52 protein-coding genes and 1 other RNA gene (2 of these 53 cut by a window edge) are annotated in these 57,671 nt (G+C 34.5%); 11 read left to right on the forward strand and 42 right to left on the reverse strand.

The genetic code is table 11. From position 1 onward, the window contains the following. Positions 1–14 carry the end of an NFACT family protein gene (locus F5ESL0261_RS05035; RefSeq protein WP_122052384.1) on the forward strand. Its footprint begins 1,675 nt before the window's first position, so the window shows 14 of its 1,689 coding nt (coding positions 1,676–1,689); its start codon lies beyond the left edge, outside the window; its stop codon occupies positions 12–14. Positions 15–60: 46 nt separating this feature from the next. Here the strand turns inward: F5ESL0261_RS05035 and F5ESL0261_RS05040 are convergent, their stop codons facing one another. From F5ESL0261_RS05040 to F5ESL0261_RS05090, 11 genes are all read right to left on the reverse strand, one after another. Next, positions 61–3,237 (reverse strand): carbamoyl phosphate synthase large subunit, encoded by a 3,177-nt coding sequence (locus F5ESL0261_RS05040; RefSeq protein WP_122052385.1) that lies wholly within the window; start codon positions 3,235–3,237, stop codon positions 61–63. Positions 3,238–3,240: 3 nt separating this feature from the next. Further along, entirely contained in the window at positions 3,241–4,296 is a 1,056-nt protein-coding gene (locus F5ESL0261_RS05045; protein ID WP_122052386.1) for a carbamoyl phosphate synthase small subunit, read from the reverse strand. Further along, positions 4,297–5,208 carry an RluA family pseudouridine synthase gene (locus tag F5ESL0261_RS05050; protein WP_122052387.1) on the reverse strand — a complete coding sequence of 304 codons (912 nt, stop codon included), beginning with the start codon at positions 5,206–5,208 and terminating at the stop codon, positions 4,297–4,299. Then, on the reverse strand, positions 5,201–5,665 hold the full coding sequence (gene lspA, locus F5ESL0261_RS05055) for a signal peptidase II (protein WP_122052388.1): 465 nt from the start codon (positions 5,663–5,665) through the stop codon (positions 5,201–5,203). The genes F5ESL0261_RS05050 and lspA overlap by 8 nt, the downstream gene beginning before the upstream one ends. An 8-nt stretch (positions 5,666–5,673) precedes the next feature. After that, a complete protein-coding gene (locus F5ESL0261_RS05060; RefSeq protein WP_122052389.1) occupies positions 5,674–7,350 on the reverse strand; it encodes a formate--tetrahydrofolate ligase in 1,677 nt (558 codons plus the stop codon). Positions 7,351–7,602: 252 nt separating this feature from the next. Then, positions 7,603–7,944, reverse strand: a complete 342-nt coding sequence (locus F5ESL0261_RS05065) for an acyltransferase (RefSeq protein WP_122052390.1) — start codon at positions 7,942–7,944, stop codon at positions 7,603–7,605. Between the two features lie 12 nt (positions 7,945–7,956). Beyond that, on the reverse strand, positions 7,957–9,186 hold the full coding sequence (locus tag F5ESL0261_RS05070) for a metallophosphoesterase (RefSeq protein ID WP_122052391.1): 1,230 nt from the start codon (positions 9,184–9,186) through the stop codon (positions 7,957–7,959). Continuing rightward, positions 9,183–10,307: a class I SAM-dependent RNA methyltransferase gene (locus F5ESL0261_RS05075; protein ID WP_122052392.1), complete on the reverse strand. Its 1,125-nt coding sequence runs from the start codon at positions 10,305–10,307 to the stop codon at positions 9,183–9,185. The genes F5ESL0261_RS05070 and F5ESL0261_RS05075 overlap by 4 nt, the downstream gene beginning before the upstream one ends. 68 nt (positions 10,308–10,375) lie before the next feature. Next, positions 10,376–10,745, reverse strand: an RNA gene (gene rnpB / locus F5ESL0261_RS05080) — RNase P RNA component class B. 26 nt (positions 10,746–10,771) lie between these two features. Further along, positions 10,772–11,212 (reverse strand): DivIVA domain-containing protein, encoded by a 441-nt coding sequence (locus F5ESL0261_RS05085; RefSeq protein WP_122052393.1) that lies wholly within the window; start codon positions 11,210–11,212, stop codon positions 10,772–10,774. A 91-nt stretch (positions 11,213–11,303) separates the two neighbouring features. Beyond that, complete coding sequence (locus F5ESL0261_RS05090; protein ID WP_122052394.1) at positions 11,304–11,870, reverse strand: DUF1273 domain-containing protein; 567 nt, start codon at positions 11,868–11,870, stop codon at positions 11,304–11,306. A gap of 69 nt (positions 11,871–11,939) precedes the next feature. Here F5ESL0261_RS05090 and recU point away from each other — a divergent pair, with 69 nt between their 5' ends. Together recU and F5ESL0261_RS05100 are read left to right on the forward strand one after the other, a co-directional pair. Then, positions 11,940–12,572: a Holliday junction resolvase RecU gene (gene recU / locus F5ESL0261_RS05095; protein ID WP_109586277.1), complete on the forward strand. Its 633-nt coding sequence runs from the start codon at positions 11,940–11,942 to the stop codon at positions 12,570–12,572. Continuing rightward, positions 12,562–14,928: a transglycosylase domain-containing protein gene (locus F5ESL0261_RS05100; protein WP_122052395.1), complete on the forward strand. Its 2,367-nt coding sequence runs from the start codon at positions 12,562–12,564 to the stop codon at positions 14,926–14,928. The genes recU and F5ESL0261_RS05100 overlap by 11 nt, the downstream gene beginning before the upstream one ends. A 33-nt stretch (positions 14,929–14,961) precedes the next feature. Here the strand turns inward: F5ESL0261_RS05100 and F5ESL0261_RS05105 are convergent, their stop codons facing one another. From F5ESL0261_RS05105 to F5ESL0261_RS05140, 8 genes are all read right to left on the reverse strand, one after another. Next, positions 14,962–15,171 (reverse strand): DUF3923 family protein, encoded by a 210-nt coding sequence (locus tag F5ESL0261_RS05105; RefSeq protein WP_122052396.1) that lies wholly within the window; start codon positions 15,169–15,171, stop codon positions 14,962–14,964. 63 nt (positions 15,172–15,234) lie between these two features. Continuing rightward, positions 15,235–15,864: an endonuclease III gene (nth, locus tag F5ESL0261_RS05110; RefSeq protein ID WP_122052397.1), complete on the reverse strand. Its 630-nt coding sequence runs from the start codon at positions 15,862–15,864 to the stop codon at positions 15,235–15,237. Continuing rightward, complete coding sequence (locus F5ESL0261_RS05115) at positions 15,865–16,506, reverse strand: DnaD domain protein (protein ID WP_122052398.1); 642 nt, start codon at positions 16,504–16,506, stop codon at positions 15,865–15,867. It abuts the gene before it with no gap. A gap of 74 nt (positions 16,507–16,580) precedes the next feature. Then, on the reverse strand, positions 16,581–17,879 hold the full coding sequence (gene asnS, locus F5ESL0261_RS05120) for an asparagine--tRNA ligase (RefSeq protein WP_122052399.1): 1,299 nt from the start codon (positions 17,877–17,879) through the stop codon (positions 16,581–16,583). A 67-nt stretch (positions 17,880–17,946) separates the two neighbouring features. After that, entirely contained in the window at positions 17,947–18,429 is a 483-nt protein-coding gene (locus F5ESL0261_RS05125; RefSeq protein WP_109586282.1) for a hypothetical protein, read from the reverse strand. Next, complete coding sequence (locus tag F5ESL0261_RS05130; RefSeq protein WP_122052400.1) at positions 18,416–21,205, reverse strand: helicase C-terminal domain-containing protein; 2,790 nt, start codon at positions 21,203–21,205, stop codon at positions 18,416–18,418. Before F5ESL0261_RS05130 ends, F5ESL0261_RS05125 begins: the two co-directional genes overlap by 14 nt. A 22-nt stretch (positions 21,206–21,227) precedes the next feature. After that, positions 21,228–24,872, reverse strand: a complete 3,645-nt coding sequence (gene addA / locus F5ESL0261_RS05135) for a helicase-exonuclease AddAB subunit AddA (RefSeq protein ID WP_122052401.1) — start codon at positions 24,870–24,872, stop codon at positions 21,228–21,230. Positions 24,873–24,874: 2 nt separating this feature from the next. Next, complete coding sequence (locus tag F5ESL0261_RS05140) at positions 24,875–28,348, reverse strand: PD-(D/E)XK nuclease family protein (protein ID WP_122052402.1); 3,474 nt, start codon at positions 28,346–28,348, stop codon at positions 24,875–24,877. Positions 28,349–28,423: 75 nt separating this feature from the next. On the opposite strand from F5ESL0261_RS05140, the gene mvk reads away from it, so the two are divergent. From mvk to fni, 4 genes are read left to right on the forward strand one after another with little or no spacing between them, the layout of a single operon-like run. Beyond that, positions 28,424–29,332: a mevalonate kinase gene (gene mvk, locus F5ESL0261_RS05145; protein ID WP_109586286.1), complete on the forward strand. Its 909-nt coding sequence runs from the start codon at positions 28,424–28,426 to the stop codon at positions 29,330–29,332. A gap of 5 nt (positions 29,333–29,337) precedes the next feature. Further along, the gene (gene mvaD, locus F5ESL0261_RS05150) at positions 29,338–30,297 is read left to right on the forward strand and encodes a diphosphomevalonate decarboxylase (protein WP_122052403.1); all 960 of its coding nucleotides are present in this window, start codon (positions 29,338–29,340) and stop codon (positions 30,295–30,297) included. Positions 30,298–30,333: 36 nt separating this feature from the next. Next, on the forward strand, positions 30,334–31,416 hold the full coding sequence (locus tag F5ESL0261_RS05155) for a phosphomevalonate kinase (protein WP_045928093.1): 1,083 nt from the start codon (positions 30,334–30,336) through the stop codon (positions 31,414–31,416). A 9-nt stretch (positions 31,417–31,425) separates the two neighbouring features. After that, entirely contained in the window at positions 31,426–32,442 is a 1,017-nt protein-coding gene (gene fni, locus F5ESL0261_RS05160; RefSeq protein WP_122052404.1) for a type 2 isopentenyl-diphosphate Delta-isomerase, read from the forward strand. A gap of 58 nt (positions 32,443–32,500) precedes the next feature. Here the strand turns inward: fni and F5ESL0261_RS05165 are convergent, their stop codons facing one another. Genes F5ESL0261_RS05165 through F5ESL0261_RS05180 form a run of 4 tightly spaced genes read right to left on the reverse strand, consistent with a single transcriptional unit; the run spans position 32,501 to position 36,383 of the window. After that, on the reverse strand, positions 32,501–33,286 hold the full coding sequence (locus F5ESL0261_RS05165; protein WP_122052405.1) for an HAD family hydrolase: 786 nt from the start codon (positions 33,284–33,286) through the stop codon (positions 32,501–32,503). A gap of 14 nt (positions 33,287–33,300) precedes the next feature. Beyond that, on the reverse strand, positions 33,301–34,683 hold the full coding sequence (locus F5ESL0261_RS05170) for an RsmB/NOP family class I SAM-dependent RNA methyltransferase (RefSeq protein WP_122052406.1): 1,383 nt from the start codon (positions 34,681–34,683) through the stop codon (positions 33,301–33,303). Further along, positions 34,667–35,641 (reverse strand): hypothetical protein, encoded by a 975-nt coding sequence (locus F5ESL0261_RS05175; RefSeq protein WP_122052407.1) that lies wholly within the window; start codon positions 35,639–35,641, stop codon positions 34,667–34,669. Before F5ESL0261_RS05175 ends, F5ESL0261_RS05170 begins: the two co-directional genes overlap by 17 nt. Further along, positions 35,631–36,383 carry an SAM-dependent methyltransferase gene (locus F5ESL0261_RS05180; protein ID WP_122052408.1) on the reverse strand — a complete coding sequence of 251 codons (753 nt, stop codon included), beginning with the start codon at positions 36,381–36,383 and terminating at the stop codon, positions 35,631–35,633. Before F5ESL0261_RS05180 ends, F5ESL0261_RS05175 begins: the two co-directional genes overlap by 11 nt. A gap of 85 nt (positions 36,384–36,468) precedes the next feature. On the opposite strand from F5ESL0261_RS05180, the gene lepB reads away from it, so the two are divergent. Continuing rightward, positions 36,469–37,047 carry a signal peptidase I gene (gene lepB, locus F5ESL0261_RS05185; RefSeq protein ID WP_034979074.1) on the forward strand — a complete coding sequence of 193 codons (579 nt, stop codon included), beginning with the start codon at positions 36,469–36,471 and terminating at the stop codon, positions 37,045–37,047. Between the two features lie 56 nt (positions 37,048–37,103). Further along, a complete protein-coding gene (locus F5ESL0261_RS05190; protein ID WP_034979071.1) occupies positions 37,104–37,295 on the forward strand; it encodes an LBP_cg2779 family protein in 192 nt (63 codons plus the stop codon). Positions 37,296–37,592: 297 nt separating this feature from the next. Here the strand turns inward: F5ESL0261_RS05190 and F5ESL0261_RS05195 are convergent, their stop codons facing one another. The 15 genes from F5ESL0261_RS05195 to F5ESL0261_RS05265 form a co-directional block, all read right to left on the reverse strand. Beyond that, the gene (locus F5ESL0261_RS05195) at positions 37,593–38,432 is read right to left on the reverse strand and encodes a hypothetical protein (protein WP_122052409.1); all 840 of its coding nucleotides are present in this window, start codon (positions 38,430–38,432) and stop codon (positions 37,593–37,595) included. Then, the gene (locus tag F5ESL0261_RS05200; protein WP_122052410.1) at positions 38,432–39,139 is read right to left on the reverse strand and encodes an ABC transporter ATP-binding protein; all 708 of its coding nucleotides are present in this window, start codon (positions 39,137–39,139) and stop codon (positions 38,432–38,434) included. Before F5ESL0261_RS05200 ends, F5ESL0261_RS05195 begins: the two co-directional genes overlap by 1 nt. Continuing rightward, the gene (locus tag F5ESL0261_RS05205) at positions 39,139–39,504 is read right to left on the reverse strand and encodes a GntR family transcriptional regulator (RefSeq protein WP_122052411.1); all 366 of its coding nucleotides are present in this window, start codon (positions 39,502–39,504) and stop codon (positions 39,139–39,141) included. The genes F5ESL0261_RS05200 and F5ESL0261_RS05205 overlap by 1 nt, the downstream gene beginning before the upstream one ends. A 149-nt stretch (positions 39,505–39,653) precedes the next feature. Next, a complete protein-coding gene (locus F5ESL0261_RS05210; protein WP_122052412.1) occupies positions 39,654–40,493 on the reverse strand; it encodes a hypothetical protein in 840 nt (279 codons plus the stop codon). A 51-nt stretch (positions 40,494–40,544) separates the two neighbouring features. Then, the gene (locus F5ESL0261_RS05215) at positions 40,545–41,381 is read right to left on the reverse strand and encodes a hypothetical protein (protein WP_122052413.1); all 837 of its coding nucleotides are present in this window, start codon (positions 41,379–41,381) and stop codon (positions 40,545–40,547) included. 45 nt (positions 41,382–41,426) lie between these two features. Beyond that, positions 41,427–42,236, reverse strand: coding sequence for a hypothetical protein (locus F5ESL0261_RS05220; protein WP_122052414.1), 810 nt, complete (start codon positions 42,234–42,236; stop codon positions 41,427–41,429). Further along, positions 42,236–42,940 (reverse strand): ATP-binding cassette domain-containing protein, encoded by a 705-nt coding sequence (locus F5ESL0261_RS05225; RefSeq protein ID WP_045928104.1) that lies wholly within the window; start codon positions 42,938–42,940, stop codon positions 42,236–42,238. Before F5ESL0261_RS05225 ends, F5ESL0261_RS05220 begins: the two co-directional genes overlap by 1 nt. Positions 42,941–42,951: 11 nt before the next feature. Beyond that, positions 42,952–43,305: a GntR family transcriptional regulator gene (locus F5ESL0261_RS05230; RefSeq protein WP_045928105.1), complete on the reverse strand. Its 354-nt coding sequence runs from the start codon at positions 43,303–43,305 to the stop codon at positions 42,952–42,954. Positions 43,306–43,381: 76 nt separating this feature from the next. Further along, positions 43,382–44,146 (reverse strand): ABC transporter permease, encoded by a 765-nt coding sequence (locus tag F5ESL0261_RS05235; RefSeq protein WP_122052415.1) that lies wholly within the window; start codon positions 44,144–44,146, stop codon positions 43,382–43,384. Between the two features lie 18 nt (positions 44,147–44,164). Next, positions 44,165–44,920, reverse strand: coding sequence for an ABC transporter permease (locus F5ESL0261_RS05240; RefSeq protein WP_122052416.1), 756 nt, complete (start codon positions 44,918–44,920; stop codon positions 44,165–44,167). A gap of 5 nt (positions 44,921–44,925) precedes the next feature. Further along, complete coding sequence (locus F5ESL0261_RS05245) at positions 44,926–45,813, reverse strand: ABC transporter ATP-binding protein (protein ID WP_122052417.1); 888 nt, start codon at positions 45,811–45,813, stop codon at positions 44,926–44,928. 330 nt (positions 45,814–46,143) lie between these two features. After that, positions 46,144–47,385: a peptidase T gene (pepT, locus tag F5ESL0261_RS05250; RefSeq protein ID WP_122052418.1), complete on the reverse strand. Its 1,242-nt coding sequence runs from the start codon at positions 47,383–47,385 to the stop codon at positions 46,144–46,146. Positions 47,386–47,398: 13 nt separating this feature from the next. Beyond that, positions 47,399–48,196, reverse strand: a complete 798-nt coding sequence (locus F5ESL0261_RS05255; RefSeq protein ID WP_122052419.1) for a Nif3-like dinuclear metal center hexameric protein — start codon at positions 48,194–48,196, stop codon at positions 47,399–47,401. Continuing rightward, complete coding sequence (locus F5ESL0261_RS05260) at positions 48,189–48,872, reverse strand: class I SAM-dependent methyltransferase (RefSeq protein ID WP_122052420.1); 684 nt, start codon at positions 48,870–48,872, stop codon at positions 48,189–48,191. The genes F5ESL0261_RS05255 and F5ESL0261_RS05260 overlap by 8 nt, the downstream gene beginning before the upstream one ends. A 72-nt stretch (positions 48,873–48,944) precedes the next feature. Further along, the gene (locus F5ESL0261_RS05265) at positions 48,945–50,528 is read right to left on the reverse strand and encodes an ABC transporter ATP-binding protein (protein ID WP_122052421.1); all 1,584 of its coding nucleotides are present in this window, start codon (positions 50,526–50,528) and stop codon (positions 48,945–48,947) included. A 180-nt stretch (positions 50,529–50,708) separates the two neighbouring features. On the opposite strand from F5ESL0261_RS05265, the gene F5ESL0261_RS05270 reads away from it, so the two are divergent. Together F5ESL0261_RS05270 and F5ESL0261_RS05275 are read left to right on the forward strand one after the other, a co-directional pair. Beyond that, positions 50,709–51,149: an 8-oxo-dGTP diphosphatase gene (locus tag F5ESL0261_RS05270; RefSeq protein WP_122052422.1), complete on the forward strand. Its 441-nt coding sequence runs from the start codon at positions 50,709–50,711 to the stop codon at positions 51,147–51,149. An 11-nt stretch (positions 51,150–51,160) separates the two neighbouring features. After that, complete coding sequence (locus F5ESL0261_RS05275) at positions 51,161–52,390, forward strand: CPBP family intramembrane glutamic endopeptidase (RefSeq protein ID WP_109586311.1); 1,230 nt, start codon at positions 51,161–51,163, stop codon at positions 52,388–52,390. A gap of 45 nt (positions 52,391–52,435) precedes the next feature. Here F5ESL0261_RS05275 and rpoD read toward each other — a convergent pair whose 3' ends face one another. The 4 genes in view from rpoD to glyQ are tightly spaced (at most 14 nt apart) and all read right to left on the reverse strand, a layout consistent with a single transcriptional unit that may run on beyond the window. Continuing rightward, on the reverse strand, positions 52,436–53,557 hold the full coding sequence (rpoD, locus tag F5ESL0261_RS05280) for an RNA polymerase sigma factor RpoD (RefSeq protein ID WP_034979792.1): 1,122 nt from the start codon (positions 53,555–53,557) through the stop codon (positions 52,436–52,438). Positions 53,558–53,570: 13 nt separating this feature from the next. Continuing rightward, positions 53,571–55,376: a DNA primase gene (gene dnaG / locus F5ESL0261_RS05285; RefSeq protein WP_122052423.1), complete on the reverse strand. Its 1,806-nt coding sequence runs from the start codon at positions 55,374–55,376 to the stop codon at positions 53,571–53,573. Positions 55,377–55,390: 14 nt separating this feature from the next. Further along, entirely contained in the window at positions 55,391–57,457 is a 2,067-nt protein-coding gene (gene glyS / locus F5ESL0261_RS05290) for a glycine--tRNA ligase subunit beta (protein WP_122052526.1), read from the reverse strand. Then, on the reverse strand, positions 57,450–57,671 hold the 3' end of the coding sequence (gene glyQ / locus F5ESL0261_RS05295; RefSeq protein ID WP_034979786.1) for a glycine--tRNA ligase subunit alpha. Its footprint extends 696 nt past the window's final position; 222 of the gene's 918 nt are visible here — the last part of the coding sequence; the start codon falls outside the window, past its right edge; its stop codon occupies positions 57,450–57,452. Before glyQ ends, glyS begins: the two co-directional genes overlap by 8 nt.

Here is a 57,671-nt window from a genome sequence, read left to right on the forward strand (position 1 = left end):
AAAGAATAAACTAAAAAACGAGGATGATTTGTTCATCCTCGTTTCATTTTCGCTTTATTGTCAAATTGGCTGTGTAGTTAACGCCAGCGATTCTAGAACACCCAAAATAAGTTCTGTGGTTTCGATACTTGAAAAAACAGGTATATTCTGATTCAAAGCTTCATCACGTATTCTGGTAGCATCGTCACTAGCAGAATCGGATAAGTTAGTAATGTTAATCACCATATCAATTTTGTGTTGTCGTATTTTATCTAACAGACTGTGAGAACCACGACTAATCTTGGAAACAATTCCTGTGGTTATTCCAGCTTCTGCTAAGCCATTAGCTGTACCTTCAGTAGCAATTATTTTGAAACCCAGACGATAAAAACGTTGAGCCAATGACGTAACTTTTTCTTTGTCTTCATCACGAACAGAAATAAAAATTGTACCAAAGTTAGGTATTTTTATGCCACTGGCTTCATAGCCTTTGTATAAAGCTTTTGCAAGCTCAGTATCTCGACCCATGACAGATCCAGATGACTTCATTTTTGAATCAAACGTATTTTCACTTTGGTAATCAATATATGAGAAAACTGGCATTTTGACAAAAATAAAATTATTTGAATGCCACAAACCATTTTTACAACCTAAGTCAGGTAAGTTTTTGCCGATAAGCACTTCCGTTGCGCATTTGGCAATATCTTTTCCAATTGCCTTAGAAAGAAAAGCAATATTGTGACCAGCATATGGCTTAATTTGTAGTAAAAAGATTTTCTTTGCAACAATCAAAAAATGTAAGGTAAAAATCCCACGCATATTTATGCGTTTAACTAACTCAATAGCATATTCAGTAAGTAACTTCTTGCCCGTTTTTGTTAAATTTTGCGGCTTAAAAACAGCTATTGAATCTGACGCGTGAGAACCTGTTTGCTCCAAATGCTCAATAATACCGGGAATTGTGACATTTTTACCATCTGAAATGGCAGTAATTTCATATTTATTTCCTTCGATAAAATGGGATAAACTGACCTTGGATAATTGATTTTCCTTTAAATATTTCTTTAAAGCTGGCAAATCATAGACAACAGCAGATTTTTGCTTAACGCCCATATTATTAAATCCGCCAATGAGAATTGGAAATCCATGTTCATTGATAAAATTTTTTGCCTCTGTTTTATCAACTGTTGTTAAAAGTTTATTTTGACCTAAACTTTTTAATGGTTTAGTTAAAACCTGCTCAATCCGATCTTTCGGATTAATGTTTTTACTGCCTAATATATTTAAACCATTTTCTATTAGTTTTTTACATAAAGCATTCATTTCTTTGCCAGAGAACTGAACTAAAACATCTTTTATTTGCTCTTTTTTAGCAATATGTAAGATACTTTCAAGAGTTATAGGTTCTAAATAAACCTTATCTGCCCTTTTATAGCTAATTGCTACGGATTCATCGTTATTGGATAATAAAACAGTGGCATAATTATTATTATGTAAAGTATCTATTGCATGACTAATCATGTAGTCAAATTCGCTTGTAACTGAAACTTGTGAAGGTAACATTCCGATCACAAGCACTTTTTTGGCTGCAGTTAGAGCTTGGCTTTCATCTTGAACTCCATATGAACCATAATATGCCTCAACCAACGGCTTAATTGTTCCCGCGGATCCATCTATTTGCTGATAAGCCGGCTTCAAATGTAATTTTATAAGCTTCTTTTCGATCGCATTAATATCAGTATCAGAAAGATCAGAAATTAACGCGTTGCGAAACCCCCTCTTTTTCGCTTCAATCAATAATTCCTCTGTTAGATTTCCAGCTGCTAATTTTTGTCCTATTTCCACAATATGTGCCAGTTTTTGAAAATAAACTGGATGAATATGAACAATTCTTTGCAGCTTATGATAACTGAAACCCTTAGATATTGCGGCTAAAAGCTTAATTAGATGTGACTCATCGGGATGCTCTAGATCATTTGCTATTTCGCTTTTTTCTTTCCCTTTTTCAGTTTTAAAAATCTTGAGTGACATTTTTAGGTTAACTGTTGATGCAAGACCTTTTAAAAAAGCAGATTCAAAATTCGTTCCTATTCCGATAGCTTCACCACTGGCTTGCATTTTGGCTCCTAATAAATAATGGTTGCTGCCGGATTGTGTTAATGACCAGAAAGGCATTCTAACTGCAACTTTATCTAAGGTTGGCTCAACAGCAGCATTGAGACCTGATAAGGGATCTGTTATTTCATCCAAACGGTAGCCGATGGCTACTTTACATACAATATAACCTAAGCTGTACAATCCCACTCTCTTTGACCAAATTGCACTGCGTGTTAACCTGGGTTTTATTGATAAAATTTTTACAGAAAATTTTGTTCCCTCATGTTTGACAGCAAAATGAATATTTAATATTCCAACGATTTTTAATTTGTTGGCAATTACTTTAGCAGTTGCACGAATTTTCTGTACCTGGTCGTTGTTTAGCGTTAAAGCTGGCATTACTGTAGCAGAATCTCCTGCATTAATAGCAACGGACTCAACAGTATCAGCTAAATTGGTAAAGAGTACATTTCCAGAGCTGTCACGAATTATGTTTGCAATGACTTCTTCCCAAGAGGAAAGATCTTCAGACAAATGATAATTGCCAAAGGAAAAACTTTCTGATTGTCTTTCTTTTGTTAGATACTCGTTCAAATCAGAAACGTTGTCAAAAATAATTTGTGTATTTTTTGCTGAAGTATTTTCTTTAATAAGCATTACTGGAAACTGAACTTTTTCAGATAGCTGTTTCTGAATATCAACAGCACTAAAATCAGTTAAATTCCAATATTTATTAGCCTCAATTTGATTTTCAGCCAAAAAAGTATTCATTTTTTGATGATTATCCATTGTGAGAGTTTGCTTGTTCAAGGTCAGCAATCTAACTCCCATTTTTTGCAATATACCATCCTGAACTAGTTCTCGTGTAACTTTTAAGCCTGTAGTTGAGCCATAAGCAGAAATAATAGCACTTGGTTCTTCCATGCGAATTATTCTTTTTAGAAATTCAAGTGTCATTGGTTCAAGATAAACAGTTAGCCCAGATTTTTTGTCAGTAGAAATAGTTGCAGGATTGGGATTAACTAAAACAACTTGAATATCTTCTTCGGAAAGTGCTTGAATTGCATCTTCAACTAGTAAATCAGTTTCAGATACTTTACCAACCAAGGTTGGGCCAGATCCAATGATTAAAACTTTATCTAAGTCATTCTCTAAAGGCATTTTTTACACCATCATCTTTACAAAACTATCAAAAATAGGAAGAGCATCAAGACTTCCAGGAGCACCCTCAGCATTAAAAGCTGTACCAATTACCTTATTGGCTTTATTACTGTAACCAGCTAATAACTCACTGTGGAGATCGTATAATTCTTTTTCCATTTCAAATTGAACGCTGTTTGGCAACACTAATTGATCTATATTCATCGCCACTTGCCAAATCACATTCGTATTTTGGTCAATAATTGGATAATTAATGCCATTATATGATTGAGGTAAAGCAACTAATTCAAAATTAAGAAATTCACTTAAGGCTAAAAAGCCCAGACCAATTCCCCAAAGAGGAATTTTTCTATAAAAAGCTGCCAGAATAGGATTAAGATTCTCTTTGAGTTCGTCTACTTTTCCTGGACCACCAGAAATAATAATTCCTTGCGGTCGCAAATTTTTAATATCAGGTACTGACACATTATAAGGTAAAACAGTAGCGTTTACTTTTCGTAAAGATAATTCTCTAAGCATAGAATGCTTTAATCCCAGATCGATAATAGCCACAGTTTTACCGACGTTAGGTACCGCATATGCATTTTTAGTTGAAACAGTGGCAGACTTGTTTTTAGGCAAAACTAAAGCTTTGATTTGATCAAAAGCATGTTCGTCGTTTGTGTCCATGATTGAGGCTTTTATGGTTTTCTCTTTATTTAAAAGATGAACTAGAGCCCTGGTGTCAACATTATAAATAGCCGGTATGTTTTTTTCCTTTAAAAAAGAAGCTAAATCTTGAAAGTTTTCACTATCTGAAATATTTTGAGCTACATCATTGGCAATAATTCCTTTTACAGTTGGATTAATACTTTCATAATCTATTGCGTTAATGCCATTGCCACCGATCATAGGAGCAGTAAAAACTAAAATTTTACCTGTGTTTGTTGGATCAGTTAAAGCTTCCTGATAACCAAAATTACCAGTTTGAATAGCTAATTCACCTGTAGAAATTATTGAAGCTCCCAATCCCTCTCCCGGAAATGATTGACCATTTTCCAGAACTAAATATCGTTTCATTTAATCACTTTTTTCTCTTAAGTCAGCCAATTGTTGCAGGAAAATTTGTGGAGGTTGCACTTCAAATTCCAGCCATTTGCCTGAATGTGGTTGTTCAAATCCCAAAACCTGAGCATGCAAAAACTGACCATTACCATTTAAGGTATGATGTGGCCCGTACAATGGATCCCCTGCAACCGGATGTCCAATATACGCTAGGTGCACCCTAATTTGATGTGTACGCCCTGTTTCAAGCTGACATTTTATTAAACTATATTTTGGGAACTGTTCTAGAACAGTAAAATGAGTGACTGCATCTTTACCGTTTTCGACTACAGCCATTTTTTTACGATTATAATGATCTCGACCAATCGGAGCTTCTATTGTTCCAGATTTTTCAGAAAAATTCCCGTGGACTATTGCTAAATAAAGTCTTTTATTTGTTTTTTGTGCTAATTGTGTCTCTAAGCTTTCACGCGCAAAAGCGTTTTTGGCCACCATCAATAAACCAGATGTGTCTTTATCAATTCGATGCACAATTCCCGGCCGAAAGCCTTCAGGACTTTCGGCTAAATTTTTTGTATGAAACAGCAAAGCATTGACAAGAGTGTGATCTGGATGTCCAGCAGCCGGATGAACTACCATACCTTGAGGTTTGTTAACAACTATTACATCTTGATCTTCATATATAATATCAAGCGGTATATCTTCTGGAACTACTGCCAAAGGTTTTAATTTCGGTACATTAACTGAAATTAAATCATTTTTTTGTACCTTATAAGAAGTTTTAACTGCTCTGCTATTGACTAAAATATTTTTATCTTGCACTAATTCTTGGATCCTTGAGCGCGATAAGGATGGAATTTTAGTTGCAAGCACTTTATCGATTCTACCTTTTTCCTCCTGAATTACTAATTGATATTTATCAGGCATTATTTTTTTCGCTTTCATCAAAAAACAGAAGATAAATAAAAACTAATATTATCCCTACTGTTATTGCAGAATCGGCAATGTTAAAAATATTGAACTGAATAAAATCGACTTGGATCATGTCAATGACGTACTTTAGATGAATCCTGTCAATTAAATTACCTATTATTCCCCCAAGAACCAATGCAACTCCAGTACTGAAAAGCTTGCTATGGAATTTTTTAATAAACAGATAATATAAACATACTATGATGGCTATAATGCTAATTAGATAAAAAAGTCCCATTTGACCCGGAAGAATGTTCCAAGCAGCACCTTCGTTTTGCACGTAGGTAAATGAAAAAATATGAGGAAGAACCTGGTCAGATTCCCCCAGTTTATAGTTACCAGCAATAAAAGACTTTAAAGTCTGATCGGAGATCACTACTAATAATGAAATAATTAAATATATAAATTGCATTGTTATTCTTAAAAAAGGCCACTTATTTTGCCGTTGTTGTCAACATCAATATCTAATGCAGCGGGATGCTTAGGTAACCCAGGCATGTCTAAAACATGTCCGGTAGTTATGACAATGAAGCCTGCTCCATTTTTTAAACTAGCGCCTTTAACGTGTAAAGTAAAATCAGTCGGAGCACCTAATAATTTTTGATTATCAGTGAATGAATATTGTGTCTTGGCGATAATTACCGGCAACTTATCTTTCCCCATTTTTTCCAGTTCTTGAATATCTTTTTCCGCTTTTTCACTATATTCTATTCGTGTGGCATGGTATATTTTTTGCGCAACTTTTGCAATTTTAGTTTTAACGTCATCATCTTTTTGGTAAGTCGGAATAAGATGACCACTTTGAGAATTTGCCAAATCAAGGACTGCTTTTGCTGCTTCTATGCCACCTTTTGATCCCTGTTCATGATAATCTACCACAACAGAGTCAATTCCTTGTTCTTTAATCAGTTTCTGTAAAAGATTAAGTTCATTTTCAGAGTCTGTAGTGAAGTGATTAATCAAAACAATAACTGGAATACCATAATTACGCATATTATTCATATGTCTCTTAAGATTTTCAAAACCGTCGCGTAAAGCAGACAGATTTTCTTTACTTAAGTTCTCAGTAGTCCCTTCAGCTTGATATTTCAAGGCACGGACAGTAGCTACAACTACACTGGCATCTGGTTTTTTATCGAGATGTTCAGAAACAAAGTCCATGAATTTCTGACCACCCAGATCACTACCAAATCCGGCTTCAGTCAATACGTAATCGCTTAGGTGTAAAGCTAAATTTGTTGCCATGACTGTGTTTGCGCCATGAGCAATATTGGCAAATGGGCCACCATGCACTAAAGCAGGAGTATGCTCAATAGTTTGTACAAGGTTGGGCTTCAAAGCATTGGAAAGAAGAGCGGCAATTGCACCTTCAAACCCAAGATCCTTAACGAAAACAGGTTGATCATCAATGGTATAACCAACGAGCATTAATCCAATTCTCTTTTTTAAATCATTGATGTCAGTCGACAAACACAGAATCGCCATTAATTCGTTGGCAACTGTGATTGCAAAACTGGATTTATGCTCAACACCATTAAACTTTGAACCCTGTCCGACAGTAATATTTCTTAAACTGCGATCATTCACATCAATTCCGCGCTTTAAAAGGATTCTCTCAGGATCTAGCTTAAGTTCATTTCCCTGATAGATATAATTGTCTACTAGTGCTGCCAAAGTATCAATAGCGGCGGTTAAAGCGTGCATATCTCCGGTAAAATGGAGATTAATATCTTCCATTGGAATTACTTGTGCCTGACCTCCTCCAGTTGCTCCGCCCTTTAAGCCAAAAACTGGCCCCATTGACGGTTCTCTTAAAGCAATCATGGTCTTTTGATGTAACTGATTGTTTATGGCATCTCCTAAGCCAATCGTCATAGTTGACTTGCCTTCCCCAGCAGGAGTAGGTGAAATAGAGGTAACCAAAATAAGTTTACCAAGGTGTTGGTTTGCCATGGTACGTTTTATTGCCTGCCAGTTAATTTTAGCCTTGTCGTTACCATAAGGTTCAATGTCAGTATCGCTTAAGCCAACTTTTGCGGCTATTTCATTAATAGGTAATGCGTGAGCTTCTTGTGCAATTTGAATATCTGATTTCATTGCGCATGCCTCTTTCTATAAATGTAAATTCATAAATCTAACTCTTCATTTTAAATAATATCCTTTTCATATTAGAATTTAGGTCCCACCTTTTGTTTAATCAATTGTCATTATAACAAACATTAAGCAATTTTTATGCATTGCCAGTCACAAATTAAGAATTACGCTAAATTTATTTTTTAACTGACATAAAAAACAGGCAGAGATGATGTGAACCCTAAAATAGGACAAATTTGGGTGTCACTTCAAGAACTACCTGCTTTTCTTTTCAAATCTTAATAAGTAATACTGACCAAATTCAGTAATTTTGATTTTATAAATTTTTAGCAGCTGCCAGTCCAAAATAATTGTTGGTTCAGATGTCAATTTTGCCTTGGCACGAAATGGCAACTTAAATATTTCGTTGGTCCAATATGAATTAAAGTAAGTATGAACTAATAATATCAAGAAAAGCAAGGCGCAAATTAAAGCCGGCCAGTTGAAAACTTTTGTACTTTCATATAAGAAAATAAGACATAAAAAAAGAACTATTAATACCCAGCTAAAATAAATTAATCCACTGCGACCTAAAATAATGAAATGTTTTTTTCTCATAAAGGCTCCTTTTCAATACCAAATTTCGGTTTCAAGATTGCTATGATCAGTCGTATCGAATAAAGTTTTCATGTAATTGCTAAAACGAGGTCTTTGATTAACTAAAATTTTAAATTCCGGAGAAGAATATAATTTTTTTAATTGCTTCTTTTCGATGTGATTGTGACCAGTGAAATACTGATAATTCATTTCTATGAACAAATGATTTACCTTTTGCAAAAGCTCAGATTGTTCATCATGAGAATTATCTTTCTTATTTGAATTTCCTTTTAAATTTTTTATTTGAATTTCCTTCAAATAATGGTGAAAATGGGCTAAATTCTGATCTTCCAGCTCTTTTTTATTCAAAAATGGTTTCATGTTAAATGTATGACGCTGATATTTAATATTATCTGGTCTTACCTTGATTACCCCATATCCCTGGTCATATGAACAAAAACTTGAGGTGACCACTTCTATCGTAGGTGTTCTTTCTAATGGTCCAACTATATTTTGAGCATGTATATGACCAGAAAAGGCAACTTTAATGTTGAAATCCTCACACAGGCGACGTAAAAGTTGAGCATTATTTAGGACAAAGCCACGATTTACTGCCGGATTATGAGCATATAGATTATGATGCATAAATAGAAGGGGTCTCAGATGATTTCTTTTAGCATTTTCCAACTGTTTTTCTAGCCAGATAATTTGTTCCTCATTTATTTGTCCTTCAGTAGCAGGGGCACCATTTGCCTCATGTTTACCATAAATATTGGAATCTAGTAGCAATAAAAGGTAACGCTGATTTAATTGAACACTGTATGCTAATGAATCAGGATCAATGCTCAGTGCGCAGTCATATGAGCTTTTAAATATTTCCTGCCAGTCCCTTGGGCTTATTTGGTGAGCATAAAGTTGATTTGGACCTTTAAAAGCACGCGCCCAACCATCATATATATCATGATTCCCAGGTAAAACCAATAGTTTTGTTGCTTTTAAACGACTAAATATTTCCGCAAATTTTTGTGCAGAAATAAGTTCTCCGTTAAAAGTTACGTCTCCAGTAACGATGATAGCGGCTGGCTTCTTTTGATTAGCAAAATCAGTAAAAGCTCGAAGAGCTATTTCTTGATAAGCCAGATCTTTACCTTGACTAGTATTTTGAATAAGTTGAAATGCATGGCCATTATCATGCAAGCTATCAGCAATTAGGTGAGTGTCTGTAATAACCCAAAACTCTGTATTTGATTTTTCAGTAATCATTTTTTTCTTGCCCAATATTGGTAAAAATCTACTCTTAAATTGCCATTAAATAGTTTTCGCTTTTTTGTAGCTTTTTTTCCAAAAAATTTTTCAAAAGCAGGATCTCCGACTAAATAATACTGACTGAAACTATCATATTTTAGAAGTGAGTCGCCCATCTGTTTATAAAGATTTTCGGCAGATTCTCGATCTTTCAGCCTTTTACCATATGGTGGATTTGCGATTATAACCCCATTTTGTAAATCCGTAGCAAAATCTTTTACCGCAACCTGTTTAAAATAAATATCTTGTAATACACCTGCGTTATTCGCATTTAATTTTGCAATTTCTAAAATAGACTGATCAATGTCACACGCCCAAATAGGTTGTTCAAGTGGTTTGATTTTATTCTTTGCTTCTGCTACCAGTTCATTATGAATAGTGCTGTCAAACCAATCAAAGCCATCAAAGGCGAATTGGCGCCAAATTCCTGGAGCAATATTTTTTCCTATTAAGGCTGCTTCAATAGCAAAAGTACCAGAACCAGTCATTGGATCTATTAAGGGATGACTGCCATCATATGGAGTTAGTTTTAATAATCCTGCCGCAAAGTTTTCTTTCAGAGGAGCTCCCCCATGTTCAATGCGGTAACCCCTTTTAAACAAACTGGCCCCAGTTGTATCTAACGAAAGCCTTGCAATATCTTTGTTTATATGAATGTCAAGAGGATATTCATTACCGTTTTCCGGCAAGAAGCCGCGACGATGATACTGATCGGACATTTTGTTAACAATCGCTTTTTTCACGATTGATTGAATGCCTGGCTCAGAATGTAATTTAGACCTGACTGATCTGCCTTTCACAGGAAATTTAGCGTCAACAGGTAGTAATTCTGCCCAATCAATTTCATATACTTGGTTAAAAAGAGTATCAAAATCCGTGGCTTTAAATTCCTTTAGTAAAATTTTAACGCGGTCTGCTGTTCTTAACCAGAGATTGGTTTTGACAATATCAGTTTCATTACCGGTAAAAAAGACTCTCCCGTTTTCAGTGTGCGTTTTATAGCCCACTGCCTGCAGTTCTTTGGCAACAACACTTTCAAACCCAACGCCCATAGTTGTATATAATTGATATTTTTCCATCTTTATTCTTTCTTTTCTTTAAAAAAAGCGTTGAGCCCTTTGAAAAGCTCAACGCTGCCAATGCAAATTTCTGTAAGCCACGTTCTGTTCAGGTATTTGTGGCATAAATACCTTCAGCAGCCATCTATCTTTGCTAAATATCAGCAATCCAATCTTTAGTTCATTTCCTTAGATTGAAACGCCCCCACCAAGTTTGGGTTGCACGCTCGCAGGGTTTACCTCGTTCCACCAGAAGCGTTTCCGCCTCTGCTTCGTCACTGTGGCACTTTTCAGAATATTCATGCATGTCATAATAGTGATTTAGCACTTTTTTCGCCGTAATTGTAAATTCTTTAGCTTATTGGGCTAAATACGAACACTACAAGCATCGCAGCTCGTGCGTGCGTGGACTTTCCTCAGCCTGACCTTTTCAAGATCAAACCGCGACTGCTCAAAATTTGCACCATTAAAAATTATATCAAAGCTTACTCTTTTTGTAACCCATAAACTCGCTGTTCCAAATTATATACCTTCCGTTCTAGAGTCGAAATGCGTTGAATGATAGCCATATTAGTAGAATTTTCTTTTTGCGAATCTGCCTCATTTGTTGGACTAAAACTTTGAGTAGAACGTTCTTGGGTCGGTGTATAAGTTCGCACTGATTCCTGAGTAGCAACTGGACTGACTCTTCGGGTCTTTTGTTCTTGAATAGAATCTTCTTTATGTCGATCGTCCATCAACTCTCCCTGCAACTTGCCAATCTGACCATAAAGATCTTCAATAATTTGTTCAAATGTATCGTAATCAGCAATTACTTTATCTAAAAAAGCATCGACCTCGTCTGGATCCAAACCTTTAACTTTTGTTCTAAATTGTTTTTTTAAAATATCCTTAGTGGATAGTTGAATATCATTTAAATCTGCCATGATAATATACAACTCCTTTTTATATCACTTTTATTCTAGCAAAAACTGGACTGGCTTAAAACTAAAATGTTAATTTTAAAACAAAGTTATCTTATTCGCGAAATTCGTCATCTTGATTTTCTTGTAATTCCTCTGCTTCATCCTGCAGATCGTAAAAATCAATTAATTCTAACGGATATTCTGTCGTTTCTTGGTATTTTTTGATTAAATTATAATCAAACTTGGGCTTTCCAGGGGTTTCTGGGTCGTAGATCATTAGGGCTCTATCGGTATGCATAAGCATGAAGTTTTGATAATTGCGCAGTTGAACAGGATTTTGGAAAGTTTCTCTTGAAGTGGAAGCAAAAAAATCAACTTTCTGTTTTAAAGTGAGATACTTTTCCTGATTATTTTCATTCCATCTGCTGGCAAATTCCTCATAAGGAACAATGATAGAAACCCTTAAAGAATATTTTTGTCGCAAGTCGATTGCGACCTCACTTGCCCACTGCTCTACACCCAAATTAGCTCCAGTTATTACCCAGTCAAGTTGGTTATTTTCTATAAGGCTGATCATATGTTTTTTTAGAACCAGTTTAATAATTTTTATCTTGGGGTCTTTGTCTCCAAATGTATTAAGCTCATAATTACGATATCCAGTTACCCACAATCTTTGCATAATGAAACAGATAGCTCCTTGTTCAAAAACTTTTTCTTTATTGCTATAATGCTAGCAGGAGTGATATTTATGGTCAAATATCCAACAGGCAGTTCTGCCGCTTTTCGCAAATCAAATTATACTTCTCAAGCCAAGCACCAAAAAAGAAGACACAAAAATATTAATTTTTCTGACCGAGGGATGAACCTTGAGCAGATGATTAATGAATCTAATAAATATTATCGTACAAAAGAAATCGCAGTGGTGCATAAAAAGCCAACGCCAGTTCAAATCGTTAAGGTAGACTACCCTAAAAGGTCACGTGCAGTAATAAAGGAGGCCTATTTTCGCCAAGAATCTACTACGGATTATAATGGGGTTTATAAAGGTTATTACTTGGACTTTGAAGCAAAAGAGACCAAAAATAAAACTAATTTTCCTTTAAAAAATTTTCACGAGCATCAAATAATTCACTTGGCAGAATGCTTGAAGCAAAAAGGAATATGCTTTACAATAATAGGATTTACAAGCTTAAAGCGCTATTTTGTAACTCCGGCAAGCGCAATAATAAAAGCTTGGTGGACTAAAGATAAAAGTTCATTAACCTTAAAAGAAGTCGAGGATTGGTCAATAGAGATTAAGAGTGGCTTTCAACCTACTCTGCCATACCTGAAAGCTATAGATTCTTTTATCTCGGATAGGAAAATACACGATGACAAATAAAAATTCAAACTCAAATAATGGACGTGAATCACGTAAGAATTACCGGCAAAGTTTGCCTAAACCATTGTGGCGTCGAATACTTAAGTGGACATTTTTAGGTGTTTTTTTAATTTTGGTAGCTGGCGTAGGTTTGTTTGCCTATTATGCTAAAGATGCTCCAAACATTAGTCGAGCTGATCTTGAAAGTGGTGGTTCGTCAGGATTATACAATACAAATGGCAAATTTATCATGTCCCTTGGTACTGAAAAAAGATTATACGTCAAGGACAGCAAGGATTTGCAACTGCTAAAAGATGCTATTGTATCAGTTGAAGACAAGCGCTTCTACAGAGACAAGCTGGGAATTGATCCTATTCGAATTGCGGGTTCAATGTTAACTAATGCTAAAAGCAAAAGCATTTCTGCAGGTGGTTCTACAATAACCCAGCAATTAGTTAAACTGACAAAATTTTCAACTGCTGCTTCTCAAAGAACTTTACGCAGAAAGGCTCAGGAAGCATGGCTGGCTATGAGAGTCCAAAGAGAATACAGCCATGATGAAATTTTAGAATTTTATATCAATAAGGTATATATGAATTATGGTAATACCGGAATTGGCACCGCTGCTAACTATTACTATGGCAAAAAGATCGGAGATCTGGACTTAGCGCAAACAGCCATGCTTGCGGGAATGCCTAATAGACCAACAGTATATAATCCTTATACCTACCCAGAATATGCAAAATATAGGCGTAATATTGTTCTAAAAGCAATGTTAAACAATAAAAAAATATCTCAGGAGCAGTATGATGAAGCTAGGAAAGAAAGTATAAAAAAGGGTTTAAAACTTCATAATCAGCGTAAGCAATCTAACTTACGCAAAATTAATGATCCCTATGTAAAGGAAGCAATTGCCGAAGTCAGAGCTAAAGGCTTTGATCCTTTTCGGGACAATTTAAAGATTACCATTAATATGGATCAAAAAGCTCAAAAGAAACTTTATCAACTGGCTAATAATGGTCAGGTTCCTTTCACAAATGACAAGATGCAGATTGGGGCTTCCGTAGTCGATCCAAGTAACGGTCACGTAGTAGCTATACTTGGTGGCAGGCACCTGCCCTCTTCAGTTCAATTGGGTTTAGATCGTGCAGTACAAACCACTAGATCTACTGGTTCTTCAATAAAACCGGTCTTAGATTATGGTCCGGCAATTGAATATCTAAATTGGTCAACAGCAAAAATGCTAGATGACAGCAAGTATGTATATCCAGGAACGAATGTGCAACTCTATGACTGGGATAATAAATATGATGGCATGATGACAATGAGACATGCCTTGGAACAGTCACGTAATGTTCCTGCAGTCAAAACTTTGAGAGAAGTTGGTGTTAAACGAGCAGCAAAATTTGCTGGGAAAATGGATATCAATGTTCCTAAGGACTCAGGCTTGTCAGTGGCAATTGGTGCAAATGCGTCAAGCCTGCAGATGGCCGGTGCTTTTAGTGCATTTGCTACGATGGGAATCTATCATAAACCGCAATTTGTTTCTAAAATCGAAACTCCTGATGGACTTACCAGAAATTATGACTCTGAAGGCATTCGAGTGATGAGCAAGGCTACTGCCTATATGATTACAGACATGCTGAAGGGAGTAATTAAACACGGCTCTGGAACCAACGCACAGATTAGAGGTTTATATCATGCTGGGAAAACTGGTTCTGTTAAATATTCAGAACAGGATTTGGCACGATACCCAGCATACGCTGCAACACCTAAAGACTCCTGGTTTGTGGGTTACACCCCTAGCTATTCAATTGGTGTTTGGACGGGCTATGATAATCTGAAAGATGGTACTATTTCTGGTGTTGGTCAACAATCTGCACAGCTTTTTTATAAGAACATGATGACTTATTTAATGAGAAATAAAGAAAATGTTGATTGGCAAAAACCTGACTCTGTGATTCGGGCTAAAATCGCTAAAAACTCAAATCCACCAGAGGTATCATCTACAGGTGAATGGCAGTTGTTTGTTCGTGGCCATTCTCCTATTGGTATTGTTGATGACAGCAGCGATTATGATGAAGATGATGAAAAAACTAACACTAATGATTCATCTTCAACTAATACTCAGGGAAGATATTCTGTTCATCACAATCAAAATGGCTCAACTAGGCAACCTGATAAAAATCAAAGAAAAGCGAAAAATGCAAAAGACAAGAATAAAAACAATACTAGTGAAAATAATTCACAAAATTCAGGTCAAAATAATGAATCTGGCAATTCTGATTCAGGTAGCAGTTCTGATCAAGAACAAAGACCTAACAAACCTGGAGGAGAAAGCAACAATTCAACTAATAATGAAAATAATGAACATTAACTAATAAAAACGTCGAAAGATTTTTCGACGTTTTTATTTTTTATTGTTTTTCAGTATAAGGTAAAAAATGAATTCTATTAAAAAAATGACGGCAAAAAATATTGTTAAAACAGTTAAGGAAATCAATTTTACATACATAGTATTAGGAACGCCAGTTCCATCATATGGACGAAGCCATAAGAATAAAGCAAAACCCAAAAATAAAATTGCTAAAATAAAATTAGTCGTTTGCCAACCACTCATAGTATAGTCTCCTTTAATATTATTTTGATAAAGAAATTATACTAAACTTTTATTTTTTAAACACTATTTTTCTATTAAATAACTGTAGGGATCATTTTTATCACGCGCTGTCATGGAATAGCGACCAAATAAAATCATTGCGTGATGTGTATGAATCCATTCGTCTTTTGGTAAGATTTCTTCTAACCTTTTTTCTACTTCAAGAGGTTTGGCATTTTGAGGCACTATATGAAATCGTTTAGAAATTCGCGATACATGTGTGTCGACTGCTATCGCAGGAATTCCAAATCCCTCTGCTAAAACAACATTAGCAGTTTTTTCACCGACTCCCGGCAAAGAGATTAATTTATTTTTATCTTTTGGAATTTTACCATCATATTTTGAAACTAGAATTTCCGCTGTTTCTTTTAAGTGCTTAGCTTTTGAATGGTAAAGCCCAATTTGGGAAATATGATTTTCTATTTCTGGAATTGTTGCCACGGCCAAATTCTTAGGTTCAGGATAATCTTTCATAAATTTTGGCATTACTCGATTTACCATCTTGTCTGTTGTTTGAGCACTCATTAAGACAGCACATAACAAATGAAAGTTATTGTCCCAAACTAATTCACTTTTGGCATCAGGATACATTCGGTTGATACACTCTAACACTTTTCTGGCTTCATTTTTACTAAGTAATTTTTCTGCTTTCATTTAGCGGTTCCTCCTCAAAAACTTTTGAACATCACTACTTGTTTTTAAGTTATGTCTTTGCCAATTCAGCAAAATACGGTCAACGTATTTTAGGCTATATGCTTGAGATAAGACAGCTTCGCGCAAAGCCAACTTAATAATAGCTGGATCGTAGTGATCTACATTGAGCCAGGCAGAAATTTCTTCTCGTTCTATTGGACTTAAATAACGACCAAATTCAATTTCAAACTGCCTTACTAATTGATTTAACGGGGTGTTATCAACAGCAGTTTCTGCCTTTTTAGCAGGCATTTTTTTATTGGCAGAAGAAATTTTATTTTCCAACAGTTGGTCCAGTTTATCATATAACTCATTAAGATTATACTTGTTTCCAATCATGCCGCTCTTGTCAGTTATCTGGTCAATTACAATTAAATTTTTTTCAATTAATTTTTGAATTAAAGCAGTGATTTCTGTAACAGAAAAATTAGTATTAGCCGCAATCTGTTCATTGGTAGGAAAAAAATTGTTTTTTTGGGCAAACATTTCCAATTGGATAATGACCATCATTTCTGCATCGTCAATATTAAGTTGTGGATAATAAGCAAGTAACCCGTTTGATAAAGTAGTGAAACCCATGAAGCGGTAATCATTGTAGCGCATATTAATCTCTCCCTTTAAAAAAGTTGAACTAAATATTTTTTAGTTCAACTTTTAACTATACTATTAGCTTTAATTTAAGGTTCTAGACGATTAATCATTCTCGGGAATGGAATAGCTTCACGGACGTGATCTAATTTGCAGATCCAAGCAATAACACGTTCAAAGCCCATACCGAAGCCGGAATGAGGTACACTGCCGTATTTGCGCAAATCTAAATACCAGCTGTAATCATTCTCATTTAAACCAGCCTCATGGATTTGTTTGAGCAAAGTTTCATAATCACTTTCACGTTCAGAACCCCCCATGATTTCGCCATAACCTTCTGGTGCTAAAACATCTGCACATAGGTATTCCTTAGGATTATCAGGATTTTTCTTCATGTAAAATGGTTTAATTGTTGTCGGGTAATTAACAATGAAAAATGGACGATCAAATTTTTCAGAAATGAAAGCTTCGTCAGGAGCACCAAAATCATCACCCCATTTGAAGTCGCGTCCATCGTCTTGCAAAATCTTTACTGCATCGTCGTATGACAAGCGTGTATAGTTACCCTGTGCTGCAGGCTCTAATTTTTGGGGATCACGACCTAAAATTTCTAATTCATATTGACAATGCTTGAGAACTTGACCAGTCACATATGACAAAAAACGTTCTTGCAAATCAAGAGATTCATCCTGATGCATCCAAGCCATTTCTGGCTCCATCATCCAAAATTCAGTTAAATGACGGCGGGTTTTCGATTCTTCAGCTCTAAAAGTTGGACCGAAAGTAAAAATTTTACCGAATGCTTCTGCTCCAACTTCACCATAAAGTTGTCCGGATTGTGATAGATAAGCATCTCCACCAAAGTACTCCGTATGAAATAATTCGGTAGTTCCTTCAGGAGCAGAATGCATAAAGATAGGAGCATCAAATTTCACAAAGCCTTCATTTTCAAAAAAGTCAACCGTAGCTTTGAAAATGGTATTTCTAATACGCATAATTGCAAAAGGACGTTTGCTTCTAAGCCATAAGTGTCTGTGATCAAGCAAAAATTCAATCCCGTGTTCCTTGTTGCCGATCGGATAGCCTTCATTGTTTGTAATCAGCTTTAAATCGGAAATTTGAATTTCATAACCAAAATGAGAACGCTCGTCTTGGTGAACAGTTCCCTTAATATAAAAACTTGCTTCTTGATGCAGAGATTTTGCTATTTCAAACACTTCATCAGAAACCGCATTTTTACGAACTACACCTTGAAAAAAGGCTGTACCATCACGTAATTGTAAAAACACTATTTTGCCGCTTGAACGTTTGTCAGTCAACCAAACGTGCATCCGTACTTCCTGGTCAACATGCTTGCGACAATCTTCTATTGAAATTAATTCTGTCATAAACTTTTATTCCACTTTCCTTATCGTAATCAAATTAATGATACCAAAGTTTGATCAATTTAGCGACTTAACCTACTAATTTTCCATCTTTAAAATTATAGAGTTGATAATGATATTCACCGACTATATTTTTAGAGCTTACTTCCCACACGGGTTTATTTTTATACCAGCCCAGATTCACTTCCGTAATTTTTTCGTTAGGTTCTTTTGCACTATATTTATTTCGAATAAGCCCTTCATTTACGCCTTTGCTGGCTGAATAAAGATATGCTTTTTTAGAACCTGGTAAATAGATAAAATAGTAAGTCCTATGGTTCTTAGTTAAGCCTTTAAGTGCATAGCTATTAACACCACGATTTAAATGATAATTTTTTTCCGTATATTTGATAGGTGTTTTTTCGACAGCTATTCTATTAAGCTCACGGATTTCTGAACGTTCGGGATTACCTGCTTTATAAAAAATAACAATGAAGGCAAAGTATAAAAAGATCAGAATTATAAATACCCATGCTAAAAATTTAAATGTTTGCTTTGTATCATCTTGTATCATAGTTTGTTAACTTTTCCTGTATATTACTTAAAGATGTTTTTTTGACTTTAACTGGAACGGCAGCCAGAAAAACAGAACCGTAATCTTTTGACCAGATTCTTGAATCCAGTATTAGGAACTGCCCCCTGTCCTGTTCTCCACGAATTAGCCTGCCCATCCCCTGCTTAAAGCGAATAATTGCCCGCGGCATTGTATCAGCGTGGAAAACATCTATACCTCTGTCAACAAGTTGTCTTTGGCGCAACTTAACTTCCGGCAAATCCGGTGATTCGAAAGGCAATTTAGTTGCTATTACCAAATCAACGCCACATTCATGAAAATCAATCCCTTCCCAAAAACTATCTGCTCCTAAAATAAGTGCTTGTTTGGCAATTGCAAATCTTTTAATAATCCGGTTATTTGAACCAGAGACACCTTGTGCCAAAATTTCATAATCACGTAAACTGGGAGAATTTATAATAGCACTAAAAACATTTTTTATTTGTTCGAGATTTGTCATAAGAACTAAAACATGACTTTTATTTGTCAGATCTTTCTCCAAAATCTGGGTTAGACTTTTATCATATTTTGGATCACTGATGTCGGGAAAGTCAGTCACAGACAGAACTTCAAGATGCTTTGCCAGCTTGAATGTACTGGTTCCGATATACTTTTGCGGTGCTAAATCAGTTAGGCCAAGAAGTTTAATGATAAAATCAAACCCTTTTCCACTGGTTAAAGTAGCACTAACAAATGATATATGGTCAAAGCGATCATATATTTTATGAAGTTCAGGCGTTGCGTCAAGCATTAACCAACTTAAGTTGGCACTTAAAGGATCTTGCGGATTAGTCAAGGTAATGATAAACCCTTCCGCATCCACATAGGCTTTTTTATGAAGTAAATCCGATAATTGGTAGCTTTTGGTAATATAGTCATCAAGTTGATCGATTTGATCAGAAACTTCACTTAAAATAGCATCCCTATCAATATTCGAACTGTCAGTCTCATTGTACAGCTTAAATAAGATCTGATTTGTATTTTGCCTAATGCCTTCTAATTTTCGCTGTAATTCTGCTAGTTTAGTTAAAAATTGACTGTTCTTGGGAAATAGGTCTTTGCCCCTAAAACTGAGAAGCAAGTTGCCATTGGCTAAAGTATTTTGACTGACAGCTTTTTTCTTTTTTGAACAGAGCAAACGTTGCAAATGATTAATAACTTTGATCAAATCAAGTATTGCTGGATCTAATTTTTCTAGGAGAAAATTAAACTGGACGTCACTGCCATACTGGTTAAATATACTGTCATCAGCATAATAAAGCAAATTGCGCAGGTGATTAAGAAGTCCCCACAATGATTCAAATTGAAACGAGTCATTCCTTGAAGTAATCACATTGTCAACAAAACGATGAGCTTCATCAATAACGAGGTAAGGATTCTGACCCCAAATTGTATCATTATAGTGATTGGCTAAATAAGCATGATTTGTGACTAAAATGTCAGCCTGCTCTTGCCTTTGTCTGGCCAAATTCCAAAAATCAACTTCGGCAAAAATGCTACCAACACGAGCATCTCCAGGGTGAGCAATTTGGGCAAATAAGGGGGCACGATAATTGGTCAGCTGCAATTCATCCAGATCACCTGTCTGAGTTTCAGTTAACCAAACCAAAATGCGCATCTGCAACACCAAAGTCAGTTTATTTGGAGTTCCCTGATACAAACTTTGATAAAAACCATCTAAATCAAGATAATGGCTGCTGGCCTTTACTTCCTCAGCTTTCAAATCCAGCTTGGTAACATTCAGCAATTGCGGAATTTCCTGCTCTATTATTTGCCTTTGTAATACTTTGGTAGGAGTAGCAATTACCAGTTTTCTATTTGTGTATAATCGATATGAATATGAAAACAAGTAGGAAAAGGTTTTACCAGTGCCGTTAGGTGCTTCAATCAATAATGTTTTCTGTTTAGGGTTACTCAAAAACTGTTCAATTCGATTGATGAGGTCTACCTGAGGCTGGCGATAATTAATTTTATTTTTAAATAATTTCTTTTTGTCCGTGTCACTTTTTGGAAAAACATTTGACTGTTGATGTTCAACATTATTAAGTTTTTCCTGTTTTCGTAAAATTATTTGCCGTACTTGCTGATATTGTGAAGATAACGGCCTTTTTTCCTTGCGTGCGTTATCAGCAATGGTAGTGAAAATCCAGGAAGTGTCACGTATTAAACCGTGAGCCAAAGAGCTTAGCGTATTTAAAGTAGCTTGAGGAAGATTTTCAAGTCGTTCAATTATTTTTATTAATAAAACAGCAGTGCCATAAGCATCAGAATCTGCTTTATGAGGGTTTAAATGTCTTATTTGCAGGCGAGTTGTCAAATCGCTTAACTTGTATGACGGTTCAGTAGGAAATGCAATTTTTGCCAGCTCTACCGTATCTATTGCACGATTAGTTAGTGGTTCATAGCCGTGCTGCACTAATTCAAAATTTAAAAATGGCAAGTCAAAATTAACGTTATGAGCTACAAAGACAGTATCTTTCAAGATTTTGACAATCTTGGGTGCATAATAAGCAAAATCTTTTTCTTGAGCCACATCTTTGTTGTGTATATGGGTTAAATTTTGCACCGCTATCGGAATTTCGCGGTGAGGATTAATCATAAAAGAGTAAGTCTTGACAACTTTCATATTCTTAATAATAGCGCAGCCAAACTGAATGATATGATTATTTTCTTCCCGTTGTGTTCCCGTAGTTTCTAAATCCACTACAGCAAAAACGGTATGCTCGAATGATTTCATTTTGCAATTACCCTCCTTTCTGTTAATTTAATTCAACTATTTTGCATGCATCTAACAAAACCAAGTATTTAGCTTTAACTTTTTTGTCAGCAAAAGAATTAAGAGCTCTTTCATAAAGGCGCAGCTGACCTAAATATTTTTGCTTTATGTTTTTGATAGCTAATTCCAAATGAGTTTGATCAATATGATCAGTTTTATAATCAAATAATATTATGCCATCTTTTTCAGTAAAATAACCGTCTATTGTACCATGAATTAAAATTTTTGCGTCTGCATCACTGAAATTATCAAATAGACTATCGGCTGGCAACAGACTCGAAAATTCAATTTCACGGTGCAAGTTTTCTGGTTTTTGCCAAAATTTCTTTACAAAATCACTATGAACAAACCAATTTATTTTTTCTAAATCTAAACTGGAAACAATATTGTTATTAAGTTTATTTTGCTCAACTAGTTCCTGCACTTCTTCTTTAACCTGGTTGATAGCTCCCGATCCATGATAATCGTAGTATTGCAGGATCAGGTGCATTGCAGTACCAATCTCCGCTCCTGTAAACCGTGTTTTAAACAGAAAATCAGGTTTAGTATCTATAGGCCGCAAGTAACGATTAGTTGAAGAAATTAGGTGCGCATTTTCCAGTTCGGTATCAAGAGGATCGTTAAACGCTTTTTTAATTTCAGATACTGATTGATAAGCGGTTGTCTGACTGGCATCTTGAAAAGGATAACTAAAATTAAACAGTTTTTCTGTATATCCTTCTAGTGATGAAATGTCCTCAGTTTTGTTCTCCTCTGGACTAGTATATTCTTGAAGATGAACTTTTTCGCCTTGATATTGGATATAAAGCAATTCCTGACTTGTTTCCAACGCTGAATTTATATCATTAATTTTTTGGCTTAAAAGCTTGTCCCATTTGATTGATGGACCAATCAAACTCATCGGATTTGAAGCGTTAAGCTTGCTGTTTAGAGAAAGACGTCCATTTTGATCGGCCTCATTTTGCCAATTTTTAATTGTCTCAGGCAATTTCTTTAAATCAGCTACCAAAATTAACTTTTGCTTTGCTCGGGTCATCCCCACATATAAAATGCGCGCTTCTTCTTCTAAGAGTTGTCTCTTCTTGGATATATTTGCAATAGCCTTAACAAGTGTATCAGCACGATAATGTTTTAGTTTGATAGTTAAACCTACAGAACCAGAATTTATAATATAATTGCCGCTTAAATCCCGCTTTTGAAATTGGTGTTGCAAGCCTAAGTAAAAAACAACCGGAAATTCCAGGCCCTTGGAACTATGAACAGTCATTAAGCGTACGGAGTTACCGGCTTCTTTAGTTAAAAGTGGCTGTGCCAGGTCCTTTTGGCTACGTCTCATTCGCTCGATAAAATTAATAAATTGATACAGACCCTTAAAACCAGCGCTTTCATAGGAAGCAGCTCTTTCATATAAAGCCTCTAAGTTGACCCTTCGCTGCTTGCCATTAGGTAGTGAAGTCATAATTTCAAGCAGGCTGGTTTTTTCATAGATGCTCCATATCAATTCTGAAATTCTATGTGTTGCAGCAAATTTACGCAATTCTTCGAGTTGATTCAAAAAATCTTTTACTTTTTGACTAAGTTCGTCACCCACGGCAACATAAGAAGTTAAAGCGTTGTAAAAACTGGCATTCTGCGTATGAATTCTAATCGTACTGAGTTCAGGTTCTGTAAAATTAAAAAGTGGTGACCTTAATACAGCTACAAGAGGAATGTCCTGATCTGGATTGTCAATGATCCTCAAGTAGTTCATGATTATAGTTAATTCTAAAGTTTGAAAATAATTTTTCGCATCGGTAACCATTATCGGAATATGATTTTTGGCAAACTCTTGCATAATTTCAAGATTATTGCTGCGACTTCTGGTTAAAATAACAATATCACTGTACTTAAAAGGTCTCAAATGACTGCTATTTTGCGAATTTTTGTCATAAATTAACAAATTTTCCTCTGCGAATTTTTTAATACGGTTAATAACCATAGCAATTTCAGCTGAGTCAATATCGTCAGGATCATCTTCTTGACGGTTAGTTTGGTCACTATTTTTTTCATGAATTAGTATTTCAGTCGCATCAGGAAGGTTTGAAGGATAATATTTGGCACCATAAGTCAGCTGACTCTCATTGTTATAATTAATACCTCCAAAATCATCCGTCAAAATATTTTTAAACACTTGATTAACAATAGAAATAACTGGCTTAGAAGAACGGAAATTGTCCGACAATAAAATTCTTTCTTCTTTTGCTTGATTTTCTTTAAGGGTTGCTTCTTGATATTTGTGCAAAAATAAACTTGGTTCAGCTTGCCTAAAGCCATAAATTGATTGTTTAACGTCACCAACCATAAAAAGATTGTTTTGACCATCTTTTTTAATTAATTGCAAAATATTTTCTTGTAGCGGGTTGATGTCCTGATACTCGTCGACCAAAATCTCATTAAATTTGTTTTGATAAAAGGTTCGTGCCATTTGGGATGCAGAAGTGTCTTGACTGAGAATTTGGTATGCTAATTGCTCCATGTCACTAAAATCAAGCAGGTTTTCTGCTCTTTTTAACTGATTAAAACGGTCAATCAGTGCCAGTTCTGCTTTCACAATTGCAGCCATTATTTGCTGACCTTTTTGCATCATAGACAATTGCTCTTTTTCGTCAGTAGCATAAAAAGAAACAAAAGTAGTTAAAATCTGTTCCTTTGCTTCTTTTTTAAAATCACAGCACTCATCATAAAAAGCAACAATATCTTCGTCCCAATTTTTTGATCTGCGCATACCGCTTTTGAAAACACAGGCACGCAATTTTTCTCGTTGCTCATCATATGGGCTATCATTTTCCAGATCATGCAAATAGCTGCTAAGACACTTTTCAAACAGGTCAAAAGTTTCTTTTACTTTGTGCAGATCCTTAGTTTCCATTACCGCACTTTGACAAAAATGCTCTAACTTATCAGCAAGATTTTGGAAAAGATTGACTAAATAAGGTTTAATTTCTTTCTGCCACAAGGAAGATTTGATTACTTCTTCCATTTGATATTTTTGGGTTAGCCCTTGCAGCCATTCTCGATAATCAGGCTTAGCCATTGCGTAATTATATAAGTCTAACAATAAATTTTGCGGTGATGCAGCATCCCTGTCACCTGCAAAATTATCATAAAAAGCTATAAAGTCCCTGTCTTTTTTCTCTAAAAATCCTCCTTCAACTTCTTTTAATGCTCTTTCACGCATTAATTCCGCTTGAGAATCGTCAGTTAGTATACTGAAACTGGGATCAATGTCGATTACATAATAAAAACGATGGATTACATCCAAACAAAAGGCATCAATCGTAGAAATATTAGCAGAATCAATTAAATTTAACTGTTGTCTCAGATATGATTTTTTTGAAGACTTCTGCATTTCATTTGATAATACTTCTTTAATCCGTTTTTTCATTTCAGCTGCAGCTGCTTTTGTAAATGTAACTACTAACAGTTGATCAACACTGACACCAGAAAGAATTTCTTTCATTAAGCGCTGTACAAGAACGGTGGTTTTGCCACTACCTGCGGAAGCCGATACCAGTATGTCGCGGCCATGATCATTAATAGCTTTTTCTTGAACGGCTGTAAATGAGGTTTTTCCTTTTTCTTGAACCATTTTTAATTTCCTTCCTTTAGCCGTTTTTTAATCTTTTCCAGTAGTTCATCCCTTTTCAGGCTCCCTACTTGATGATACTTATTTTCTTTCAACATGGCGTCAAAAAAGAAAATATCACGAAAGTCTGAATAAGTTAAGGCATTTTTTCCATTCCCATATTTATAGGGATTCAGCTTTATTTTTCCTGCTAAAATTTGACTGGAGGCATCTTTAATAAGCTCTTCGTCATATTTCAGCAATAATTCAAGTTCATCACTATTGAAATAACTGCCACCAAACTTTAAAGTTCCATCTTTTGTAGAACTGACTCCGGCATAAATGGAAGAAGTACTGCGTGGTTTATTTAAGTCAGGCTCAGCCGCGAGCATTAATAGCTGGTCATCATTAATTAAACCAGTATATTTAAGTTTAATTTGACCGTCTAAGTTGGCATCTCTGATCTGCAAATTACTGTCATACAACTTATTGCTATTTAGCCTTTCAGTTTGTCTGGTAACCGTTTGGTAAAAAGCACCTAAAAGTGAGAGTGGGTCAGAACCAGCAAAGAATTTGTGGTTTTGCATCAACACATCTAGATATGAAACCATTTGTAAAGAAATACCCTGGTAAAATAACCCTAGATCAAATTTTTTAGCGGAGGACTTATAATCGATTACTTGAGCAATAAATCCGTTTTGATCAGGAACCTGAGCCAAATCAACCCGATCTATTTTTCCCCTTAAATTAACGTAATGATTACCTTCTATGCCTGGCACTTTAAAGTTAAGTCCTTGCACCTGTTCACCCTTTCCAAAACTTAACTCTGAATATTTAGCACGCAATGGAGTTTTTGCAACTGCATGGTGCCAGTTACTTGCTACTTTACTGGTAGTTTTATCAAGACACTTAAATAAAAACTCATTAAATGGGTCATTTAATAATTGCTGATATCTGCCCTCATTTTTCATTTTTGTACGTGCAATTGTAAGTAACTGATTAAGTGTTTCGTCATCAATTTCTTTTAAATCGAGTGAGCGGTCATTTAGCTCCTTAACTAAGCGATCAAAAGTTTCGTGGAAATAATTGCCAGCTTGTATAGCATCCAATTCATTTTCAAATCTTTTATGAAGGTGTAAACCATATGTCAAAAAATATTCGTATGAATTTTCATAAAAAGTTTCCAGCTGAGAAACAGAAGAATTGAGGTTTGAACCGTATAATTTTTGTGCCAGGTCAGGACCGATATTTTGTGGTTCGTTTATAAAATTGCTTCCTGCTATAACTTTAGCTGTTTTTTGCGGTAAAAGTTCAGCCGTTAGCTTTAACAATTCTTTAACATCAATATTATTTTCCGCCCGATTAAGATAGCTTAGATATCCTAAACTTGCCTGTGGATTGGTTATAAAAGATAATAACTGACTAAGTTCTTCAGGTAAATTGTGTTGCGAAAATTCTGGTGCACCCGCAGTTTTAAACCTTTCATAATAAATTGAAGGCTGTACTGTACTACCCTCATCAGTCGCTAAACAATACGACAAATAAACTTTGTCCTGTGCTAAAGCCAAACAATTACCAAATTGGTAGTTTTGATCCCAGTTACTTAGCTGCTGCCTATCTTCAATATAAGAGTCTTCGCCAAAATCTTTTTTTAATTCAGCAAGATTTTCTGTACTTAAAAAGCCGGGAGTATTCTGTATTTGTGGTAAGCCGTTAACCGTTGCCCCCATAATAAAAACCTGCTTGTAGCCACTGACTTGAACAATACCCATTTCGGATAAATTTACAGCATCCAAAGTGGCTGGGATCTGAGAAAAAGTAGCTTCCTTAAAACCGTTAATCAGTACTGCAAAAAAGCCTGCTGGATCAAAATTATCAGGGTTAATTAACAAATAATCATGTAGCAGATTAATTAAAAGATCCCAAACTTGTTCTGACTGCCGGGCTTCTTGTAAAGCACCATCTGCTTGGGCATCAGCACGCCATTTTTCTAATACTTCATTGACTCCATTGATAGTTAAAAAATTAAAAAATATTGTAATAGCTTTTTGGCTATCCTTTTCTTCTTTTAAACTGTTAAAAAGCTGCGTAATTTGTTTGATAAAATATTCTTTTAATTTTTCTATTTTATTTACTTCTTCGGGAATTTTGTCTAATCCTATGACTTCGGCTGCCATATAATCCGCAAAGTTTCTCTGCCATAAATTATGGTTTATGCCATGAGCGAGAACAAAATTTTCCAATTGGTCAACATCATATACATAAGCAGTTTCGTCTTGATACCAGTCGGGTATTATTAAACGGGTTTTCATTATGGCCAGGAAATTTTGGGTCTGAAAAGGCCTCGACAATAACTGAGCGATGTTTTCAATTAAGACCACTAAAGGATGGTACTTCATTTCTTGTTGTAAATCATTAAAGAAAGGAATTTGATTCTGTCTTAAAATTGGAGTTAAATATGTCTCGTATTCATGCAGATTCGGTGCCAGAACTAAGAAATCGCGGTAGCGGTAGTGTCTTAATGCAACCTGCTGGTAAATGGTGTGAGCTACGTAATATGCCTCTGCATATCTGTTATCTGCACGCACGAGTTGGACTTGATTAAGATCACCAATGTTGCTTACGTCTCCAGTCCAAAATTCATTGAGCAACTCTCTTTTAGTTGGTCTGGGATTAATGTTTGTAGTTAATATTTGATGTGGCAAATTATGAGATTTAATATATTGTAATAGTTTATTGATAGTAGTTTGAATGACATAATCGTAATCTCCTGGTTCAGCTTTTGGATTAATCTCACCCAGTTGCGTTTTAAAAGCCAATGTGACGCTATGGGCTTTGGTCATCAATAATTTGACGGTTAGACATTCCTGAAGAGAAAAATGAGAAAAATCGCTAAAGTAAAAGTCTGCTTGATCTAAATTTTTTTGTGTAGCTAAATATTCATTTAACTGCAGCTGTATCTCGTTTGAGGTAGAAAATTTACCTGTGATGGCTTTAATGAATGCTGAATAAATAATTTTAAGATCAGAGATCTTATTTTTGGTTTCAAGCTCAAGAGCATCTTGATCGATATCATCAAGATTCAAATTGCCTTCGCGGATTTGCAGAATTGTATCATATAATTGCTTTATTAAACCCGGATTCAAGTTAGTAGTCTGAAAAAGGTGCAGATGATCTTTCTTTTGATCAACAATTTTTGCAAGAAGCATTGCTGCAGCTGCATTATCAAGTTCAGTTGGCAAGCCCTTTTTTGCATCTTTTAAGAAAAACCAGGCCAAACGTGAAAATGATAAAACTTGCAGGTTTTTGACAGATTGCTCGATATGGTTTTGCCTGGTAGCCAAGCTATTTATTGCTCTGACTTCTGTGGTAAACTTAATGTGATTGGGAACAATGACAAAGGTTTTATGATCAGGAAAGTGCTGATAATTTTGTACTGCTTCCTGTAAAATTTTTTCCTGCATGGGATCGGTTTGCCGACCGACTAGAATTTTGATCATCTGTTCTCTTCTCCTTTGTCATTATTTTAGCATAGGAACCAAATTTTTTTACAAACAATAAGGATCTTAAATAAAATGAAATCAAGTTTTTTAGCACACGGAAAAGTTATTCTTATCGGTGAACATTCAGTAGTTTATGGCTATGATGCGTTAGCATTGCCAATCAAATCATTGCATATTAAAACGACTGTTGAACCGGCAGAACAAATGTGGATGGATACGGCTCATTATCAAGGGCCTTTTTTTATGTCTCCATCTGAATATGATGGACTAAAATATGTTGTTAAAACTATGCTGACAAAAGCTGCCAGTAATGAAACTCTGAAAATAACTTATACAGGAGAGATTCCAATAGAACGTGGTTTAGGTTCAAGCGCCACAGTTGCTCTTTCTACAACCAGAGCAATGAATGCTTACTTCAAACTTAAATTAACTGAAAAAGAAATAATGGAAATTACTAACCATGCTGAAATGATTAATCACGGTAAAGCATCAGGTCTTGATGCTGCAACTGTTAATTCAGATTATCTGGTTTTTTTTAATCAAAAAGATGGCCCGAAGTCGCTAAAAGTTAAACTAGACGCAACTTTGCTTATAATGGATACTGGTGAATTAGGAAGTACTAAAAAAGCAGTTAGTCAAGTTCAGGATTTGATAGTAAATGTTCCCGTTGTAAAAGAAAATATCAAGGAATTAGGCAAACTGGCTGATGAAACTAAATCAGCATGGTTAAAAAAAGACGCTGAAAAGGTAGGTTCATATTTTAATCGGGCACAAGAGATACTCCATTCATTTAGCCTTTCAACCGCAAAAATTGATCATTTGCAAAAAATTGCTCTTGCAAATGGTGCATTAGGTTTTAAATTATCTGGTAGCGGACTCGGTGGAATTGTAATTGCCTTGTGTCAAAATCATGAAGATGCTGTCAAAATAGCAGATAAATGTCAAAAAATAGCTACGAATAGTTGGATTGAGGAAATATAATTTTTATGGAAAAAACAGTTCGTGCCCATACAAATATTGCGTTGATCAAATATTGGGGCAAAGCAGATTCAGGTTTACGTTTACCTTTGATGTCTAGCTTGTCAATGACACTTGATAAATTTTATACTGACACCAAGATTTCAGATAGTTTAGAAAATCAATTTTGGTTAAATGGTGTCAAACAAAATGGACAAAGCAGCAGCCGTGTTTTTTCTTTTTTAAAATTACTGCAAAAAAAATTTGCTGTGACCGGCAAATTAAAAGTTGAATCATATAATCATGTTCCAACAGCTGCAGGATTAGCTTCTTCTAGTTCAGCATTTGCGGCTTTAGCAGGAGCTTTTTGCCTACATTATGGTTTTAATTTGTCCTCTGTTGAACTTTCCCGTTTGGCTCGTTTAGGTTCAGGATCAGCCAGCAGGTCAATTTACGGTGGTTTCGCCATTTGGCAAAAAGGAAACGATGATGAATCATCTTATGCCTATGCTTTAGATGAAAGGCCTGACATAGATTTGCGATTGCTTGTGGTTGAGCTGAATAACCAGCAAAAAGATTTGTCTTCCACTCAAGGGATGAAACAGGCCCAAACATCGCCCTTTTTTATGCCTTGGATTGCGCGTAACCAAATAGAATTGGAACAAATGACTGCAGCAATTAAAGCAAATGATTTTTCAACTATTGGCAGTTTGGCAGAATTGAATGCTTGTGAGATGCATGCAGTCAATTTAACTGCTCAACCTGGTTTCACATATTTTGAACCCGCAACTATTAAAGCAATCAAACTTATAGCTGATTTGCGTAGCCAGGGTATAGAATGTTACTTCACAATAGATGCCGGACCTAATATAAAAATCTTAAGTCAATTAAAAAATGTAAAAGATATTACTAATAGGTTTGTATCCGAATTTCATAATGTTAACATAATAAATGCAAGTTTTGGTCCAGGTATTTCATGTCTGAACTAATTAATATAAATTAATTGATTAGGAGATTTAATTCTTTTGATAACAGAACAAGCACCCGGAAAATTATACATTGCTGGTGAATACGCGGTACTGGAACAGGATTGTCCCGCTATCTTAGTCGCAGTTAACCAGTTTATCCGTGTTTCAATTATTAAGTCAAAATCAGGAACTGGATTAATCCATTCTAAACAATATTCTCAAAGTTCGATTCATTGGGTCAGACGGGGAGCCAAAATGGTAATCGACAACCGTGATAATCCTTTTGAATATATTTTGGCCGCCATTTCTTACACGGAACGTTTTTGTTTAGAGCAAAAAGTCAAGATGAAAGTATATGATTTATATGTTAATTCTGATCTAGATTCTTCTGATGGCAAAAAGTATGGTTTAGGTTCAAGTGCTGCTGTGACTGTAGCCACAGTTAAAGCAATACTGCGTTTTTATAATGTGCCTTTCAGTAACGAATTAGTTTATAAACTGTCAGCTATTTCGCATTATTCTGTGCAAGGTAATGGCTCAGCGGGTGATATTGCTGCCAGTGTTTATGGTGGCTGGATTGCTTTTCAAACTTTTGATAAGCAATGGCTTGCTGATGAATTAGCACACAAATCTTTATCTGAAGTACTGAATGAGGCTTGGCCTGGATTGAAAATTCAGCTTTTGACCCCTCCTGCTGGTCTTAAATTAATGATTGGTTGGAGTCAAAAACCTGCATCCACCTCAAGACTAGTTGATGAAACTAATGCCAATAAAGCCGCTTTAAATGGTCAATACCAGGAATTTATCAGGCTTTCGCGTAAATGTGTTCTCAAAATGATTGCCGGATTTGAGCATAATGATATTCAGTTAATCAAAAAACAAATTCGCGTTAACCGTAAGCTTCTGCAGCATTTTGCGCAAATAAATCAAATTGCTATTGAGATACCGCGTCTTTCTAAACTAATTAACATTGCAGAATCATTTGGTGGTGCAGCTAAAACTTCAGGTGCTGGCAACGGAGATTGTGGCATAGTAATTGCAGACAGGAATACAGATACTGCTTTTCTTGAAGATAAATGGCGGCAAAACGGTATAATGCCTTTGGACTTTCGTGTACACCAAATTCGGGTTGTTGATTAGGGGAAAATTATGTCAATTAGATCTAATCGTAAAGAAGAGCATTTGGATTTGGCACAAAAATTTTATCAAAATGAAAAACCAAATAGTTTTGATAAAATGCACTTAGTACGCCCTGCATTACCAGAAACTAAAGTTGATCTCCGAACCATACAAACTACAATATTTGGTAAAAAGATTGCGGCCCCTTTTTTCATTAATGCTATGACTGGTGGATCTCGCAGATCATATCTGATTAATAAAGAATTAGGTCGAATAGCCAAAAAAACAAATATTGCTTTAGCATTAGGTTCTGCCAGTATTTTAACTAAAGAACCTGATTTACTAGATAGCTTTTTGATTGCAAGGCAACAAGATCCTGATGGCGCCCTAATAGCAAATGTTAATGCAAAGACTTCAGCCGAACAAGCTGAAAAGATTGTGACAGAGTTAAAAGCTGATGCATTGCAAATACACCTAAATGTGGTACAGGAAATAGCTATGCCAGAGGGAGATCGAGATTTTTATTGGCTTGATAACTTAAAAGAGCTGCGTCAGAAAGTGACAGTTCCAATTATTATAAAAGAAGTCGGTTTTGGACTAGACAGAGACACAATTCGTTCATTAAAAAATAAAGGCTTTGGATTTTATGACGTCGCAGGAAGTGGCGGAACTAATTTTGCTCAGATAGAAAATGCACGTAATACTAATAATGTTTCTTATTTAAATAATATTGGCTTACCTACCGTTATTTCGAGTTTAATGGCAGCCAAAGAGCAAGTTGAATTTACTGTTTCCGGTGGTGTACGCAACCCGTTAGATGTTTTTAAGGGGCTTTGCTTAGGTGGAAAATTTGTCGGAATTTCTAATGTGTTTTTACAGGCATTAATTAAGCATGATGCAGATTACCTGCAAAACCTTATTGAAGAATGGCAATATGAACTTGCCTGTCTTCTTGCAATTTACGGTCAAAACGATCTCTCTGGTCTAACCAAGATTGATAAATATTATGACTTTTCACTAAAAACTATTATCGATCAGTTATTATAAATAAAAATGAGTACGGAAATTTTAAAAATCTTGGTACTCATTTTTATTTGACAATAATTTACTTTAATAAACGCCATATTTCCTTTTGAACAGCGCTATCATTACTTGATCCTATAATGTGGTTGGCAGCTTTTTTGGCACTCGGAAGGGCTGTTCCAGTAGCATAACTACTGCCTGCATATTTTAACATTCCCACATCGTTACCACTGTCGCCAAAAGAAACCATTTCCTTTGGACTAATCTTGTATTTGCTGCCCAAATATTGCAAACCTCGTGCTTTATTCATGCCTTTTGTCGACATATCTATTGATGTCGCTGAACCGGAAACAAAACCAATTTGCGGATATTTCCGCTTAAGTTCTTCTAAAAGTTTAACCATTCTATTTTCTGGAACGTCAAAAGTGACCTTAAAAATTTGATCATCCAGATGATTAAAATTCTCAACAACTGTCAGTTTTTCATAATATTTTTTCAAATCTTCTGCATATTCAGGACCATCACTTTTTAAAATATATGCACTTGCAAGACCAGAAACCGTTACTTTTTCATCATATTCTTGGATGATTTGTAAAATCGTGAGCCAGTCTTCTTCAGAAAGGCACTCAACATGAATTACTTGCCTGCCTTGAGCTACGAGTGCCCCATTATCAGCAATGTAATAAAGCTGATTAGCCACTTGGGGAAATCGGGAGTACAAATTTTCAAATTGGTTTCCACTTGCAACTACAAATTTTATTCCTCTTTTTTGCATTATTTGGAATTCTTGCAAAAATAACTCTCGATCATAAGTTTTTTGGTCAGTTAGCCAAGTTCCGTCCATATCAGTAGCGATTAATTTAATCATTCTTTTTTCTTTCTCTAAATTCGTAATCCTTTGGGATAATAGTTTTTAATAATATGATTGCTTACTTTGCCAAAGCCTAAAATAAAATGTTTAAAGCTGACAAGAATAAATCCAGTTTCATCTGAATCAGTTCTGATAGCTTCTCCATGCAAATATTTGAAATAATTACTGCTACCTAAGTCAATTACCCTATTTTGCTCTTGTGCTGCTAAGACCATAGCCAGTTGATGTCCAGGTTCAAAGCGTTTTTTCTTTAGAATACCCAACTCAATACCATTGGATAAAATTTTAAGATGGGAAGCAGAATTAGTGCTTAGTGCGGGAATAAAAACGTGATTATTATGAACTTGACATTTAAACTGCCAGTTTTCAATTGCAGATGGTAAATTAAATCTATCTAGCACGCTTGAAATCAAATGCATATCAGATTTGGTTAAAGCACTTTTAAGTTGCTTCTTATGATCTGACTTCTTACTTGTCGAACCAGAAGATTGGGCATTCTTTTTTCCTTCTAACCTTAACTTTGCTACATACTGTCCCTCTCCAATATTGGCAGTAGGCCAAAATCGTGCAGTTTTAGCCAACTCAATATTATTATCTGACCATTCTGGATGACCATGGTCAATATTTTGTTCATCTATTTTTAGTGGCAATATTGTAAAACCAAAAGTTTTAGTTAGCCAAGAAACTATTTGCTCATTTTCTTCTGGAGCAAAAGTACAAGTTGAATAAATTAGTTCTCCACCTGGCCTAAGCATTTGAACTGCAGCAGACAAGATCTCTTTTTGCCTTTGCTGACAAAAAAGCACGTAATCCTGTGACCAATATTCAATAGCTTTAGGGTCTTTGCGAAACATACCTTCACCACTGCATGGAGCATCAACCAATATTTTATCAAAATACTGTGAAAAATATTTTGTTAATTTTTCTGGTTTTTCACTTGTGACTAGTGCATTTGTTATTCCCCAACGTTCTAGATTTTCGCGTAGTATTTTTGCTCGACTAAGCGAAATTTCATTTGCCAGCAAGAACCCCTGGCCTTTTAGTTGTGCGCCAATTGCAGTACTTTTGCCACCGGGAGCTGCACATAAATCAAGAATTTTCTCTCCAGATTGAGCATCAAGAAAAAAAGCTGGAAACATTGCAGCAGGTTCTTGTGAATACACTATCCCACTCACCCATTCAGGATCTTTTCCACTTATTTTGCCATAATAGGCATTTGGTATTAGCGGAATTTTTTCATTATGATCATAAGAAAGGGTTTGATTTTTTTTTAATGAATTGATTCGATAAGCATTTTTAGAATTTTCATTTATTGCTTTAAAAAGATGGTCAGCTTTACTCTTACCTAATAGCTTTGTATATTTTTTGATGAAATCTTCAGGCAGTTTTGGCATTATTTTTTTCCTTTCGTAATAAGTGCAGAATGCTTAAGGCGTAAAAAATAGAAATTATTACCCAACTTGTCATTAAAAGCCAAATTAAGTGTTGTGGCTTGGAAACGAATTTTCGCGAGATCAAAAAGAAATATGCACCAAAACTAACTACAAGTTCTACAAGCAAAATTCTAATCCCATGATTGATTAACCAATTGTGTAGTAGACTGCCCTTCAAATTTGTCTGCTGAACTGTTTTCCAATCCATAAATGCCAAAATTATATTACTTGCTGAAGCAATTAACAAAAAAATTAAGATAAATAAAATTTCACGAATAATTGAAAACTGATGTATTTGATGATTTTTGACAAAAACTGGTGTTTTTGCTTTTACTCCATAATGCTTAGCGATTTGTTGAATTACTTTATTTGAACTGTCGATTATGATCTGATAATCACGCAGTTTAAATTTGCCAGTTGGTTGTTTCGGACTAGCAGTCAAATAATAGCCGTTTTGCTTCATTTGACGATAATGCTTTAAAGTTCCTATAACCGTATAATATTTTTTGTTTATGTAAACATACTCGTTTCCTTGCGCCTTTAAAGTCGGAACTTTTGCGTTTAAACCAAGTACAGCAAAAGAAACTTGACCTTTAAAGTCATCTTTTGTGAAGTACCTTCCTGATTCAGTCGGTAGTTTTAGCACATTATGATTTGACCATACGAGAGTTTGATTTTTCTTGGCTTTGGATGTCATATGAACTTGAATTTTATTATGAGGATATCTTTTTTTCAAATAGGTCAAGAAAGTTCTAACTTCTTGATTGTTTTTGACTTCAATATAGCGAGTATTGTTGCTTAAACCATATGCCTCAAGCAGTTGGTTCGCTTCACGAGACTGAACATTTGACAACATACTGCCTATACCTAAAAAAGATAAAAATATAATAATAATTAAAATGATTTTTTTAAATTTCATGTGTTATCTCAAAAATGTGTTCATTAATAAAATCAAAACTGTGAAAAGTTTGATTAATCTGTTTTAATTCTGGGGAATGATGTATTAATCCTTTTTGCCAAAAAGCTGCTGAATTGGTCGCTCCGCCTTTTTCTCCTATGAAGAGCAGACGGCTTGTTGTATTCATTTTTTGCCATGTTGAAACAACATTTGTGTCGCTATTGCCAAAATTGGGAGCCCAGGAGCATATTATTAGATCAACATTGTCAAATATCTTAACGGCCTTAGCAGCTTCAAAATTTCTGACTGTCATAAATTGCCTTGAGCCAGTGCTTGAAGTTTTTGACCAATCTAAGTTATCTGTGACTGTCATTTCAACGCCTACATCAGAGAGAGCTTTGCTCCAATATGCATTGCCTGCCATAATTTCCAAACCGGTTTTAATATTTAAACTTTCTTTAATTGCATTAGCTGTCTGCAAATTAGGAAGTGACCAAACACCAAAATTAATTGCCAAAAATTGTCTTAAATTGTTGATTAACTGATTAGCAGACTTAAATTTCTTAATATCAGTTTGCGAAAGACCAGCACATATTTCTTCAGATTTATCTGGCAAAAAGCCCAGTTTCTCTGGAGTTTTCCTTAAAACTTGCTTTTGGCTCACAACAGAAACAATATCGCTAATTTCCTTTACTTGATGATGTATGGGGTCAATATTAAGCTCTTGATCTAACTGGTTAATTTTACTTAAAAAATTTGTCATTATCAAATACCTATAATGATTTTAACATTCAAACTGAAGGATTTCAGTTATAATAAAAGGTAACATAATAAAGGAGAAAAATTTTATGGCGAAAAAAGTAACAAAAAAGCAAGACGAAGAGGAAGAAAGCTTAGGTAAATTTATTCTTGATGTTGTCATAATGATGGCAGTTATTTTAGGTGTGTTCTATGTTTTATTCCATTTTGTACTTTCTAATGATAGAGTTTCTGGACCGTCTATGCAACCGACTTTTGAAGATAATGATCGTTTGATTGCTGTGCGTAATTTTACTCCTAAGCGTAATGATGTTGTTGTTTTGCTCGCACCCAAGGCAGCAAATGATGTCCCAGGAGCATACTACATCAAGCGAATAATTGGTCTTCCTGGTGATAAGCTTGTTTCAAAAAATGATAAAATGTATGTTAACGGAAAGCTTTTACCTGAGCCATATCTTGAAAATCATTTCAAAAAGGATAATAATGCTCAAGGGCAGACGTATACAACAAATTTCACATATAAGGTTCCAAAAGGCTATTATTGGGTAATGGGCGATCACCGTGATATTTCTAAGGATTCACATATTTTTGGTCCTGTAAAACGACAAAATTTAATTGGTAAAGTCAAATTCAGATACTGGCCATTTAATAAAATTCAGGGTTTTTAATTTCCTTTGAATTTTAATATTTTTCCGCTAAAATAAATTGTAAAGGAGAATTTATTATGAATCAGCAGTTAGAAGAATTATCCGATGCAATTATCGATTTTCAAGTAAAACATCATGTTACTGATACGGATTTGGCTTTCGCAAGTCACTTATCAGTTGAAAAAATTCACTCAATGAAAACTGGCGATGGCGAATTCACTCCTGAAGAAATTAATCAGTTGTACGATTACCTTGCTGCAAATCATTAAAAAGTTATTTATAAGTTTAGCCTGCAATGCATCTTATTTCATTGCGGGCTTTTATTTTTGTTGATTTTAGAAAATGTTAGTCATAGAAATTATCTTGCTTTTGATCAGTTTAATAGCTCTTATCATCTCAAGAAAAAGCAAAAATCTTAAAGCTTAGAAAATTTCTGCTTTGACTTTCATTGCCTTTTGTCTTTTATTTGCGTTGGCATTTTTGCTGTTTGTATCATGAGTCTTTTTTGACTGTTAAAAAGACGCTAAAAATTACTTTTTGGCGTCTTTTAATATGTATATTTTAATTTATTTTCCTTCTCTTGCTTCAAAAAATTTATTGAAAAGGATTGTATCCAAAAACCAAAAAAGTAAATTGATTACAAGCATTAAAATTAGAGCTAAAGCCAAATCATCATTTGTTCCTGTGGTTTCTCCCACCATAAATCTAAATGGAAATGAAATTATTTGTAGGCCAATGTTACTGGCTTTGATTGCAAGCCAGGCAACTAAAATAATCACAAACACTGCAATTACCCGAAAATAAGCTTTGCTGAGAGCTTGAGGAAGGAAATCCAAAAGGGCGCGACTGGAGTAATTTAAAAAACTGATAATGAAGTAACCAAAAAATGCGCAAAGAATAGCCATCATGATCGCACCAAAGAAGTTAAACATAATTTCCAGGTCAACTTGTTGCAAATGCCGTCCAATATCAGCAAACATTTCGATTGTGACAGTATGAAACTGACTATCAAAAGTAAAAGTAACAACGCCTAAAATTAATGTGCAAATTATTTCGAGTATCACAAAGAAAAGCATTGCACCAAACGAACTTAAAACATTATCGAAATACAGTTTTTTATCATCAATTGGTACTAAACGCCAAGTTTGATTGCCACTGACACGTTCGTTTTGTAAACAGGTGGTTAAATAAAATATTCCGGTAAAAAGCCACGCTGATAACACAAAAATGGTCAGCCATAAGGTGAAGAAATTAGAAAAAATAGTTCTATTAATGTATACATGGCCGTTATTAAAATTGAAAAACGACATCGCAAATGAAGCTACGGTCTGGATAATTAACAGAAGAGAAATCCATTTGGTTTTTAATCTGAAAAGCACCGTAAAATAGCGATTAAAAATAGCCATTATTCATCCTCTTCTCTTTGATAAAAACTCTCATAAAATTCCTCTACACTTTGATTATCAGCCCTAATTGCTTCAGTCGACTTTTGCATACAAACAGTTTTATTTTTAATAATAACAACTTCATCCAAAACCGCAGCTATTTCATTGACGAAATGATCTGAAACTAAAATAGTGGATTTTTCTTGCTTCCATAAAATTATCGATTTAATAATTTTTTTGCGAGCCATAGCTTCAATGCCGGAAAAGGGTTCATCCAAAAGATATAAATCTGTTTTTCTGGAAAAAGTTAGAGCAATTACCAGCTTTTCTTTCATTCCTTTAGACATTTCAGATAAGCGCATGTCAGAATCTAAATTCATGAATTTTCTTAACTGCTCAAATTGCTTTAGACTAAAATCATGGTATAAAATTTGGTAAAACTTGACGATATCATTGATTTTAGTTGAATTAGCAAATCCTGTCAGGCCATCAGTAAAAGAAAGATGTGCCTTTCTGTCAGCTTCTTTGGCAAAACCTGCAACTTTAACAGTGCCTCGATAGTTTTTAGCTACGCCACTAATTATTCGCATTAAAGTAGTTTTGCCCGCTCCGTTTTCACCTAAAAGAGCAACAATTATTCCTGGTTTAAGGGTTAAATTTAAATCAGAAATAATTTTTTTCTGGTTCTTTTTGTAAACTAAGTCTGTGATTTCTAAGGGATTGCCCATTATTTATGCTCCTCTTTAAGATATTCAGTTAAAGATTTGAGAATTTGTTCATCAGAAACCCCTAAAGAGTTCATACTCTGAACAAATTTGTCTAGTTCAGCGTTAATTAATTCCCTTTTCGTTTTTTCAAGTAAAGTAGTATCTTCAGTGACAAAATTACCTTCTCCCCTCTTGGTATACAAAATGCCTTCAAAGTTCATTTGTTGTAAAGCACGTTGTACCGTATTGACGTTTACAGTGAGTTGCACTGCCAGTTCACGCACGGAAGGAATTTTTTTACCGGGCTTCAATTTGCCGGTAATTATTTGTCGATATAGGTATTGCTTAATTTGTAAGTAAATGGGAATGTTATCTTTAAATTCCACAAGTCCACCATCCTTTGGCCGTATTACACCTATAATACACTATCATAAACCAGATTTATTTTTTCCGCAAACCTTTTAATTGTTGTAATAACTTGCTTTTTTGTGAGAAATTACAAAATTGTAAAAGTAATTTTTTCTTAATTGCCTACCTACTTACGTTCACTGGCTTCATAAAAATGATTAAATAAGAAAACGTTGCTGCCCAACAAAATAAGATTGCAAATTGTGGTTGACAAAATTGCAAAAGGTAAATCACTAGAATAAGCAAGTCCGTAATTAGCTGGATTAAATACTGACAAAAGAATTTTGTAGACAAATATATGTTGAATTTTAAAAAAGAACCAGATCAGTACAAAAATTATGAATAAATGGAGTATCTTTACAAGTGCTCCATTAACGTTGGCGGGTACAAAATCTATTATGGACTGGCTAGCAAAGTTAAAGAAACTGATAACAAAATATAAAAAGAAACAACTTAAAATGGCTAAGACAATCGTACCAATTACAGTCCAGAAAACATTGTAATCAAAATTAGGATGCAGATCCATTAGGAAATCATGAAGTCCTCGTTGAAAATCTTTATCAACCAAAAAAGATAAGAACCCTAGCATAACTGTAGCAACTACTTCAAGCGCAAGCATGTAAATAAAAGATACAAATGTACTTAAAACATTATCAAGATAAAACTGGCTGTCACTTATTCCAGCTAACCGCCAGGTTTGACTTCGATTAAATTTTTCACTTTGCAAAGGGGTTAAAATGAATACAAATAATATGACAAGAAAGGCTAAGATGACAAAATATAATGTCCATTCTGGTATCAGACCGACATTATTTTTTAGATTTTTTTGAATATGCCAATTTGTAACTTCATAATAAGTAAAAAAGGCACATGCTAATGCTGCGATTAATTGAAAAAAAAGTATAATGTGTAATTTTCTTGTTTTAATTTTAAAAAATCTGTTAAATAACCTGCTAAATTCCGCCATTTTGGACTCCTTATTTTCATTTCTAACTGGTGACAAATATTGTTTTACTAGCTACTTTTTTTCTTCTGCTTCAAAGAAATACTTAAATAAAAAGATATTAATAACGTACATTATTAAATTAACAACTACAACAATTACATTAACATAGGGTAAAGCGTTGTTATAAGCCGGATTGAAGTTTAAAAAATTCAAAAGGCTGCCTAAAACTTGATCGACAAAAAATTTTTCTGCTTTGGTAAAAAGTAGGGCTATTACGATAACAATAAAAATATGTAATAGTTTGACAATTAACCCACTTGAAGCTACAGGAAGATAATCCATGATGGCTTTACTTGAAAAATTTAAGAAGCTGATCAATAACGAAATAAAAAAGCAACATAAAAGTAAGAGTAGCATGATATCAAAAATAAAACGAATTGTATTCGGTTCAAAATTTGGTCTAAATTGTTTAAACATTCTTTCGCATGAATTACGAAAAGCCTTGTCTGTAAAAAATGAAGCAGTTAGCAAGATACCAGCAACAATAATGTTAAGAATAATGAAATAAACAAATGTTGCAAATGTGCTTAAGCTGTTAGCGATGTAAAATTTTTCGTCACTGATTGCAGTTAAACGCCATGTTTGGTTATGGTTAATCTTTTCATTTTTAACAATAATATAAATGAAAAAGAAAATGACAAAAAAGACACCTAATAGACAAAAGCCCATTAACCAGTCAGGTAAAAGCTCAGTATAAGAATTTAAAAATTCACTTATCTTACCTGTCCCAATTAGCAGACCAAAAACAGAAAATGCAAGAGCACCAACTGTTTGAATTATTAAAAATGAATAAACATTTTTTGCTTTTTCTACAAAGAATCTGCCAAACAAACTTTTAAATGAGGTCATACTCTTTCCTCCCTACTACGAAAATATTGTAAAAAATATTAGGATTTACTTCTCTTCTGCTTCAAAGAAATGATTGATTAAAAAGACGTTGATGCCAAGCATTATTAAATTAGCAACAAACATCATACCTACAACATATTCTAATCCCGCAAGATCAGTAGCTTTTAGTAAAAAAAGATTTACAAAAGAGTTTATCAATACTCTATATAGCTTAACAATCAGTCCCATTAATATGATAATGATGAATATACGAATAAAAGAAATTAAAATATGACTTGACGCTTGTGGTAAAAAACTTAAAATTGCCTGACTGGAAAAGTTAAGGAAACTAACCAAAAAATAAATAAAAAGAGCAGTTAGAATTACCAACAGTATAATACAAATAAAAGTAAGAAATGTGTCAGTATCTAAATTGAGTTCAAACCGCAAATTTTTGCCAAATTTGGGATAGGTAAAAATAGATACAAAGAATAATCCAAGCGCAATGATAAAATCTAAAAAGACAAAATAGATTAGAGAAACAAATGAACTTAAGATATTATCAATATAAAACGTGCCATCGCTGATTGGTGCTAGGCGCCATGTCTTACTTCTATTTAAGCGTTCATTCTGAACGACAGTTAAAATATATAAAATAGGTCCAAACAAGAAAGTAAAAGAAGCAAATAGAGCCATCCATCCTGGAAAAAATTCAAGGTTATTGTTCAAATTTAAGTGAAACCTGCCAGAATAAAAACTAAAATAAGTAAAAAAAGCTGATGCCAGAGAACTAATAAATTGCAGGACAACTAGAAGATGAACATATTTGGCTTTTTTTTCAAGAAGTTTGCCAAATAAATGGTTAAACATGACCATTATTCATCCTCCGCATTGTATAAGCCTTCATAGTAGTCTTCAACACTCTTATGATGTTCTCGTATCTCTTCAGTTGATTTATGAGCATAAATGGTTTTGTCCTTGATAATGACTATTTCGTCCAGCATACTAGCGATCTCATTCACAAAGTGATCTGAAACGAGAATTGTTGATTTTTCTGGTTTCCATAAAATGATTGAGTTAATAATTTTTTTACGAGCCATAGCATCAATACCAGAAAAGGGTTCATCCAATAGGTAAAGGTCAACTTTGCGCGAAAATGCAAGTGCAATAATTAATTTTTCTCGCATTCCTTTTGACATCTCAGATAATCGCATTTCAGAATCTAATTTCATAAACTGACGAAGTTGCTCAAATTGTTTGCCATCAAAATCTTGATAAATGATTTCATAAAATTTAACAATATCTTTGATTTTTGTTGAGTTGTTAAAGCCCGTCAGACTATCAGTGAATGATAGTCGGGCTTTTCGTTGAGCCTCTTTACTTTCACCAGAAAGTTTAACGGTTCCACGATAGTTTTTAGCCATCCCACTAATTACCCTCATTAAGGTCGTTTTACCAGCACCGTTTTCGCCTAAAAGTGCTACTATTTTCCCCGGTTGTAAATTTAAGTTGATATTATTTAAAATTGTCTTCAGATTTTTCTTGTAAGTTAAATCTCTAATTTCTAAAAGATTATCCATTTTTTTACTCCCTACTTTAAATGATTAGCCAAAATAAGATGAGTTTGTTTTGGCGTGATTCCTATGCTTTTCATGTTCTGAACAAACTTACGTTGTTCAGCAACGATCATGTCTCTTTTGATTTTTTCCAATAATTTTTTATCGCTAGTAACATAATTACCCTCTCCCCTTTTAGTAACCAGAAGACCGGAATTAATCATTTGTCTAAGCGCTTTTTGAATAGTATTAACATTCACTGTTAACTGCGTTGCTAAATTACGTACAGAAGGTATCATCTGATTTGGCTCAAGCTTGCCGGTGATTATTTGGCGACATAGATATTCTTTTATTTGTATATATATAGGCAAACTGTCTTTAAAATTCATAATTCTCTTCTAACTGTATTACATTTATAATACACTATAATATTACAATAAACTTAAAAGTTATGCAATTACTTACTTAAAATCTTTTTCTGCGAAAGATTAAATAGCCGGTAATCACAAAAATAAGAATATAGACTAGACTACCCATTAAAAGCTCTTGGTTATTCAGGTGGGTAGTTAAAACATACATGCCATAATTACCATATTGCCGGGTTAAGTCCACCATATTAAAAGGGTTCCATTTCATAATGCTTATAAACTTGCCCCCGTTCATTAAGTCGGAAGAAATGTTTTGACCTATGAATGTCACTAACAGGCTTGCTGTAATTACAATTGCACTACTATTAATTAGGCACGAGAGTAAAAAAACAATAGCAATAATTAACATTGTAGTTACTAAATCTATTAGAGAAGCAGTTACCATGTTTAGCCATACCGGCTGATGGTATAGATAAAGTTCTGACCAATTAACTCGATAATTAAAAATGGTATAACGCAGACAAATGGTATAAAAAAGAGCTAGCAAATGCAGAAAAACATCGTACAAGAACAAAACAATATACTTCGATAAGTAGACATATATTTTATTCGAAGCCTTATATAAGAGTGTTAAAATCGTATTGTTTTGAAATTCCATTGAAAAACAGGTGGCACCTACTATCACTAGGATAAACATGATAAAATCAGAAGAATCAAAAGTTAATGTTAAAATTAGCTTTTTACTTTCATCTGCTAAAGCGAAACCGGCAATAAGCATTAGAAAAAATAATATGATAGATGCAATCCAAGTAATTTTGCGGTGCACTAATTTATATAATTCCTGCTTAATACTAAAAATCATTTTAGTAATCTCCTCTCTTTATACTCGTCGATGTTTGAATAGATAATACCCTAGAACCATAAAAACTATGCCGTAAACGATATTGGCTATAATTAGTTCAACACTTGATAAGTTCGATTTTAAGCTAAGGTTTGGATTTGATAATTGCTGGGAAATAAAAATCATATTTAAAAAATTCCATTTAATAGTACTTATAAAATAGGGAAAGGTTTGCATTAATCCTTTGGAAAAGCTGGCACCAAAAAATGCTAGTACAATTCCAAAACAAACTACTACAGCGTTATTTTTAACCAGCATAATGAGCATAAAAGATAAGCCAATGCTAAAAAAGGAATAAATCAATGCTCCTGCCAGGTTAGTTACCAGATCATTTAAAAGATTATTACCATTTTTGTTAACTAACCAATCATATCTGACATTATTAAAGAACATGCTTAAAATCAAGGTAAGTAAAAATGCAATCACTGTTAGGAGAAAACTATAGACTAAGACAACCAAAAACTTAGAAAAGTAAATTTGAAACTTGCTTGAAGTCTTATACTCCAGCATGATAATCGTGTTATTCTTGTATTCCATTGAAAAAATTGCAGATGCTACGGTAATAACTATTAAAGGAATCCACTCATTTGCACCAAATCCGTAGCCAAGGGATTGGCGCGTAATAGGATTAGTAAAAAAGTTGTAAATCATTGTTACAATGAGAATAATCAGACCATACAGAGCAATGTTTTCATGCCTGAATTTATAGATTTCCTGTTTAAAGCTTATAAGCATTTTGTCTAGCCTCTTTTCTTTTCCAAGACATCAACTACAATTCGTTCTAGGTTGGCTTCAAGCGGCAAAATTTCTTTTAAGTGAACACCTTCGTTAAATAGCAGATCTTCTATTTTGTATATGTCGTTTTGACTTACTATCAAATAATTTTCATTTTCTGTAAATGTGATCTGGTAAGCAGCAAAAATCTTTTTTGCAAGTTTATTATTTTCAGTAGTCAAATGGTATTTTTGGTGACTAATTTTTTCAAATTCTTTGACCTCTTTATTCAATATAATTTGTCCTCCGGAGATTAAGACAACTCTCGTCATTACTTTTTGTAATTCACTTAAAATATGACTTGAAATTAAAAAAGCTGTTCCTTGATCAGAATATCTTTTGATTAATTTTCTTACTCGAATCGTTGATTCAATGTCAAGTCCGTTCATTGGTTCATCAAGAATTACAATTTGGGGCTGATTTAATAAGGCGATTGCTATGCCTAATTTTTGCTTCATCCCCAGTGAATATCCTTTAGCCTTATTATTAATATATGAATCCATTTGTAATTCGGAAATTAGGTTTGCCATATCTTTTTGATCATGAGCATAAAGGGTCAAATTCTGCATTCCAGTAAGAAATGGGTAAATTGCCGGATGTTCAATTAATGCTCCAACCATTGTTAAAGCATGATGGTCATTTTCAGACACATTTTTGCCATTGACCTCTATTTTTCCTTTAAATTTCATTAAGCCTAAAATGGTTTTCATAATAGTTGTTTTCCCAGCACCATTAGGGCCTATCAAACCGATTATTTCACCAGCTTTAACATCAAAAGTAGCATTATTAACTAGCACTGTCTTGCCCACATAAGTACTAACATTATCAACTCGTAGTGCAATCGCACTTTGCATAGTCGCTCATCCTTTCTCTTTTATAATAATAGTGAACTAGATAAGTAATACACTAGCATGATAAAATAAATAATTAACTTTTGCAAGTTGTCTTTTACCTTTTGTCTTAGAAAAATTTAAGTGTTCCACAAGTTGTCAATATAAAACTTTAAAAATAAAAAAGGCACATAAAACCATTTTTGATAATAATCCTATGTACCTAGATTTAAATTTCTATTAATTGTGCATAATTTTACTAACTTTTTAGAAGTTAAATTATGTCCATCAGAATAAGATTTAAGCTTTTAATTATTTTAATAAGATGTATTAAAAACAGTCGTTTTTGTTTCACTATTTGTTGCTATTTGCATTCAACTCTATCATTTTAATCATTACATTTACTGCTTTTGCCATAGATTCAAGCACGGTATATTCAAAGCGTCCGTGCATATTTTCTTGCCCGGAAAAAAGATCTGGACAAGGCAACCCTCTGTAAGTTAAAAGTGAACCATCAGTGCCACCCCTGACCGGGTCCTCATTGATCGTGAGTCCTTCAGCCTTATATGCTTTTCTAGCTAAGTTAACAATTTCCATATGGTCTTTAAGAATATCGGCCATATTGTAATATTGATCTCTCATGTTAAGCTTAATTCTCTCAGTCCCGAATTCTTTGTTCATTTGATTAACAATAGCCTTGACTTTATTTTTACGATCTTCCAGACCATCTCTTTCAAAATCGCGAACGATGTATTCCATTTGAGCATTATCAACCGTACCAGTAAAATTGGTTAGATGATAAAATCCTTCCCGGCCCTCAGTCTTTTCAGGGACTTCGTTTTGCGGAAGCTGATTTTGAAAGTTAATACCAATCTGAATTGCATTAATCATTTGATCTTTAGCTACAGAAGGGTGCACATTTACCCCTTGAATATCAAGGGTAAAGGTTGCAGCAGAAAAGGTACCCCAATCTAACTTACCCGGAGCACCACCATCAACGGTAAAAGCGAAATCCGCTCCAAATTCATCAATATCAAAATGCTGTGCGCCCATTCCAATCTCTTCATCAGGAGTAAAGCCAAAGCGAATTTTACCGTGTTTTATTTCTGGATGTTCTAATAAGTATTCTGCTACAGTAACAAGCTCTGCTACTCCACATTTATCATCTCCGCCAAGAAGTGTGTCTCCTGAAGCTGTAATAATAGTTTGTCCTGTGTATTTTTTCAAATTAGGAAATTCGGAAGGATCTAAATAAAACTGTGAATCACCCAACTGAATTTTAGATTTCCCATCATAATTCTCGTGAACCTGTGGTCTGATATTTTCAGCATTAAAATCAGCAGTATCACAATGAGCTAAAAGTCCCATTACTGGAACATCATAATCAACATTTGCCGGTATTTCAGCAATGACGCAGCCCGATTTTTGATTATAATGCACATCAGATAAACCCAATTTTTCCAGGTCAGGCAGAATATATTCTTTTTGAAAAATTTCTTGTCGCTTTGTCGAAGGAAAACGATCAGAGTGCTCATCAGAGCGTGAATTAACTTTGACATATTTTAAAAATCTAGGTAATAAATTTGGATATTTCATTGTCTCTCCTTAATTAAAATAATTCTTGAAATGGGTTTGTAGAAACTTGTGATTCTGTGACATCAACATCCCATGAATTTTCTTTGTTCCATTTAAGCAACTTTTGAAAAATTTTTTGTTTAAATATTTTTTCAGTATAATGCCCTGGATCAACTACTGTCAAACCTGCTGAAATCATATCATGTCCCGTATGGTAGTATACATCGCCTGTGATAAAGGCATCTATTTTTTCTTCTACTGCTTGATGCCAATATTTTCCGCCGTCACCACAAATAAAGCAGACAGAAGAAATCCTTTGCTCATTATCAGCAGTAATTAATCTTACCATTTTTACGTGCATTTTGTCTTTGACATAATAAGCAAATTCTCTAGCAGAAAGAGGCTGGGCTAGTCTACCCTTACGCCCTATAGCTATGCCATCTTCATCAGGACAAAATGGTTCAACATCTTTTAATCCCAGTTCTTCAGCTTGCCAGTCGCTTGACCCATCTTCTGCTTTATCAGAATTAGTATGAATAGAATAGACGGTAATTCCATGAGCAATAATTTTGCCATACATCGCATATTGGGGATTAGCAAAATCAAGATTTTGAGCTGGACGAAACATTAACGGATGATGACTAATGATTAAATTTGCCCCTTTTTGTATTGCTTCGTCAACTACCTGAGGTCTGACATCTAAGGTAATTAAAACCTTGGTCACTTTTTGCTTCATCGAGCCGATTTGAAGACCAACTGGATCACCTTTACTAGCTATTTCTTCTGGAAAATGTTGCTGTAAAACAGCTATTATATCTTCTACTTTAGTCATTTATTTCTTCCTCGATCATTTTTATTTCTGACTCAATTTTGTGCATATAGACCAAATCTTTTTCTTTAGCCTTATTTAAATTAAGCAGTAATTTCTTGTGATATGCAAGTTGACCTCGCCATTTTTGATAAAAAACTTCATTTTTTTCTGTTAAGATTTCTGGACCAAAAAATAATTCTTTTTCTGTCAATTTGACAATTTTATTAGTTTTTTCTGCCTTAATTAGTTCGTATGTGTGTCCTGCTTCAGCAATAATTTTTTCTCTTTTTATTTGATAATTATGATTCATTAACCAGTTTCGGACACCGGGCTCACCTATATTTGGCTCAAGGATTAAAGTTTCGAAAATAGAATCTTTTAGCCAAGCATCATTTAAAATCTGCGTTATTAACTTGCCGCCCATTCCGGCAATAATTACTGTATCAATTTGATCAGCAGAATTAATAGTATCAAGTCCTGCCCCAAGCCTAGTTTCAATATTCCCATCTAAACCAGCAGCTGCTATGTCTTTTTTCGCATTCTCTAGTGGTCCAGCTGCAACATCACTAGCAACAGCAAACTGAATTTTGTTTTCTTTCACCAGTTGAATTGGTAAATAGGCATGATCAGTACCAATATCTGCAATGCGTGCACCCTGGTCAACCATTTGTGCTAAGGAATTCAATCTTAAGTTCATTTATATCCTACTTTCTTCATAATAAAATTTTAGCATAATGAATTTTTATTAGATAAAGATAAAATAACGATTTTAAATACTTTTTTTATTAGCTTCTAAATCGATCTTACGATCAAACATGCTTGCTTCATCTGTAGATATGTGATGAGCAACTTCGATCACTGTTCCGGAAAATTCTTTTAAAAAAGTAGCGTGAATTTTTCGAGATAATTTTGTGTCCAATGAGGAAGTAGCTTCGTCTGCTAACAAAATTTGTCTTTTCTTGAGCAGTGCGCGGGCAATTTCTAAGCGCTGATTTTGTCCTCCTGACAAATTTTTACCTCCAAGGCCAACTTGATAATGATATCCCTTTTTTCTTACCAGTTCTTCTAGGCCAGCTTTAGCAACGACCTTATTCAGTTCTTGTTTGGTAACCTTTTGTCCTAAAGTAATATTGTATTCAATCGTGTCGTTTAAAATAAACGGTTGTTGATTGATCAAAGCAAAGAGTTCATGATCTTTATTCCAATTGCCACTAGCTTTTTCTCCATTTATCAGGTAAGAGCCTAAATCCAGCTTATATTTTCCTATCAAGACTTTGAGCAAAGTTGATTTTCCCCAACCTGAAGGAGCCTGTAATAATATTTTTTCACCCTTTTTGATTACTAAATTTACTTTTTGAAAAATAGTTTGTTTATCAAAATAGATTGTGGCATTGCTTAAACTCAAATTATTGAAAACAGGGATTGAACTATTATCGCTTGCTTGTCTTTTATACTTTTGTATTTTTATAAATTTAGTCCAAATGGGAGTGGTCATTTTAATATCATTAACGCACATAAAAATATTAACTATCGGATTCACGAAATTATTCGATAGCTGCACAATCATCATAAAAGTACTCAAAGTAATATTTCCTATAGTTATCAAATAAACTCCAACACTAAATGGAATAATCATGCCAAAACAATATGCGGCAAAAGAGGTTAATTCGTTTGCAATGCCCTTGGATAAATTCGTTGATTGTAAGGCGTCCTCCATTTTGCGAGCGCTTTTTATTAAGCGCTTAGCAATAGAATTTTCTGAATTATATAAAGAAAAAATGGTTGTGCCGTTAATCGTTTCCGTAACGGTAGCGGTATAATTACTATTTGCCCTTTCCCATTTTTTAGAATTAGCAGAAATTTTTTTACCGGCAAAATTTTGAACTAAGGCTGGAATTATTGCTGCAATAAAAAAGACCAAAGAAATAAACCAAGATGTAATCACTGCAGTGATAATAGCAGTCAAAAATTTTAAGATGTAATTAAAAATTTTTAATTCGGCAACAACTTTACTAGTCTCAATTTGTTTAAGGTCGTTTGTCATAAATGAAGTATCAAGTTTAGCTTGATCATTAATATTAACGATATGATCAGTTGCTATCTCCTTGATTTTGATATTAATATCATGGATCAAATTTAAAAAGGAATACTGAAAAAGTATTCCAATTATACTGAAAATAATTAATCCGCTAATGGCGAATAAAGTTAATCCGAGCAAATTTCCCGTAGGCTTTTGAGCAAAGGAAATGAATACTTTTAATAGATAAGCTAAAAATACTGACTGAAATGAATCAAGAATTGAAATAATTAGAAAAAGAAAAAGTTTCCATTTCTTTGCATATTTGATAGCCATGTTATCCTCCTAAAACTTAAAACAGTATTACAAGTATAATGGAACAAATTAATAAAAGCCACAAAATCTCTGGTCTAATTTTAATTTGCCGGCAAAAAAGTGAGAAAAATTTCCTTTTTCTTTCTAAATTGCTATTTTATAATTGATAATAAGATTTAAAAGAAAGAGATTTTTGACTTAATGGATAGAACTGAACCTGTTACTTTGACAAATATGTGCATGATTAAAAAAAACGATAATATCTTAGTTTTGGATCGTAATGACCCTTATTGGCCAGGATTGACTTTTCCGGGTGGTCATGTGGAAAATCACGAATCTTTTTATGACTCAGTAGTGCGCGAGGTTAAGGAGGAAACGAATTTAGATATTAAAAATCCTCGTCTTTGTGGAATTAAACAATTTTATGATGAAAACGACCACCGCTATCTAGTTCTTTTTTATATAGCGACTGAATTCACTGGCACAGTCAAAGCCTCAAGAGAAGGCAAATTGACGTGGATGACTAAAGAAGAACTTTTCCAACATAAATTAGCATATAATTTTGACCGCGACTTGCTGGTATACTTTAACGAAGATATTGATGAGCATATCTTGGACGGTAAACGGGATGAATTATTTTAAGGAGTATCGAAATGCTTTCTGAACAAGCAATTAAGCGTTGGCATTTAGGACAAATAATAGTCCAAGAAATTCTGATCATTGTGGCATTTGTGCTATTTTTTAAAATCAAACCCCTGACCAAGAGTAGACTAGGAGCAGTAGTAATTCTGCCGGTTTTATTCATACTGGTTCTATTGCAACTAACCCTTTTATGCGAAAAACATCCTGAAAGAAAGTTAGTTCAATTTAATCATTATTTTCAGTCCGTCAATATATTATTGTGCTTTTTTGCACTACTCAGTTTGGGAGCAGCATTTATCAAAGTTTTGAATAATAAGAATGTGATCTTTTTATTAATTCTCTTTACGTTGTATGAACTCATTATGCTAGTTCCGATGGGAGAACTGGCATGGGGCAAAATAAAGAATCCGATTGGCCAGATCATAACTTTATTGTTGTTTGCAAGTTTGATTGTTTCGCTGCCTGAAATTTTAACTATGGATAGCCATTCTTGGCTTCAAGTTCTCAACACCACAGGAATCACAGGTAGCATTTGTTTTGTGATTTCATCAATTGTTGTAATGAAAAGCTGGCACTATCAAAATCCGAGTTTGAGAATAAGCTCAAGGGCAAATTATTCAGTTCTTGCGTTTATATTTATTTTTATTGTTGCTGACTGTTTAATTAATGCTTTTAATGATGCAAATAATTTAGGACAATTGCTAACACGCTGGGATTTTCATATAACAACAAAACACGTAACTCAGTATATTTGTCAGGGCATAGAAGCTGGTGTAGCTGAAGAATGGTTAATGCGTTTTTGTGTTTTAAGTATATTACTCAAAATATTTAAAAATTCTAAAAATCAAGTTTTATTGGCAGTATTACTGGATGGTTTGCTTTTCGGTTCAATTCATCTTACTAACGCACTGATGCAACCACTCTCTGCCACAATTTTACAAATGATTAATGCGTTTGCCGCAGGTATTGTTTTTGCTGCAGTTTATTTATATACAGGTTCTTTTTTGGTTAATTTGGGCTATCATGCAGTTTATGACATACTAGCCTTCCTAGCTACTGGCTCAACAGTTATGACAGTACCCCATATCTTTGACTGGGAATATCTCTTTATTACCACTTTGATCTATTTGGCTTTTGCTTTCTTCTTATTATCAGGTAAGCGAAAAAGTGTTATCGAATATAATTTGCAGCAACGGGGACTAGAAAATAATCATGGTGCCAGCGAATTAACTTTTAGATAATAAAAAGACAAGATTTTTTGGAATCTTGTCTTTTTGTTTAGCTATTTAATCTAGAAAATCACGTAATTGATTTGATCTACTTGGATGCCGTAATTTACGTAAAGCTTTAGCTTCAATTTGGCGAATACGTTCTCGGGTAACTCCAAACACTTTGCCAACTTCCTCAAGTGTTCTAGTTCGACCATCATCAAGTCCAAAACGTAAGCGAAGAACATTTTCTTCACGGTCTGTTAAGGTGTCAAGCACTTCTTCTAATTGCTCTTTGAGCATTTCATAAGAAGCATGTTGTTCTGGACTAGTTGCATCCTTATCCTTAATAAAATCTCCTAAATGTGAATCATCTTCTTCACCAATTGGAGTTTCCAAGGATACCGGCTCTTGAGCTATCTTTAAGATATCACGAACTTTAGACGTAGGCATGTCCATTTCTGCTCCTATTTCTTCTGGAGTTGGTTCACGTCCTAAGTCTTGCAGTAATTGTCTTTGGATCCTGATTAACTTATTAATAGTTTCTACCATGTGAACTGGAATTCTAATGGTTCTTGCCTGGTCGGCAATCGCACGAGTTATTGCCTGCCTGATCCACCAAGTTGCATAGGTTGAAAACTTGAAACCTAAGCTGTAATCAAATTTATCAACGGCTTTCATCAGCCCCATATTTCCTTCTTGAATGAGATCAAGAAAAGACATCCCACGGCCTACATAACGTTTGGCAATAGAAACAACTAAACGCAAGTTGGCTTCTGCCAGCTCCTGCTTAGCTTCTTCATCACCTTTTTCAATCCTTTTTGCTAAAGAAATTTCCTGATCTGCATTCAGTAGGGGTACCCGACCGATTTCTTTCAGATACATTCTAACAGGATCGTTCATTCTAACGCTTGAAGGTGCTGACATATCTTTTAATTCAGCTTTTTCAACATCTTTTTGCTTTTTCAAGGCTAATCTCGAGGGATTCCCTTTTTCATCAACAATACTGATGCCGTTATCCTCAAATTCTTGAACTAATTGGTCAACTGCTTTTCCCTGTAGTTTATAGGGCTTAATCAATTGAGCAACAAATTCTTTTTCCGTAATAGATTTATCTTTTTTAACATCTTTAACAACCTTTTTTACCATCTTGTCTAAAGATAATTTTTCGTTGCTAGCTGCTTTTTCCTTATCTGCCACAATAAGCCCCCCTTTAACCCTGAATTCTTTTTAACTGTAAAATTTTACGAGTAATATCTAATATTTCCTCTGTGTCAGTTTTTCGTTTTGCATCTTGTAAATCATTCATTAAATGTTGCAGTTCAATATTAATTTTGCGCATATTTAATGCGTTTATTTGCTCATCAATTTCGCGGTCTGAAAAATCCTGGGGCATGTTTGTCATTTCAGCATTAACTATTATACCTTGAAGTTCCCTCGGAATAAAATCTAAGAAACTATTAACTGTTGGATTTTCTTCATTTTCACTAAAATTTAACCATAATTCCGCTAATTTTTGAAATTCTGAGTCTGGGAACAGGAATTGATGGGATAATAGATATTCACGAGCATGTTTTGAATGAATAAATAAATATAATAAGCGAGTTTGAATAGGATCGCTAGCTTCCTGCTTTTGAACTTTATCAACTAGTGGATTTGAATAATTATAGGATTCACTTTGTTCTGGAGCAGGATAACCTTGATGCCTTTTTGCTTTATTTTGTTGCCTGCGGTATTTTGTCAAATTCACTTTAAGTGAATCTTGTTCCACTCCTTGTTCCTTGGCAATTTTGTTTAAATATAAATCTTGTTCAACTGGATTAGACAACTGAGCTATTTCTTTCATGGCATCATCTAAGTACGCTAATTTTTCCCTGTCATTTGCGAGATTATATTTCTGTTTTAACCTTTTCAAGAAAAAATCTGTTGGCGTCAAAGCACCTTTTACTTCGTCCTTGTATTTTTCAATACCATATTTTTTTACAAATTCATCAGGGTCAAGTTTTTCAGGCAAAACAACAATTCCTAAGTTAAAGCCTCCAATTTGGTTGAACATTCTTGTTGCCCGTTCTTCGGCATGTACTCCCGGATCATCGCCGTCATAATTGATAATGATATTTTTAGTAATCCTGCGTAACATATATACTTGTTGATCTGTCAAACTGGTTCCCATTGAAGCAATGCCAGACTTTATTCCGGCTTTATATGCTGCAATTACATCCATGTATCCTTCATACAAAATCAAATGATTTTCACCTCGGACTGCCTTTTTTGCTTCAGCAAAATGGAACAGAGTCTTTGATTTAGTAAATACTTCAGTCTCAGGACTATTAATATATTTGGCTTCAGTTTTATCATTAGAAAGTCTTCTTCCAGAAAACCCGACCACATAGTCCCCTTCATTACTAAGCGGAAACATTAGTCGTTCCCTAAAGCGATCAAATAATTCTCCATTTTGAGATTGAACAAACAAACCACTTTTTACCAGGTCCCCATCTTTAAAATCTTTTTCTTTCAGATAAGTCAAGAGTAAATTGTTTTGTTTGGGAGCATAACCAATTCGAAAGTGACTGATAATGTCATGGTCAAGACCACGCTTTTTTGCATAGTTATACCCGGGCTTTCCCGCATTAGTAGAAACTAATACTCGATGATAAAAGTCAGCTGCTTCTTCATTTATCTTGATGAGAACATTCGAAAATTTAGGCTTTTGACTGGAATATTCTCCAATGTCAATATGAGCAAAATCTGCTACTTTTTGAACACTTTCCGGAAAGGTTAAATTTTCCTTATACATGAGGAACGAAAAAACATTGCCACCTTTTCCGCAACCAAAGCACTTGAAAAACTGTTTTCCTTCGCTAACAGTAAATGAAGGAGTTTTTTCTTCATGAAAAGGACAGAGACCGACATAGTCTTTGCCTTTCTTTTCAAGTGAAACGTACTGACTTATGACATTGACAATATTCACATTATTACGAACTTTAGCAATTGTTTCTTCAGGTATAAGACCAGCCATCTTTCCACCTACTCTTATTTAATAACTAATTTGCTTAGATCGCCAAGTCGTTTTGCAAGTTGAGCTACTTCGTTAAGCTGCGCCAAGCGGTTATTTTTAATAGCCTCATTCTTATCCATTATCATATTTGTGTCAAAGTAAACGTCAATGACAGGTTGTAGCTTCACAAAACTATCATATAGTTCTGCGAGATTATCAACTTTACTTAATTTCTTTACACCATCAGCAAGTTCAGTTTCAGTATTATTTTCAAACATTTCTCGTTTTACAACATTCTGCCCCTTGTACTTAGCTTTTTGCAAAATATTGTTTATTCTGATTAAGCTTTCAACAACTGGCTTGAATTTATCATCATCATGATGTAATTGCAAAACTTTTGCTGCAGCCAAAATTTGGATGGGATCTTGTTGACTTGAAGCTAGAACTGCATCAATGATGTCATATTTATAGTTATTTTTCTGTAAATACTGTTTAATACGATCCCGAATAAAGGATGAAATTTCCTCTTCCTGTTCAGCTTTTTTAGGCAGTTTAGCTGGTGTCTTATTTTCAAGAGCTGAAACAATTTCCGGTAGCATTTCGTTAAATGGTAATGACCATTTTTGGTTTAACAATATTCGTACAATGCCGTAAGCATAACGACGTAGAGCATATGGATCATTTGATGAACTAGGAATCATGCCAACCGCAAAGAAAGTAATAATTGTATCTAATTTATCAGCAACAGATAATAATGAACCCACTGTTGTTTTAGGCAATTCACCTTCAGAAGTGGTCGGCATATAATGCTCTTCAATAGCATCAGCAACATCATCCTTTTCACCTGCTAATTTGGCGTAGTGTCTGCCCATTACTCCTTGAAGTTCAGCAAATTCTCCCACCATTTGAGTAACTAAATCAAACTTGTACAATTCGCTGGCACGGTCAAAGTCTTTAACAACCTGTTCATCAAGTTGCCATTTGTTAGCTAAAAAATCACCTATAATGCGGACGCGCTTCATTTTTTCAGACATTGATCCAATTTTATCGTGAAACGAAACGTTATCAAGTTTTTGAACAAAATGGCTCAGAGGATATTTACGATCCTCATCGTAAAAGAATTGTGCATCATCCAGACGTGCTACTAGAACTTTTTCATTTCCTGAAACAACATTTTCCAGGTAATCTTTATTACCATTACGTACAGCTACAAAATGATTAATCAATTTGCCATTTTGATCATAAACTTCAAAATAACGTTGATTATCCTTCATGGAAGTTATTAATACTTCTTTAGGCATTTCCAAATACTTTTTGTCAAAAGAACCAGTGAAAACTGTAGGATATTCAACCAGATTTGTTACTTCTTCAAGTAAACTTTTATCTGGCTTAATTTGCCAATTATTCTTTTTTACTAACTTATTCATTTGGTCAACTATCATTTTGCGACGTTTTGTTGCATCAACAATTACAAATTGATCTTTTAAAGCGTCTTCATAGTCGCTGCTATTAGCCAAAACCACACTATCGCCCAGGAAACGATGACCTTCTGTCTTTCTTCCCGCCGTAATATCGAGGATTTTGACAGGTACTACTTCGTTACCATAAAGTGATACCAGCCAATGAATAGGACGAACAAATTCAAAATCATTAGAGTCCCACCGCATCTTGGTTGGAAAAGTCATAGCTTTAACTATGTCACTCATTCCTAAAAGGATATCAGTAGTTTTTTTACCTTCTTTTTGGACATGCACATAAGCATATTCGGTGCCTTTTAATTCTTCAAAGTAAATATCATCAGTAGTCATTCCCTGACCACGGGCGAATCCTTGAGCAGCTTTAGTCCAATTTTTATCCTGATCCAAAGCAATTTTTTTGGCAGGTCCTTTTTTAATTTCATCAATATCAGTTTGCTTTTCAGAAAGCTCTTCTACTAGAACTGTTAATCTCCGAGGCGTAGAGAAGGTTTTAATACACTTAAATTTAAGTTTATTTTCTTTCAGAAATTTTTCGGTTCTTTCAGCTAATTGCTTAACGCTCTTCCCAACGACATGGGCTGGCATCTCTTCAGTGCCAATTTCAAATAAATAATCTTTAGCCATTTTCAAGTCCCGCCTTCTTATCTTCTGCACTTTTCAATAAAGGAAAGCCTCTTTTTTCACGCTCTTCTACAAAGCATACTGCTACTTCATGAGCCAATTTCCTAATTCTAGCTAAATATCCTGCTCGTTCAGTAACCGACACAGCTCCTCGAGCATCAAGCAAATTAAATGTATGGGAACATTTCAAAATATAGTCATAAGCCGGTTGTACTAA

The organism is Lactobacillus sp. ESL0261, assembly GCF_003693025.1.
GTDB classification, from domain to species: domain Bacteria; phylum Bacillota; class Bacilli; order Lactobacillales; family Lactobacillaceae; genus Lactobacillus; species Lactobacillus kullabergensis.

Coding starts and splice junctions, on each gene's coding strand:
- F5ESL0261_RS05040 (WP_122052385.1), bottom strand. CDS start 3,237: ATGCCTTTAGAGAATGACTTAGATAAAGTTTTAATCATTGGATCTGGC.
- F5ESL0261_RS05045 (WP_122052386.1), bottom strand. CDS start 4,296: ATGAAACGATATTTAGTTCTGGAAAATGGTCAATCATTTCCGGGAGAG.
- F5ESL0261_RS05050 (WP_122052387.1), bottom strand. CDS start 5,208: ATGCCTGATAAATATCAATTAGTAATTCAGGAGGAAAAAGGTAGAATC.
- lspA (WP_122052388.1), bottom strand. CDS start 5,665: ATGCAATTTATATATTTAATTATTTCATTATTAGTAGTGATCTCCGAT.
- F5ESL0261_RS05060 (WP_122052389.1), bottom strand. CDS start 7,350: ATGAAATCAGATATTCAAATTGCACAAGAAGCTCACGCATTACCTATT.
- F5ESL0261_RS05065 (WP_122052390.1), bottom strand. CDS start 7,944: ATGAGAAAAAAACATTTCATTATTTTAGGTCGCAGTGGATTAATTTAT.
- F5ESL0261_RS05070 (WP_122052391.1), bottom strand. CDS start 9,186: ATGATTACTGAAAAATCAAATACAGAGTTTTGGGTTATTACAGACACT.
- F5ESL0261_RS05075 (WP_122052392.1), bottom strand. CDS start 10,307: ATGGAAAAATATCAATTATATACAACTATGGGCGTTGGGTTTGAAAGT.
- F5ESL0261_RS05085 (WP_122052393.1), bottom strand. CDS start 11,212: ATGGCAGATTTAAATGATATTCAACTATCCACTAAGGATATTTTAAAA.
- F5ESL0261_RS05090 (WP_122052394.1), bottom strand. CDS start 11,870: ATGCAAAGATTGTGGGTAACTGGATATCGTAATTATGAGCTTAATACA.
- recU (WP_109586277.1), top strand. CDS start 11,940: ATGGTCAAATATCCAACAGGCAGTTCTGCCGCTTTTCGCAAATCAAAT.
- F5ESL0261_RS05100 (WP_122052395.1), top strand. CDS start 12,562: ATGACAAATAAAAATTCAAACTCAAATAATGGACGTGAATCACGTAAG.
- F5ESL0261_RS05105 (WP_122052396.1), bottom strand. CDS start 15,171: ATGAGTGGTTGGCAAACGACTAATTTTATTTTAGCAATTTTATTTTTG.
- nth (WP_122052397.1), bottom strand. CDS start 15,864: ATGAAAGCAGAAAAATTACTTAGTAAAAATGAAGCCAGAAAAGTGTTA.
- F5ESL0261_RS05115 (WP_122052398.1), bottom strand. CDS start 16,506: ATGCGCTACAATGATTACCGCTTCATGGGTTTCACTACTTTATCAAAC.
- asnS (WP_122052399.1), bottom strand. CDS start 17,879: ATGACAGAATTAATTTCAATAGAAGATTGTCGCAAGCATGTTGACCAG.
- F5ESL0261_RS05125 (WP_109586282.1), bottom strand. CDS start 18,429: ATGATACAAGATGATACAAAGCAAACATTTAAATTTTTAGCATGGGTA.
- F5ESL0261_RS05130 (WP_122052400.1), bottom strand. CDS start 21,205: ATGAAATCATTCGAGCATACCGTTTTTGCTGTAGTGGATTTAGAAACT.
- addA (WP_122052401.1), bottom strand. CDS start 24,872: ATGGTTCAAGAAAAAGGAAAAACCTCATTTACAGCCGTTCAAGAAAAA.
- F5ESL0261_RS05140 (WP_122052402.1), bottom strand. CDS start 28,348: ATGATCAAAATTCTAGTCGGTCGGCAAACCGATCCCATGCAGGAAAAA.
- mvk (WP_109586286.1), top strand. CDS start 28,424: ATGAAATCAAGTTTTTTAGCACACGGAAAAGTTATTCTTATCGGTGAA.
- mvaD (WP_122052403.1), top strand. CDS start 29,338: ATGGAAAAAACAGTTCGTGCCCATACAAATATTGCGTTGATCAAATAT.
- fni (WP_122052404.1), top strand. CDS start 31,426: ATGTCAATTAGATCTAATCGTAAAGAAGAGCATTTGGATTTGGCACAA.
- F5ESL0261_RS05165 (WP_122052405.1), bottom strand. CDS start 33,286: ATGATTAAATTAATCGCTACTGATATGGACGGAACTTGGCTAACTGAC.
- F5ESL0261_RS05170 (WP_122052406.1), bottom strand. CDS start 34,683: ATGCCAAAACTGCCTGAAGATTTCATCAAAAAATATACAAAGCTATTA.
- F5ESL0261_RS05175 (WP_122052407.1), bottom strand. CDS start 35,641: ATGAAATTTAAAAAAATCATTTTAATTATTATTATATTTTTATCTTTT.
- F5ESL0261_RS05180 (WP_122052408.1), bottom strand. CDS start 36,383: ATGACAAATTTTTTAAGTAAAATTAACCAGTTAGATCAAGAGCTTAAT.
- lepB (WP_034979074.1), top strand. CDS start 36,469: ATGGCGAAAAAAGTAACAAAAAAGCAAGACGAAGAGGAAGAAAGCTTA.
- F5ESL0261_RS05190 (WP_034979071.1), top strand. CDS start 37,104: ATGAATCAGCAGTTAGAAGAATTATCCGATGCAATTATCGATTTTCAA.
- F5ESL0261_RS05195 (WP_122052409.1), bottom strand. CDS start 38,432: ATGGCTATTTTTAATCGCTATTTTACGGTGCTTTTCAGATTAAAAACC.
- F5ESL0261_RS05200 (WP_122052410.1), bottom strand. CDS start 39,139: ATGGGCAATCCCTTAGAAATCACAGACTTAGTTTACAAAAAGAACCAG.
- F5ESL0261_RS05210 (WP_122052412.1), bottom strand. CDS start 40,493: ATGGCGGAATTTAGCAGGTTATTTAACAGATTTTTTAAAATTAAAACA.
- F5ESL0261_RS05215 (WP_122052413.1), bottom strand. CDS start 41,381: ATGACCTCATTTAAAAGTTTGTTTGGCAGATTCTTTGTAGAAAAAGCA.
- F5ESL0261_RS05220 (WP_122052414.1), bottom strand. CDS start 42,236: ATGGTCATGTTTAACCATTTATTTGGCAAACTTCTTGAAAAAAAAGCC.
- F5ESL0261_RS05225 (WP_045928104.1), bottom strand. CDS start 42,940: ATGGATAATCTTTTAGAAATTAGAGATTTAACTTACAAGAAAAATCTG.
- F5ESL0261_RS05230 (WP_045928105.1), bottom strand. CDS start 43,305: ATGAATTTTAAAGACAGTTTGCCTATATATATACAAATAAAAGAATAT.
- F5ESL0261_RS05235 (WP_122052415.1), bottom strand. CDS start 44,146: ATGATTTTTAGTATTAAGCAGGAATTATATAAATTAGTGCACCGCAAA.
- F5ESL0261_RS05240 (WP_122052416.1), bottom strand. CDS start 44,920: ATGCTTATAAGCTTTAAACAGGAAATCTATAAATTCAGGCATGAAAAC.
- F5ESL0261_RS05245 (WP_122052417.1), bottom strand. CDS start 45,813: ATGCAAAGTGCGATTGCACTACGAGTTGATAATGTTAGTACTTATGTG.
- pepT (WP_122052418.1), bottom strand. CDS start 47,385: ATGAAATATCCAAATTTATTACCTAGATTTTTAAAATATGTCAAAGTT.
- F5ESL0261_RS05255 (WP_122052419.1), bottom strand. CDS start 48,196: ATGACTAAAGTAGAAGATATAATAGCTGTTTTACAGCAACATTTTCCA.
- F5ESL0261_RS05260 (WP_122052420.1), bottom strand. CDS start 48,872: ATGAACTTAAGATTGAATTCCTTAGCACAAATGGTTGACCAGGGTGCA.
- F5ESL0261_RS05265 (WP_122052421.1), bottom strand. CDS start 50,528: ATGGCTATCAAATATGCAAAGAAATGGAAACTTTTTCTTTTTCTAATT.
- F5ESL0261_RS05270 (WP_122052422.1), top strand. CDS start 50,709: ATGGATAGAACTGAACCTGTTACTTTGACAAATATGTGCATGATTAAA.
- F5ESL0261_RS05275 (WP_109586311.1), top strand. CDS start 51,161: ATGCTTTCTGAACAAGCAATTAAGCGTTGGCATTTAGGACAAATAATA.
- dnaG (WP_122052423.1), bottom strand. CDS start 55,376: ATGGCTGGTCTTATACCTGAAGAAACAATTGCTAAAGTTCGTAATAAT.
- glyS (WP_122052526.1), bottom strand. CDS start 57,457: ATGGCTAAAGATTATTTATTTGAAATTGGCACTGAAGAGATGCCAGCC.